Source organism: Collinsella aerofaciens (assembly GCF_039752775.1).
In the GTDB taxonomy this organism is placed as follows: Bacteria; Actinomycetota; Coriobacteriia; order Coriobacteriales; family Coriobacteriaceae; genus Collinsella; species Collinsella aerofaciens_R.
The window spans coordinates 1-57,671 of record NZ_JBDMGT010000004.1; the positions used below are offsets into that span (position 1 = coordinate 1).

Consider the following 57,671-nt stretch of genomic DNA (forward strand, 5'->3'; position numbering starts at 1 on the left):
GCTTGCCCGTATCGTAGGCAATGCGCCGAATGCTCGCCATCGAAATTTATCGGTGGCCCACTTCAGACTGTAATGGGTCATCCAAAATGAACGTGGATAATCTCCCGTTTTTGGCTCGGTGACGGCCTCAAAGTCAAAGTGGGAGATTATCCACGCTCGTTAGTTAAGCGTCCGAAAATCCACACTCGCCAAACCTACCAAAAAGGGACGGGTTTATTTTGGCACGTTTCGGTAGGTATCAGGAGGTGCCAGGAGCGGGGTGGCGGCGGGGTGCCGCTGCGAAAAGAAGTATCGGGTTTGGCGTGCCCGCTTCTGCCCGTCCCGTGCGCAGGCGATACTCGGCTTATCGACCTGCGATGCAAAGGAGATGCTCGTCCCACGAGCACTACCGGGAAGGGCTCGCGATTCGAGTCCCCACCTTAGCATTTGAACCATTTGGCACTATAATTACCGTAGGCATGCGCACAACGTTGCGCTTAATCAAGAGGAGAAAACGTATGGGTCTGTTTGACATGTTCAAGAAGAAGGCTGAGCCCGCGGCTGCCGCTGCTCCGGCCTCTATCTCTGCTTCTGCTGGCGCCGACGTGCTGTGCTCGCCCGTCAAGGGCAAGGTCATCAAGATGGCTGACGTGCCCGATCCCGTCTTTGGTGGCGAGGTTCTGGGCAAGGGCTGTGCCGTGTGGCCCGAGGACGATCTGGTCTACGCTCCCTGCGACGGTAAGGTGACCGTCACCATGGGTCACGCCGTGGGCTTGCAGTCCGATAGCGGCATCGAGGTTCTGGTGCACGTTGGCGTCGATACCGTCAACATGAACGGCGATGGCTTCGAGGGCTTCGTCAAGGCCGACGACGTTGTGAAGGCTGGCCAGCCCATACTCAAGATCGACCGCGCCAAGATCGCCGCTGCCGGTTACAAGGACTGCGTCGTCGTGGCCGTGTCCAACACCGCCGAGTTTGCCGATGTCGAGCTCACCGTTGAGGCAGAGTCCGCCGTCGCCGCCGGTGACGCCATCGTCAAGGTCGTCCGCAAGTAAACTGCGGCGTCCAAAGGATGTGCAAGGGTGGTCGGGTTTTCCGGCCACCTTTTTTATTGCACCGCGGGAAAGCGTTTTATTGCACGTTGGGCGGGCTTGCAAACCGTTCGGACGCTAAAACGAACCGACCGTGCCTTCGCGTTGCCGAGGGTGTTCATAAGCGGATAGTATGGGCTTACTTATTACAACGTGCGCCGCGTCTGGGAAGCGCAGTGCCGCTCATTGGGAGGAACAACATGAAAAAGAAGCTGCTGCTTGCACCCCTCATGGCCGTCTTGGTTGCATGTGTGGTCGTGCTTTCCGGCTGTGGAGGTCCTTCGGTTGAGGAGCTCATCACCGAGGATCTTACGACTCAGTTTGACGAGGTCAAGAACGGTGGCGACGACTTCCTCTCTGGTCTGGAGGAGGCTTCGGGCGACGAGTTCGAGCAGCTGGGTATCGATCCCAAGGAGTATGCCAAGACCTATCTCGAGGGCTTTGACTACAAGATCGGCGACGTGACGGTCGACGAAGACAAGGGTGTCGCGACCGCCGAGGTCTCCATCACCTGCAAGTCTATGAACAAGATCGTCGAGGACTTCTCCACCCAGTATCAGGAGAAGGTCGCTGCGCTTGACACGGTTCCTTCCGATGACGAGCTGTACAAGATGGCCGGTCAGGTTATGGTCGATGTGACCAAGGCCACCGAGCCCAGGAAGACCACGGTTATCTTCAAGTACACCTGCAACGACGATGGCGAGTGGTCTGCCGACGACTCCGTCAACTCCGAGATGATGGATGCAATGCTGAGCTAGGGGGTTACGCGGTTCTACGAACCGCGTAACCAGTTGACGCTGCGCGCCGCCCAGGACGACAATTTGTCATTCAAAAGGCGAGGCATGACCAGAAGGTCTATGCCTCGCCTTTTTCATGCCAACTTGTTCGTCCTGGACGTCGCTCGCTGTCCATCCTCTACCTGCGTCGTCCCCATGGTGCGGCACTTGTAGTCATTGGGTGTTCCTATAGTTTTGTCAACCGTCGGGGCTACTCCCGGTAGGGCACCCGGTCGCGCATCACGGCGTATATCGCCCTGAGCCGCTTCCTCGCGACGGCCTTGAGCGCCCGCCCATGCCCCATGCCCCGCGCCCTGCAGGCCCGGTAGTACCCGCCGTAGCGCCCCGAGGACCTCACCAGGCTGTTGCACGAGAAGATCAGCAGGGACTTGAGCCTCGCGTCGCCGCGCCTGGACGCCCTGACCGACCTCACCGACGTTCCGGAGCTCCTCACCCTCGGGGCTATGCCGCAGTACGAGGCCAGGTGGTCGTGGTCCGGGAACCTCCCGATGTCGACCGACACCGCGAGCTGCGCCGCGGTCCTCGGGCCGATGCCGGGCACGGTGAGCAGGCACGCGTAGGTCTCGTCGCCCTCGAGCAGCGCCGCCGTCTCGGCCTCGAGGGCCCCGGCCTCGTCGAGGGCCTCCGATATCCGGGCGGCCAGGAACCTGACCTGCCTGTTCTCGGCCTCGATGAGCGCCGGCGGGGGCGCAGTCGAGGCGGCCGCGGCCTCCCCGGCGGCCTCGGCCTGCGGCCCCTCGGCCCCCGAGCGGGCGATCCCCCACGCCCCGCCGAACCCGGCGAGCAGCTCCAGCCACCGGCGGTCCGACAGGTCGACGGCGGCCTCGAGGGCCGGGCAGGACTCGAGCAGCACGGCGCGCAGGCGGTTCTTGTCCCTGGTCGCGCAGGCGACGACGTTGGTCGCGCTGCGACGAGAGGGCGCGCGCGGCCTCGAGGGCCTCGCCGCGGCCCGGGACCCCCGACAGGGAGTCCGGCACACCCAGGGCGGTCCGCGCGATCACCGCGGCGTCGCGCTCGTCGGTCTTGGCCTCGCCGGCGAACAGCCCGGCGGCGCGGCTGGCGGCGAGGCCGGGCAGGTGGGCGACCCCCAGACCCGCGGCGCGGGCGCGCCTCACGGCGAGGGACCCTATGTTGCGGAACTGGTCGACCACGACGAGCGTGCCGGCGGGCACGGAGGCGAACAGCGCGTCGAGCTCGGCCTCCCTGTTGCGGACGGGGGCGCTGGACAGCACCTCCCCGTCGCGGTCGATCAGGCAGGCCCAGTGGGAGGACTTGCCGACGTCTAGGCCGAGCACGGCCGCGGGCCTGGTCGATGGCGCTTTCACGGTGGTATCCTTCCGGTAGTCGTTCGACCGGATGGCCTCCCCCTCGGCACTCACATTACCAGCCGCGGCGCCTGCCCGGCACTTTCCTATCAGCCGTCGGGGGCGGCGCGTCCCGCGCCGGCAGCACCCAACAGGCCCTCTCGGGGGCAGGGACATTCGGCCGTGCGCGGGCGCCCGGTCGGCGGCCCGTTCTGGGCGCGCCTCAATCGTAGCCCGAGACGGGCCCGGGCTGACAATTTCGACTGTAATGGACGTTCTTAAATGACCAGGCGGCAGTTGGGGACACTCCTTGTGGCAGCGTTGCATCGAGTGCTTGGGAAGATGCGACCCGGTTTTTGGTCAAATTCCGGGTCGCGGTTTCCGGATGGGGTGGGTTGCGGAAAGTGCGACCCGGAATATTGCTCTGAAACGGGATGCGGTTTCCCTGATGCGCCTCAAACGGAAAGCGTATCCCATTCCGGAGCTCCAAAACGGGATGCGCTTTCCGCGCGGAAGAATTGTCGCAGCTGCGTTAAGCAGTGTCGCTCGTTACTCGCCCAGAATCAGCGCCGTGAGCTCTGCCTGGGTGTCCACCACGTAGTCGGCGCCGGCGGCTTCCAGCTCTGCGCGGCCGCGGAAGCCCCAGCTGACGCCCGCGCTCTTAAGGCCGGCGTTGTGGCCGGTCAGGATATCGACATTGGAATCGCCCACATAGAGCGTGGTCGACGGATCGGCGCCCAGCTCTTCCATCACATGCAGCGTAACAGGCGCCTCGGGCTTGGGGGGAAACGCATCGACGCGGCCCTGTACCAGCGCAAAGCGCTCGGAACCAAAATACTTCTCGATAAGCGGAGCCGCCGAGATGTGGTCCTTGTTGGTGAGCACGGCAAGCTGAACGCCCGCGGCGCGTAGGCGGTCGAGCATCTCGATCGTGCCGGCATAGGGGACGGTGTGGTCCTCCTTGTGCTCGCCGTAGTAAGCCCTAAACTCGGCAAGCGTCTGCTCAAACATGCGGCCGTCGCCCGCATACTCGGCGGGCATAAAGCGCTCAACCAGCTTGAGCATGCCGTTTCCTACCTTGTAGCGGTACTCGTCTACGGCAAACGTGGGCCAGCCGTGCATCTCGCAGGTATGGTTGCCGGCGGCCGCCAGGTCCTCGAGTGTGTTGAGGATGGTACCGTCCAGGTCAAAGATCACATGGGAAAAAGCTGCTGCCATGAAAGCTCCCGTCATTGGGTTTCAAAACGCACCCCATGATACTGGGCATGCGTGCCGGGCATGTTTGGAATCTGAATATCTTTAATAGCCCTGAGCCTTTGTCGTTAGCAAATTCTCGGCAGCTGCTCTCCTACGAGCATGTCGAGGATGCGGGTCGAACCCCAGCCGGTGCGCACGCGCACGGCGGGACGGGCGCCCTCGGCAAGCGGCAACACGCGACCGATGACGGCGGCATTCTCGCCGTAGCGGGCGGCGCGCATGGCGCTCAGCGCGGCATCGGCTTGCTCGGCCGGCACGACGGCAACCATCTTGCCCTCGTTTGCCACCTGCAGCACATCGTAGCCGAGCATCTCGCAGGCTGCCTGCACGTCGGGGCGCACGGGCACATCGTCCTCGTCGATCTCCATGGCAACGCCGCTGGCCTGCGCAAACTCGTTGAGCGTCGAGGCCAGGCCACCGCGCGTGGGGTCGCGGAAGCAGCGTGTGTCGGGTGCTGCGGCCAGAACGTCGGCAATCAGGTGGTTGAGCGGTGCGGCATCGCTTTCGATCGTGCTCGAAAACGCCAAGCCCTCGCGTTGGCTCATGATGGCGATGCCGTGGTCGCCCAGCGTACCCGAGACCAGGATGACATCGCCGGGGCGGCAGTTGGCGCCGCTGAGCGCCACGCCCGTGGGAACCTCGCCCACGCCGGCGGTATTGATGTAGACGCCGTCGGCCCCGCCGCGCTCGACCACCTTGGTGTCGCCCGTGATTATGGACACGCCCGCCTCATGCGCCGTTTCGGCCATCGTCTGCACAATCTGGCGGAGCTTGTCCATGGGATAGCCCTCTTCGAGGATAAAGCCGCACGATAGGTAGCGCACGTTGGCGCCCGAGGTCGCGACATCGTTAACGGTTCCGCACACGGCTAGGCGGCCGATGTTGCCACCGGGGAAGAACTGCGGCGAGACTACAAAGCTGTCGGTCGACATGGCAATGCGCCCGCTCGTGGGCAGCGCGGCGACGCCGGCATCGTTGCCCTCGAGCAACTCGGGCGACCCAAAGGCATCCAAAAAGACCTCATCGATGATGCGTTTCATCATCTGACCGCCAGAGCCGTGGCCCAACAGGACGGTGCTATCGGTAACGCTATGGGACATATCGAAAACTCCAATCGTGGGTGGAATTATATGGGTGAGGCGCAGCGTCGACTGGTCCGCCGTTCGTTAGAACGGCGGAACCTATTAGCCTCGGTAGCGGAAATATGCCGCGCAGCTGCCCTCGGAGCTCACCATGCACGGGCCGACGGGGTGCTCGGGCGTGCAGGTGCGGCCAAAGAGCGGGCAGTCGCTCGGCGTAATGGCCCCGCGCAGCACGTCGCCGCAGCGGCACCCGCGCGGCTCGACTGTCGCCTCAACGGGCACATCAAAGCGGGTACGGGCATCAAAGCGCGAGAATTCGGGACGAATGGCGAGTCCCGAAGCCGCAATCGGCCCCAGCCCGCGCCACGTGGTGTCGCATGGTTCAAACACCTGCTCGACCAGCTGGCGCGCCACGGGATTGCCGTCTGCGTTGACGCCACGGCGGTAGGCGTTGTCAATCGCCGGCCTGTCCTCGACAACTATCTGGACCAGCATGCAGATGCCCTGCAGGATATCGACCGGTTCAAATCCCGTGACCACGCCCGGGGTATTAAATTCGTCGACCAAAAAGCTAAAGGGCGCCAAGCCCGTGATGGTGGCGACGTGGCCCGGCAGGATAAAGCCGTCGATGGTGGTCTCGGGGTCGTTGGCGATGGCGCGCAACGCCGGCGGCGTGGTCTTGTGGGCGCAATAGACCGAGAAGTTCAAAAGCCCGCGCGCCTCGGCCTCCAAGATGGCGGCGGCGATGGTGGGCGTCGTAGTCTCAAAGCCCACGCCCATAAAAATGACCGGGCGATCAGGGTTTTGCTCGGCAATGTCGAGCGCGTCGAGCGGGGAATAGACGATGCGGATATCGCGCCCCGCCGCCTTTTGCGCAGCGAGCGAGGTGGATGATCCGGGCACGCGCATCATGTCGCCAAAGGTGGTGATGATGGCGCCGTCTATGTTGGCGAGCGCGATTGCGTGGTCGATGTCGCGGTTGGCGGTGACGCAGACGGGGCAGCCCGGGCCGCTCAGCAGCTTGAGCCCGGCCGGCATAATGGAGCGAAAGCCATAGCGCCCGATGCTCACGGTATGCGTGCCGCAGACTTCCATAAGGTTGATGGTGCGGTCGCCGACAAGCTCATGAATGCGCTCGATGAGCTCGCGAGCCAGCTTGGGATCGCGGAATGCCGAGAAATCGATACCGGAGCGCGCCGGCTGCTCGGGCGCCACTAGTAAGCCTCCGCCGGGTTGGTGGCCAGCTGGTCTTCTTCGACCAGCTCGGACATGGCATTAACAAGCTCGAGCGTTTCCTGTGCTTCCTGCTCGTCGACAATCTGGATGCCAAAGCCGGCGTGTACGAGAATATAGTCGCCAACCTGCGCCGTCGGCACGAGTCGCAGCGACACGGGGCGCTCGATGCCCATCATGTCGACGGTGGCCTTGAGGTCGTCGTCGCGTTTGACTACTTTACCGGGAACGGCAAGGCACATATTGTTCCCCTTTTATACGCTTTGCGCTGGACGGGCGCTCAATAATCCATCAGTTGATGGTAGCGCTCGCGGGCGCTGCGGGCAAACGCGCTACACCTGTGAGACGGTGGCTTGTGGGCTGGCCGAACAGCCTATTGCGGTGCGACCTGTGCGAGGCGGGTGCGTGCGACTGCCGCCTGACCGTAGGCGATGCAGCCGTCGTTGACGGGTACGGAGTGAGGAACCAAGACAGTGAGACCCATGCTTTTGAGCTCGCGGGTGAGGAGCTGGAGCAAAAGTCGGTTCATGAACACGCCACCCGAGAGCGCGACGGTATCGATGCCCTCGTGCACGCAGATTTCGCTGGCGATGCGCGCCGAGGAGCGCGCGACGGCGACATGGAAGTCGAGTGCGAGCCTGTCGGCGGACGCTCCGGCTTCAATTCCTCCCAAAAGTGCCTCAAAGAGTGCTTTCTGGTCCAGAACATAGGGGCCGTCCAGCCACGATGGGCCAGATGCGAAATAACCGGCGTTGTCGTCGGGAAAACGGGCGATTTCGTTGTCGAGCGCGCGCCAGGCGGCGGCTTCGAGTTCTATGGCGGGTTCGCCCTCGTAGGTTGCCTTGTCGCAGATGCCCAGAATCGTTGCCGCGGCATCAAAGAGACGCCCCATGCTGCTGGTACGCGGGCTGTTGATGCCGTGCTCGATCATGGTGGCTGTCACGCTGCGCGTTTGCTCGTCGAGGCTGTCCAAAAGCCGAGCGGTACCTGGGTGCTCGAGCAGACCGAGCTCACTGAGCAGGGCAAAGGCGTTGCGGCGGGCGTCGCGCACGGAGGCCGCCCCGCCGGGGAGCGCCCAGGTGCGCAAATGCGCGGCGCGCTCAAAGCCGCCAAGGCCGGTGACAAGAAACTCGCCGCCCCAAATGGTCCCATCGGTGCCGGCGCCGGTGCCGTCAAAGGCGATGCCAAGGACGCGCGCGTCGGTTGTAAGCTGGCCCGCGGCGATGGCCTCGGCCATTACGCTCGCGATATGCGCATGATGGTGCTGCACCTCGACGAGCGGCAGATTGCATTTTCGCGCCTGCTCGCGCGCCCACTGGCCCGATAGATAGCTGGGGTGTAAATCGCAGGCCAAGGCGGCGGGCGCCAAGTCAAAGAGATCTTCCAAGCGCGTGCGCGCGGCGTTCCAGGCATCGAAGGTCCCGCCGTTTTCAACATCGCCGATATGCTGCGACACAAAACAGGTTGCCTCGCCGTTCGTCCCTTCGCGCGTGAGCGCAATCGTGGCCTTTTGTTGTGGCCCGCAGGCGAGCACGCAGGACGGAGCGCCGTCGAGCGCCGGCAACGGCAGCGGCTGGGGTGCATATCCGCGAGCGCGGCGCACGGGCATAACGGCGCCGTCGACCACGCGCACTACAGAGTCGTCGTAGCGCGAGAGGATCGCGCGGTCGTTACCGAGCAACGCGTCGGCGATGCCGGCGGCAACGAGGTGTTCCCAGGCAAGATCGTCATCGGTCTCGATGGGCTCTTCGCTCAGGTTACCGCTGGTCATGACGAGCGCGTGCATACCGCAGGCTTCTGCCGCGGCAAGCAACAGATGTTGAAGCGGCGTATAGGGGAGCATGACGCCGAGCTCGGGCAAGTCGTGCGCGACAGATGGCGCGAGGGCGAGGATGTCGGGGGAACCGCCGTTGCCCTCGCCAGCAGTGCGCTGGCGCAGCAGCACAATGGGGCGGATACTGCCGGCGAGAAGCTCGCGCTCAGCGTCGTCGATATGGCACAGGCGCCCGGCATCGGCAAGACTGCGCACCATGACGGCAAGCGGCTTATTGCTGCGACGCTTGCGACGGCGCAACTCGGCCACCGCCTGCTCGTTGGCAGCGTCACAGGCTAGATGGAATCCGCCCAGGCCCTTGATGGCGACGATGCCACCGCTGGCCAGCAGCTCAACACAGCGCTCGATGATAGCGTCGCTGGCCTCGCATGTGGTGCCGACGGCCGGTGTCGCGGACGAATTCCCGCACGCATCGCCGTTCACAGCCTCGCGCCACGTAATATGCGGTCCGCAATCAAAGCAGGCATCGGGCTGTGCGTGAAAGCGACGGTCGAGTGGATCGGCATACTCTGCGGCGCAGGCGGGGCACATGGGGAAACGGTCCATCGAGGTAGCCGCTCGGTCATAAGGCAGCGATCGGATGATGGTAAAGCGCGGCCCGCAGTTGGTGCAGTTGATAAAGGGGTAGTGGTAGCGTCGGTCGGCGGGATCGAACAACTCGCACAGGCAATCGTCGCAGGTGGCGATATCGGGCGAGACGAGCGTCGTGTGCGCGGTCTGGTCCTGCGAGGCTACGATGCGAAAACCCTGTTCATTGGCGGCATCCCAACCGTTGGCTGCCAAGTCCACAACCTCGACATGCTCTACGCGAGCCGCCGCGGGCACATGCTCAGAAAGTGCAGCGACAAATCCGTCAACCGCCTCGGCACAAGCGTGCGCCTCGATATGCACGCCGTCGCCCGCGTTGAGCACCCATCCGCAAATGCCATGCGCTATGGCCTCGCGATACACAAACGGTCGCATGCCAACGCCCTGCACAATGCCCGTCACATGAATATGCACATGCCGCATGCGACACCCCTCATCAAAACCGACCAAAAAGGGACAGGTTTATTTTGGTAGGTAAAACTTCTAAACCTGCCAAAATAAACCTGTCCCTTTTTGGCAGGTGCGCTGCGGGAAATCCAGCTACAGCCCCAGGCTCTGCTTGGTGGCGGCGCACGTGAGCTCGCCGTGCTTAACGCCGCGCAGGCCCAGCAGGCGGTCAGCTAGTTCGTAGACACGCTCGCCGCGACCCTTGAGCGCCAGGATCTCCAAGCAGTTGTGGTGATCCAGATGCACGTGCATGGTCGATACGATCTCGTCGGTGTAGTCGTGCTGCACTTCGTCCAGACGGCGCGTCAGGTCGCCGGTATGGTGGTCGTAGATCATGGTGAGCGACCCGATAACATGCTCATCGGGCGTGCGCATCTGCTCCTTGGCAATCGAGGCGCGAATCAGGTCGCGCACGGCCTCGGAGCGGTTGGCCACGTCGCCGCGGCGCGCGATCTGTTCGTCAAAACGGCGCAGCAGGTCGTCCGGTGCGGTAACCGAAAAGCGAACCAGCTCGGAGCCGGAGCCACTACAGTGGCAGCCTGCGTCACCGTCCGCCCCGTGCGGATGCTCGTGCTCGTACCCGCAGCCGTGCTCGTGTTCGGCCACTTTACACCAGCTTCACGGAGCCGACAGAGTTGTGGTCGGCCTCGATGGCCTCTTCGTAGCCCTCGAGTGCGTCGTGGGCCTCGTGCAGCGCGGCCATGGCGGCCTCGAGCTTGGCGCCGATGCGCTCCATGTCAAAATTCTCGGTCGCATGCAGCAACTGATGGCTCCATTCGTGAGCGAGCTCGATGGTGTCGTCGACCTGCTTGACGCTCATGGCAAGCTGGCTCATGTTCATTCCAACATCATGCATGGAAAATCTCCTTTTGTATGGGGCAGTTCAGTGGTTCAGATTTTACTACGGAGGGCTCTCGCGCCCGCCGCCGTATGCCAGCTGTCCTACGGTGCCAGTGAAGCAAGTGGCGCGACTACGACACCGTCTTCCCGTCGGTAGGCAGTCGCGGTTCCAGTGAGAACGAGCAAGAAGGACGCTTCGCCTTGGTGGGTCGCATCGATTTTAGATGCGAGTTTCTTGAGATTGGCGGCAGCGGTGTCTATAGGCTTTGAACCAAGCTTGACCTCAACCAGAGCGTACCTGCCGTCATCTAGCACGAGTACGGCATCGGCTTCAAGGTCGGTCTTGTCCCGATAGTGGTAAACCTTGCCGCCAAGTAGATCCATATAGGTGCGCAGGTCACGGATGCACATCGATTCAAACAGAAGCCCAAATGTTTCAAAATCTTCCAGGAGTTTTTGAGGCGTTGCCCCCAGGGCTGCGACCGCAAGCGATGGATCGCAGAAATGGCGCGTCGGACTTGTCCGTACGGCGGTTTTTGAGCGGAGCCGCGGGGCCCATGCCTCGAGATCTTCGAAAACGCAGGAGCGGGTCAAGGCGTCGACATATTCAGAAACGGTATTTCTTGAGGGAGGTTCTCCTTGCATGTCGGCGGCGATTGTGGCGAGCGATGCCTCTGTTGAGATATTGCGAGCGTAGCTTCGAATAATCTGGGCCATCCAAGTCTTATTTCTCCGCAGTCCATCAATCTCGTCGATATCGGAATCAAGCAGTTCCGAGATGTAATCAGGGGCCATGGATAGCGCAATCCCATGGTTTGGCTCGATAACCGCTTCAGGCCAACCTCCTCGGCAAAGTGAGTAGACGATACGTTCGATATCGAAGTCGACCATATCGGCAACATCGGTGTTTCCATCAAACAGGCTTGCCAGCGAAACTGATCCTGTTGACTCGCGTGATTCAAAAAGTGACATCGGGCGCATGTTTATACGTGCTATGCGGCCGACTCCTGAGTGTGCCGGCATTTCGCTTGCCCGAGGCGTTGCGGAGCCGGTGAGGATAAACCTGCCTCGTCCTTTGCCGCGGTCGATCGCGAACCTTACGGCGTCCCAAAGCTGTGGGGCCATTTGCCATTCATCGATGAGGCGTGGCTCATCTCCTTTGAGCAGGAGAGAGGGCTTCGAATCGGCAAGCTGGATGTAGCTCGGACCGTTATCGGGGTCTTGCATGTAGATGCTGCTTGCGGCTGCCTGTTCAGCCGTTGCGGTCTTGCCGCACCATTTTGGCCCTTTGATTTGGACAGCCCCGGAAGATTTTAGTTTTCTGGCGAGCACTTTGTCTGCGACTCGTGGTAAATAACCGTGTTCAATCGAATTCATGTCACCCTCCTTGCTAGCAGGGTATTATATCGTTGATTTGTGCAAGTTGGACGATTTAAATTGTGCAAGTTGGACGATTTAAATTGTGCAAGTTGGACATTATATCTAGTAAACATTCATGATGCCAAAAGAGAAGCCCTAGAGTCTCCAGGCCTTTGTCGTATAACGCATGATGTCAAGAATGTCGGCCTTGATGTTTGGCGGCAGGGCTTTGAAGAGCGATAGATATTCGTCTTCCTGAGCAGTAAAAAACGCAGGGCTTCCGTCTGGATCTTTGGTATAGCCAAGGATATCGTTGGGCGTGCATCCAAAGAGATCGCACAATGCAACAATGCGGTCCTCTCCTAGTTTTGCCCGACCTGTTTCCCATGCACTATATGTCGCCTTGCTAACGCCAAGACTGTCCGCAATTTGAAGCTGAGTAAGCCCTGACTTTTTGCGGATTCTGGCGAGTGCGGTATGTTTATTGGTCACATCCATGTCGCTCCCGTCTGATATCAAGAGCAACTTTGCATTTCGGTGCCGGTCAAATGTCTAACTGGATTGTCCCTAGGTGCAATAATTGACATAAAGTCTAATTTGAATAAACTCAAAACCAATAAAAATAGACATCGAGGAATGGTGGCTATGGGGAGAGTTGTTGGAATCGATCTTGGGACGACCTATTCGGCCGTCGCTGTGTTGGGAGACGATGGACTTCCCGAAATACTGAAGAATGCGGACGGAGAACCGACTACACCTTCGGTTGTTTTATTCCAATCATTTGACGGAAAAGACGAGCCGCTTGTTGGAACGATGGCCAAGCATTCGGCGGCAAGTGATCCCGATAATGTTGTCCAGTTCGTTAAACGGCAGATGGGAAATCCGGATTGGAGATTCGACTCCGACTCGGGCGTTTCCTACTCTGCAGAAGAGGTTTCCTCCCTTATTATCAAAAAATTATTGCAAGATGCCGAGCAGGCACTTGGAGAAGAAGTATGCGGAGCCGTGATTACGGTTCCCGCATATTTTGATGATGCAAGAAGAACTGCGACAAAGCAGGCAGGTGTAATTGCGGGCACCAAAGTGCTTCGCGTGTTGAATGAACCGACGGCCGCAGCCCTTTCCTTTGGTCTCGATACCGAGAAGAACGGCGTCACGCTTGTCTATGATCTGGGCGGCGGAACGTTCGACGTGACGCTTCTTAAGATAGAGGACGGTTGCTTTACGGTTATCGGAACCGATGGCGATAGAAACCTGGGAGGATTCGATTTCGATAACGCTCTAATGTCGTTTGTGGCAGAAGAACTCTCGAAACAGGGTGCCGGTAATGTTCTCGATGATTATCTGATAAGTGCCGAGCTTCGAGAGAAATGCGAAATGGTTAAGCGCACTCTTTCGAACGTGCCAAAGGCAAACCTCCATATTTCGAAGAACGGAAAGCCTTATCGTGTGGCTATTTCTCGCGAAGATTTCGAGCGGGCGAGTAGGTCGCTCCTGAATCGAACGCAGGAGCTGGTCGAGGACGTGCTCGAGGACACCGGTTATTCATGGGGTCAGATCGATCATGTGGTCCTTGTTGGTGGCTCAACGCGTATGCCAATGGTGCACAAGTTAATCGAAGACATTTCGGGGATGAAACCCGAGCTTGGGGTAAATCCCGATGAGGCTGTCGCCATGGGGGCTGCCGTTCAGGCCGCAATAGAAATGGAATCGAGCATTGACGTGGCAGGGTCGGCAGAAAATGGTTTGCCGGATATGCCCCTCTTTACGGCTCCGAGCGTAGTCATTGCCGATGTTACCTCGCAACCTTTAGGGGTTGTGATGCTCGGGAAAGACGGCAAAGACTACAACAATGTCGTGATTCCGAGGAATTCACCGGTGCCGGGGAGTTATTCACAGGACGCAGCAACGGTGAGTGAGAACCAGTCGTACGTCGATGTCCAGGTGACACAAGGCGATGACCCAGACTTGAACTATGTGGTCATTATCGGTTCAAAGGAAATACCGCTTCCGCCCGGGTTGCCCAAGGGATCTCCCGTCCGCGTGGTTTACGAATACGACAGAGAACAAACCGTGCATATCCGTCTATATGCCGGGGGGAGCGGCCAGCTGTATGGCGAGTTCGAAATCGACCGTGTGGCGAATATGGATGAACGGGAGCTCGATACTGCCGTTAACAAGATGAAGAACATCGAAATTGGATAGGGGACACTGATGGAAGAATTTGTTGACTACTATGAAATTCTCGAGCTGGAAAAGAATGCGCCGATTGAGGAGATTGAAGAGGCGATTAAGAAAACACGAAAGCGCTTCAGGCGTCTCGAAGGATCTCCGGATGCTATGCAAAGAGCGAACGCCGAAAGGATGATGCAGCTCTTAAATGAAGCAGATTCGTTGTTTCACAACAGTTCAAAACGCTTGGAATACGATGCCACATATGATAGCGGGAAGAGTGACAGCAAGAGGGACTTGGAAAAAGACGCCCGTGCTGCAACCGCCGAGAAAGACTGGACATCAGAAGCGAAAGATTATTTCAAAAACGGTCAGAGTGCCAACGCTTGTTTTGCCGCTAGGGAGGCAACAAGGAATTGCTCAACCGATGCGGAAGCATGGCTTGTGTGGGCTCTGGCAGCATATTCGATGGACAAGTATGACGAATCCATTTTTGCTGCATCCGAGTTGCTGAAGCTTGGCTCGAATCAGGCGACCGCTCATAGGCTGTTGGGCGACTCGTACATAATGATTGATAAATACGCAGACGCCGAGGCTGAGTTTCTGAAGGCCCAGCAGATTGATAAGAGCGACTATACGATTATGGCGCGCTTGGTTGATGCGCGTTATCTTCAGGGGAAATTTGACCAGGCCCTCACTATGGCGCGCAATCTTCATGAGGCGCATCCGGATTATGGACCCGTCCTAAGCTCGTTATGCCGGTGTCTAGAGACGGATGTCGAGAACAAAATGAGCTCAAAGGATAATGCTGGCTATTTCACGAATATGAAACAAATCCAGCATGCTGAACTTGTCGTTAGTGAAATGCGCGCGTTGAGAAATATCGACAAGGCTGATGAGGAATGGATTGAGAAAATGGAGGGCCTTATCGACTGGGCGCGTAAAAGGCACTACATTGCACCGGCCCGATGGTTTTGGATTCTATGCGGCTTGACCTTCTTATTTATGATAAGCGGGTCAAGTGGCGCTCCCTTGACGCTCGTTCTGTTCTTTGGGCTGCTCCTGTATGCATTCTTCTTTGTTGTACCGACCGGATGGATGATCAATGCCCGTAAATTAGGAGAGCTTGCAAAGAGGACAGGGCTCCAATAATGGACGTGCGCTGGGACCAAGCACTTGACAGCTTGGAGATGGATCGCCAAGCAATTATTGACTGTACAGAACGGCTCAGAGCGTCTCTTGCTTCTCTCAAATCAGATTCAAGAAAAATCAAAGACTTGGCCACTGGTGAAGCTTATGCAGGATTATTCAGTGAGCTGCTGCTTGCCGTTGATAGAGTCAAGAATGAGCCGCTGTCAGAGAACTTGAGGTCTTCGATTGTGGATGAGATTATCGAGGTTTGTAGCCATTACGGGCTTGAGCCTGTTCTGTGTGACGAGACGGTTAATCTACATGAGCATGAAATCGTTGGATTGATTAAGACAGACGACGCCTTCAAAGATGGAAAGGTGGCTCGAGTAGAGCGAGACGGTTACAGGATTGGCGGAAGACTTCTTCGCCCAGCGCGAGTGGTTGTCTTTCGGCACGAAGGGGACTGATGGCCAATATGTCGCTGGAAGAGACCTATGCCGAAATGAGGCAAGCGCTCAGCGAGGTCAAGGAATGCCAGGCTCATCTGCTGGGAGCTTGTGAATCCCAATCTGCCTCCGTTGACACGTGGTTGAAGATGACGCTGAAGGAGAGACAGGAGGCAAAAACACGAGCGCTCAATAAACTCAGCATCCGGGAGAAGCGCCGCAACGCCCTTTCGAAAAAGCGGGTGCAGGATACCGTTGACGAGTTGCTGGCGATCGAGGAAGGCTCGGCCCTCAATGCCGCCGAGTATATCCAGATTGGATCGATGTCGAAAACTTCAAAACGTGACGATTTGTTTACGGTGCCCTTTATCGTTCCGTTGCTTGGTCACGGCAATATCGTGATGTCGGTTTCAGGCGAGGGCTGCATTTCAGACGGGGTAGTGCGCGAGGTAGAGGCCAAGACGCTTTTATCGACTTCAGCGTCGCAAGTTGAAATCATTAGTTTTGACCCGGCACTAAAAAACATCGAGGCTCCTTTTTCGACGATTGGCCGGAACGGGCAAGGCGAGGCAGCGGTCAGGTATTTGCATTCGAGAGGCGAACTCGATGCCTTACTTAACGAGCTGACCGACCGTGTGACGCAAATCAACAACGAGTTGCTGTCAGACGATGAGAGCCTGGCGGTATATCACCAACGGGTCGGAATGCCGGTCGAGAAGTACCAGCTCGTTGTGATCCACGATATGCCGATGGGAATGGCTGCCGAGCAATACGACCGTATCTGCTCGCTGATGAAGGCGGCCCCAAAGGCAGGCACTTCTTTCCTAATGATACAACCTAAGATGGACGACTTGCCCAAATGGTATTGCGAGAAGAAACGTTCCTATCCTGTTTCGGAGCGTCTCGAACTATTCTCGGGCAGTCATGCCCGATGGCTGGGTCACGATGGCTACGATGTTGAGCTCTATGAGCTTGACACGATTGAATCGGCGCAAGCCGCCGAGCGGATGGCCCGATCAGCGGCAGAGCTGCGGTTGCCCGAAGTAAAGATCGAGTCGGTGCTTCCCGCGGAGTATTGGATGGAGACGAGTGAGGACGGAGTCACGTTCTCGCTGGGTCTGCGTGGAACCCAGACGGTTGATGTCACGATTGGCTCGAATGAGACTCAAAGACATAATGCACTGATAACCGGCGCGGTCGGACAGGGTAAATCGAATCTGTTGAAAGATATCATCTACGGTTTGTGCGCCAGGTATTCTCCCGACGAGTTGGAACTCTATCTGTTTGATTTCAAAGAGGGCGTTACCCTGTTTCCCATGGCTCCCACGCCGGATTCCCCCGAGTATCTACCGCAGGTAAAGGCATTTGGGCTTGAGGCCGATGAAGACTTTGCCATGGATGTGCTGAATTCCATAGCCGCCGAGGCCAAACGGAGGGCCGCTGCGATCAAGCCTTACGGAGATAATCTGCTCAAGTATCGGCGCAGTAGCGGGAATAAGATGCCGCGCATCGTTGTGGTCATTGATGAGTTCCAGCTATTTTTAGAAGGCGCAAGAGGCAAGGAAGCCTGTGAACTTTTGGAACGCATCGTTCGCCTCTATCGTGCATACGGTATTCACGTGATATTGGCGTCACAAAGTATCGGCGGGATAACCAATCTTGCCATTTCCCAGGGCAAGTTCTTCGCACAGTTTCCTATCCGTATCGGACTGAAAAACTCGCCGGCGGAGTCGCGGGCGAGTTTCGGACCCTTTAATGAGGCGGCTGCTAGCCTAAGGTTCAGGGGACAGGCGATTCTGAACGAAGATTACGGAAATCCGAGCGCAAATGTGACGGTGCTTACGCCGTTTGCTGAGGATGCCACGTTGGACAGTCTCAGGAACAAGTTCTATGCAATGCCAAAAGGGCACCTTGATGAACCGGTGGTTTTCGACGGAAGCACTCTGCCGGAGTTGACTGAGGCCCTCCTTGAGCAGAACGACATAGATTCAGGTAACGTGCCGAGCGCCTTGCTTGGCCGGGGTGTTTCTGCTGGGTTGGCACCGATATATTTCCCGTTTGAAAGAGCTGCGGGAAGCAATATCGCTCTTGTGGGCAGGGGAACGCTGCCAGGGCTCGGTGATCTTCCGAATTCTGTCGATCTTGCGGCGTGTGTTATGGAAACGCTTATTTTATCGCTTGCACGCTATGAGCGAGGCGCTGAGTTTGCTGTAGTGGAGGATGGCGCGCGCCATGTTTCTAATTCGACTCTGGAGATATGCGCTCGTGCGGGGGTTTCTCCGGAGGTCGTGCCTTCGGACGAAGCGGCTGCATGGATTACCAATTGTCTTCAGAGAAATGATGTCGGGGAAGAATGTGGGCGGGAGCGGTTTGTGTTGGTGCCGAATGCGGACTCACTAGGATCTTTCGACTTTGGTGCTCAGCAGAAGATTCAAAAGGTATTCCGCGAGGCTCCTATGCACGGAATCCACTTTGTCTGCCATTGGCAAAACCCCGTAGCGCTTTCAGCGCAGTTGGGTTCATCGGGACTGTCGTCTTTTGACGGCGTGGCGTGTCTGTTTGGCTCGAATGTCGCAGCGAAGCAGTTGGATGGCCCGCTGTGCCAGTGGAACGGGCAAGAGAACCGGGTCCTTTACAAGGAGGCTTCTTCGGGACGTCCCTCAATGAAGCTCATGCCCTTTGTCGCAACGCGATTATGGAGGAGGGGCGACGATGAGCAGGGATGATTTGTACGAAAGGTATCTGTCCGAAGCAGAACGATTTCTGAAATCGGAGGCGTCGACCGCCCAGCTTGTTAAGCAGGAGTGCGATCGTTGTGATCGGGAGTCGATTTCTGCGAGGAACATGGCGGGCAAAAAGAAAGCGGAGATAGATCGCCTAGCGCATCAAGCACAGGAGGCTTTTTCGCAATTGTCTAAACGACTTGCGGGGAGTCACGCGAAGGACGTCGGCGCTGCGCTTCCGAACATGGTAAGACCGATTGCGTCGAATGAAGACGCTGCCGAGCTTGCCTCTTCGTTATCAGGGCTTATCAAGAAAATCGATTGCTATATCGAGATGATTGAAAAAGATACGTCTGTGGACGAGTTGAGTCAGCGATCTTCAAATGCACTGGATGCTCGACGGGCGGCTCTTGACCGGAAGCGTCTTCTGATGGAAGAAGAGAAGGCGATGCTGGATCCTCTTCCCGTTAAAGCCGAGGAGTCGAAAGGCGGCTGCCTTTCTCAGGCGGCGATTCTATGCGCGTGCTGTATTGGGGTAATTTCGCTTATTGCGAATGCGCTATTTGGGTTGTTGTGACAACGGAAAGGAACAGAAATGAGTCAGAACATCGGCCAGCTCGTTGCAGAGCTGAACGCGTTGGTGTCGAAGATGGAGACGCAGCGAGGTGTGTGCGTCACGGTGGCGGACGATCTCGATTCACTGCACGACATGCTTAACGCGGCAATGGAAGGAACAAATTCGACCGCTCAAAATGAGGCGGTTGGGCAGCTTGGAGCGGCAGCGGCAAAGCTGCTCGAGGCGGGTGGCCTTATCAGTACGGCATGCGATGTGGTCAGCACGTATGCAAGTACGCTCTAGGCGTTTATGGGTGGCGCGGGGGCTCGTCTCCGCGCTTGCCGTTTTCTTGTTCGGCTTGGGAATTGTTCTGGTCGGTCGTATTGGCGTGAGAAAGGTCGTGAAATCCAGCGGAAGCAATTGTGTTCTGGCGGCTTGTGCAGATGGTGTTGGAGATGTGCTTGATATCTGCAACGCGAGAGTTGCTGACGCGGTTTCAGGGGTTGTAGGGCAAGACGAATCCCGCTCTTCGTCCATCGATGGGAGCTCGGAATTTCAGCCAAGCATTCAAGAACGGTACTACGCCGACTTGGCGCATGGGCCTAAGGGTCCTGAGTTTCAGAAGTACATCGTTTTGCACGATACGGAGGGCGATTCTTCCCCTGAAAGTGTCATCGATTGGTGGGAGTCCAACGGCAATAAGGTAGCGGCTCATTTTGTTGTTGGAAAAGATGGGTCGATCGTTCAATGCGTGCCTCTCGATCAAATCGCGCACCATGCCGGTTTTGGCGATGCTGGGAAGAACGAGCAGTATGGAACAATCGATGATTCGAGAGATGACAAGGTCGGAACGTTACCGATAGGGGGAAGCTATCCCGATTACGGCATGAACTCTTATTCCGTTGGGATTGAGATGGTTCATGTTGGAGGATCGGGCGATTACCCCGAAGAGCAGCTTATCGCTGTCGACGGTCTAATTGCGTATATCGATGAGTACTACGGGTTCAAGAGCCAGATTATCGACCACAAGGCGTGGCGGACGGGAAATTCGGATACATCGGCGGAATTCTCATCATATCTGTCGAACTATCAAGAATATCGGCGTCATGTTGATGGCTAAAAGACAGCTTGAAAGGGGAGACAGTGAAGTGTCCCAAATGTAACGCAGAGATAGAAGAGGGGACAGTTTACTGCCCCTTTTGTGCTGCGAAAGTATCTTCTGGCGTGGGTCGGTCGACCACAGAGAATGAGCGGATGCCATTCGATGTCAAGGATAATGCGAAGGGGAAGGCGCCGGCGGAGGATTCTGGCAACGAACTAGGTAAAAAAGTAATTGGGTTAATTGGCGGATTCGATTCAAATAAAATCGTGATAATTGGCCTGGTGGCCGTCATCATTGTTGGCGGCTTTTATGTTTGGAATCGATTCGGGAGCGGGCACTCATCACCAGAAATCACTCAAACCTATCAGCATACGATGTATAAATCGGACGCCGATGAGTTTGGGTCGGAAAACTCAGATGAAAAGGACGAGGCCGACGATGAGGACGCAACTGAATTAATAGTGGTATCAAATAACTCCGCCGGGTTTCCAGAGATGGTGGTGAATGTCAAGGTGACCGGCTCTTCGACAGAGGCGTTGTCGAAGCCGGAGAATTGGTCCCTGAAAGAAGCGGGTACGAACGGTGAGCAGGCTTCGACTAACCCCCGGAGTGTTGTAGTTGGTTCGGACGGAGTTTGCAAGCTCGCATATCGGTCGACGCTCGGTAGCGATTCGGGTGATAGCCGTACGATTGTCGTGTCATATATTGATGATCAATCACATAAGGTTATGGATAGCTTTTCCTATTACTGTGATGCGAAGAGTTCGACGGTAGACGGTTACTTACTTTCTGAAAGCGACTCACGGCGTTATACCGAGGCGGAGATTGAAGAAATGGGTATGAGCACATGGGAGCTTTGCTTGGCAAGAAATGAAATATATGCACGCCATGGTCGCAAGTTCAAGAATGAGAAGATTCAAGAGTATTTCGACAATAAGGATTGGTATGAAGGCATATACTCGCCTGAGGAATTTGATGCGATGACATCACCGCTTAATGATATCGAGAGGGCAAATGCCGAAACGATCCAGTCTTACGAACGTGCTATCGGATCTGAGTTTTTAAATCCATAACAAAACTTGTGGCAAAGACTAGGCAAATGAAGAAAACGGGTACGAGTCTGTGCGACCCGCACCCGTTCACTGGGGGCTGTTTGTGACTACCATACTATCCGTGGTTGCACTCGGTGCATCCAGAAGTCCGGCGAGCGGTGCAAAAGCGCTCATAGACGGCGGGTAAGTAACAAGCGTATTACAGATGCTTCTCCAGCAGCGCCTGCAGCCTCGCCTTGGGCAGAGCGCCAACCGAGCGGTCAATCTCCTCGCCGTTCTTAAACACAATCAGCGTGGGGATGCTCATGACGCCATACTTCATGGCCAGATCCTGGTTGTCGTCGACGTTGCATTTGGCAACGGCAAGCTTGCCCGCCAGCTCATCGGCAACCTCGTCAACGATGGGCGAGAGGGATCGACAGGGCCCGCACCACGGTGCCCAAAAATCGACCAGCACGGGCAGGCTGTCGTTAACGATGGAATCGAAGTTCTCGGGGGTAATCTGATTAATGTCAGCCATGGTGACCTCCATAATGCGACGCGGCTCGGCCGCGTAAAACTCAGTACGACCGTGCTTATACCCAGCCGCCCGCAAAGCAACCACTCGCGGGCAGCTCTTTTATATAATGGTGGGCACGCAAACGATTGGAGAGCGCATGTCCACGTCACAAAGCCAGAAAAAAGAAGCCATCGCCCAGGCGGCCGAGCAGGAGCTCACATCGCTTGCGGTCCGTGGCGTGCGTATCGCGGGCAACGCGTGCTCGCCGATCGTGCTGGTCAAAGGCGATTTGGACGAGGCCGAGCGTTCGGGTGGCGAGCTTGCCGCCGGCCCGGATGGCGCGGCGTTGCGCAAGGCGCTTGGGGCCATCGGCTACGCGCCCGAGGATTTTTGCGTGCTGGCAAGCGTCGCCGGCGTGGGTGACGGAGCGGTCGCGGTGGGCGAGACTCTGCCGTGCGAGCTGTTCCGCGAGGCGCTCGAGGCTTTGGACCCCGAGGCAGTCCTGCTGCTGGACGATCGCGCGGCCGATACCATGCGCGAGACCTATGCCGACATGCTTGTGGCAATCGACGACTTCGATACCGCTATGCTCAAGCCCGGCCTGGTCGCCCATGTGCAGGGCCGCCGCGTGCTCGCGCTCGACGGCTTTGAGGCGGCACTCACCGACAAGGCCGCCAAGCAGCGCATGTGGGCATACATCAAGCAGCTGACCCCGGCAGCCGCTCCGCTGTAGCGGACTGGCGCTGGTAAGGCGGCCCTGACGGGTCGAGCGCAGCGCCGGCTTGCCGCGCCCTTACATCACGGCGCGCAGCTCAAATCGGTCGCCGTTGATGCGGAACTGGCAGTTGCCGTTCATGCGTTCGACGGCAAGCTTAATGCTCTTGGTTCCAAAGCCGTGTCCGGTGTGCCCGGCTACGGGCATGCCGTCGACCATGCGCGGCGGGCGTCCAAACGTGTTGGAGACCAAAAGGAGCAGTTGACCGTCCTCGCAACGCAGGTCCAGATCGACAAATCGCTTGCCCTGGGGAGCGGCGCTTGCGGCGACGATGGCGTTGTCCAGGGCGTTCGAGAGCACGCTAAACAGATCGACGTCGGCTACATGGACGCTCTCGGGCACGGCGGCACGCAAATCGGCGGCGATGCCGTTTCGGTTGATATCGGAGTTAAATGACGAAAGCACGATATTGACCGTGTCGTTGGCGCAGTAGCGGCGCACGGCGGTGCGGTCGCTCGTCTCACAGAGCTCATCGATGCGCTCGAGCGCCTCGTCGATGTGGCCCTCCTCGATCAAAGCCGCAAGGCCGCGCAGGAAGTGCCGCATGTCATGGCGGAGGACCGAAAGCTCGCGTCCAGATTGGCGCCAAGCCTCGAGCTCTTTGATGGCTGCGCTATCGCGGGTCGCGAGCATCCAGCGCTCGCGCTCGGCGGTTTCCTTTGCCTCGTATTCACGTAGATACACAGCAAGAAACATAAGGTAGAACGCGCAAAGCGCAAACGCCAAAAACTCAACCGTCACCACGGAGCCCGAGTGGAAGAGCGTGGTGTAGACGTTGGTGGCGTAGTCAAAGATGTAGTAGACGAGCGGCAGGATGAGCAGAATTTCGAGCTCGGTGGGGGTTTTGACCGCCAGGCGCGGACCGATGTCGCTGGCCCAATGCAGCAGGATCGCAAAGACGACGGCCGTGGTGATAATGCGTGCCACGTAGTACGCGATTTGCGAGTCGGTGGCGGCGAGCGCGGCGATGCCCATCCAGTTGCTGAACTGGCAGCTCAGGTAGGCACTGGTAACGCCCAGCATAACGAGCAGCGGGCTCAGGCAATAGCGCGCGCACAGATAGATGACGAGCGGCAAATGCACGACGAGTGGATATGCCTGGCGGGCGAAAAGCTCGCCGCCGACGGCATTGGCGAGGCTGAATGCGCATCCGGTTACGGCGCCGACCATCACCAGCTCAAGCGCATGACGCCGGTTGATCTCGATACCGCAGAGCGCCGCCGAGGCAAAAACGCCAAAAAGCAGGGTCGTTGCGTGGTGGATTGCCCAAAGTAACATCTCGACCGCAGGGAGCATCAGCGCCTCCCGCCCTCGAACCGTGCCGCAAAGTAGGCATCCTGGAAACCCTGCTTGCAGCTGCGCGCCAGCGGGATGCAAGCGCCCGAGCGCATGACGATATCCGTGCGGTTGAAGTGGTCGATATTGCGCAGGTTGACCTGGTAGCTGCGGTGGCATTTGAAGAAGCTCGCGTTTTTGGCTAGCTGGTCCTCGATGTTGCGGAACGGCTCGAGCGCCTCGATATCGCGCCCGTCACGCAGGTGGAATACCACGTGCTTGTTGCGGGCCTCGGCGTATTCGATATCGGACAGGCGCAGGGCATGGTAGCCAAAGGACGTTTTGGTCACGAGCTCATCGGTCGCGGCGGGTCGCATGCTCGAAAGCTCGTCGAGCAGTTGCGCCAGGCGTTCGTACGCTACGGGCTTGAGCAGGTAGTCGAAGGCGCGGACCTCGTAGGACTCCAGCGCGAACTCGGGCGATGAGGTGAGGAACACCAGTCGCACGGCGGTGTCGGATTGGCGCAGCTCCCGCGCGGTGTCCATGCCGTTGACGAGCGGCATGATCATGTCGAGCAGAATGATGTCGGCACGCGATGCAGCATGGCGGGCCAGCAAGTCCTCGCCGCGCGTGACAAGCGCAACGTCGACTGCCGTACCCGTCTCGGTCGACCAGCGGTCGATCATCCGGTGCAGTCTATCTAGAAAAGCGACGTCGTCGTCGCAGGCGATAATCTTGAGCATTCGGGCCCCCCTAGTAGTTCGATTTTGCCACATTGGGTGCGCGCCGCCCGCGGAGGAACACCCCGTTTGCGCCCCACGGTGCGCAACTCGCGCCGAGCGGTATTGCGGTGGCGAAAGATGCCTCCTGCGCTATCGAAGGCTCGACTATCCTCAGCTTGCCAGTTCGAAAATGGACCCGCCCCAAGATTGAATCTTTATTCCAACTTTACACCTGGCTTTACAGCTGTCTTGTCAGCTGTAAAGCCAGGTGTCATACTAAAGCCCCAAGATTCGCCAAAAGAGAGGGGCCTTGATGGCACAGAGCGCGAACATGGATGCATCGGAGCTTGCACGCGATATCGCGGCCGGCCTGGCATCGGCAACGACGGCAACGGAGCGCGCGGCGCTGGTACCCGCAGAGCTCGTCGAGGCCATTCATCAGCTAAAAACCCAACGTGACGCAGTGATCCTGGCGCACTATTATGTGGCGCCCGAGGTCCAAGCCGTTGCCGATTACGTCGGCGACAGCTTCTACCTGGCAAAGCTCGCCAAGAGTCTGCCGCAGCAGACTATCGTGCTGTGCGGCGTGGAGTTTATGGGCGAGAGCGCCAAGCTGCTCAATCCCACCAAGACCGTGCTGCTGCCCGAGCCGGGCGCGGACTGTCCCATGGCGCACATGGTCAAGCGCGAGACGGTCGACGCGGCGCGCGCCGAGTATGGCGACGACCTGGCCGTGGTGTGCTACGTTAACTCGACGGTCGAGATCAAGAGCTGGAGTGATGTGTGCGTTACCAGCTCTAACGCCGTCAAGATCGTCTCCGAGCTGCCGCAGCAGCACATCTTGTTCATTCCCGACCAGAACCTGGGCCGCTTTGTGGCCGAGCAGGTGCCCCAAAAGCACGTCATCCTCAACAACGGCTACTGCCCGCGTCATCACATCATCACCGTCGAGCAGATCGTTGACGCGCAGGAGGCACATCCCGATGCGCTCGTACTGGCGCACCCCGAGTGCAAGGCCGACGTCCTGGCCGAGACCGACTACATCGGCTCCACTGCCGGCATCATCAAGTATGCCGAGGAGTCGGACGCCAGCGAGTTCATCATCGTGACGGTCCGCGGCGTGCTCTACGAGCTCGAGCGCCGCTGCCAGGGCACCGGCAAGAAGTTCTACTTCCCTGCGGTGCAGCCCACCTGCGTCAACATGGATCTCATCACGCTCGAAAAGCTCGTGCACTGCCTGGAGACGGGCGAGGGCGAGGTGCAGATTGGCGTGTCGGACGAGGCAGCCGATCAGGCCAAGCTCACGCTCGACCGCATGCTCGAGTACGCGGCGCGCTAGAACGATGTGACATGAGGGGCGGTCCCTTATGCCACATTACAAGGGAGAGGATTCCTGTGGAAACCAAACAATACCCCGATATGGAGTGTGACGTCGTCATTGCCGGTTGCGGCGTGGCGGGCCTGTATGCGGCTCTCAATCTGCCGACGAGCACGCGCGTAATCATGCTCTCCAAGGGTGCCATCGACGAGTGCGATTCGATGCTCGCGCAGGGCGGCATCTGCGTACTGCCCGAGGGCTCTGACTACGATGCCTTCTTTGAGGACACCATGCATGCCGGCCACTACGAGAACCGCCGCGAGAGCGTTGACATCATGATTCGCTCGAGCCGCTCGGTCATCAACGACCTGCTGGCCATGGGCGTGGATTTTGAGCGCAAGGCCGACGGCAGCCTCGACTTTACCCGCGAGGGCGCGCACAGCCGCCCGCGCATTGCCTTCCATGCCGATATTACGGGCAAGGAGATTACGACCAAGCTGCTCCAGGCTGTCCGTAAGCTGGACAACGTGCAGATTCTCGAACACGTTGCCATGACCGACATCCTGACCGCCGAGCGCGATGGCGCCACGGTGTGTACCGGCGTCGTCGCCGTCGCCGTGGACGAGAACGATTCAGCTCGCCCCGCCGACGAGCTGGCAAATGCCGCTGAGGACGTGCATGCCGGTAAGCCGTTTAAGATCCATGCCCGCCATACGCTGTGGGCAACGGGCGGTATCGGTGGCGTGTACGACCACTCGACTAACTACCCGCAGCTCACCGGTGACGCTTGCTACATTGCTCAGGAGCACGGCATCACGATGGAGCACCTGGACTACGTGCAGATCCACCCCACGGGCCTGTTCTCGCCGCAGCCGGGTCGCACGTTCCTGATTAGCGAGAGCTGCCGCGGCGAGGGCGCGATTTTGCTCAATGCCGCCGGCGAGCGTTTTACCGACGAGTTGCAGCCGCGCGACGTTGTCGCCGCCGCCATCCGCGAGCAGATGAAGCAGGACGGCACCGAGCACGAGTGGCTGAGCTTTGCCCCCGTCGAGCGCGATGTGGTGACCGGGCACTTTACCAATATCCGCGCGCGCTGCCTGGAGGACGGCCGCGATATTTTGGACGAGCCCATTCCCGTTACGCCCACGCAGCACTACTTTATGGGCGGCGTGTGGGTCGACAAGGACGGTCGCACCTCGATGCCCGAGCTCTACGCCGCGGGCGAGACGGCCTGCAACGGCGTTCACGGCAAGAACCGCCTAGCTTCTAACAGCCTGCTCGAGGCGCTGGTCTGGGGTCGTCGCGCCGCGTGGTATATGCGTATCGGCGAGTCGCTGGCCGTGGAGCAGGCCGGTGAGCCCGCGCTTGACGGGCGTCACCGCGCCCTGAGCGCCGACCCCCTTGCAATCGATGATTTGGCCCGTGCCGCCGGCACGCAGGCCGTGGAGGAGTAGACCATGAATCCCATTACCATGAAGCTCGTCGTCGATGATCTGATTCTGCAGGCTCTGCGCGAGGACATCACGTTTGAGGACGTGAGCACGGCGAGCGTGTGCCCCACGGCGCGCCCCGCCACGGTGGAGCTTATCGCCAAGGCCGATGGCATCATCGCGGGCTTGGATGTGTTCGCCCGCACCTTTGAGCTGCTGGATTCGCAGAGCTCGGTGCTGTTTGATGTCGCCGACGGTGACGAGGTGCACGCCGGCGACCACGTGGGTCAGGTGCGCGGCGATGCGCGCGTGCTGCTTTCGGGCGAGCGTGTGGCGCTCAACTACCTGCAGCGCATGAGCGGTATCGCTACCTATACGCACCAGATGGCCGCGGCGCTCGAGGGCACCAAGACCGTGCTCGTCGACACGCGCAAGACCACGCCGGGCATGCGCGTCTTCGAGAAGGCCGCAGTCGAGATCGGCGGCGGCAGCAACCACCGCTATAACCTGTCGACGGCTGTCATGCTCAAGGACAACCACATCGACGCCGCCGGTGGCGTGGCACGCGCGATTGAGATGGCGCGCGCCCATGCGTCGTTTACCACGACGGTCGAGATTGAGTGCGAGAGCCTGGATATGGTGCGCGAGGCCGTGGAGGCCGGTGCCGATATCATCATGCTCGACAACATGACCCACGATGACATGGCTGCCGCCATCGAGCTTATCGCCGGTCGCGCCAAGACCGAGTGCTCGGGCAACGTGGACGCCAACAATATCCGCGCGCTCGCCGACCTGGGCGTTGACTTTATTAGCTCGGGGGCGCTGACGCACTCTGCGCCGATTCTCGACCTCTCGCTTAAGCACCTGCGTCTGTTGGACGGTAAATAATGGACGCCCGCGAGCGTCGCCGTGCCATCATGGGCGTGCTCGAGAGCGCCAAAGATCCTGTCTCGGGCAGTGCGCTTGCCCGCGAGGTGGGCGTGAGCCGTCAGGTCGTGGTGCAGGACATCGCCCTGCTGCGCGCCGACGGGCACGATATCGTCGCCACCAATCGCGGCTACGTGCTACAGGAGGCGGCGAGCAGCCCGGCTGTGCCCACGCGTCTGGTCAAGGTTCGCCACGGCGTGGAGCAGGCAGGCGATGAGCTCACGAGCATCGTTGACGCGGGCGGCGCCGTGCTCAACGTGATTGTCAATCATCGCGTGTACGGTAAAATCACGGCCGACCTGGACATCCGCAATCGTCGCGATGTTGAGCGCTACCTGCACGATATCGAGAGCGGCAAGAGCTTTCCGCTGCTAACGGTAACCAGCGGTTATCACTTCCACCGTATTGCGGCAGACGACGAGCAAACCCTCGACGAGATCGAGACCATGCTCAAGGAGAAGGGCTACCTTGCTGATTTAATGCCCTACGAGGATGATTTGTCCTAGTCGACGTTGCATCTATAAGTTGCGGTGAAATAGTTCCTAAAATCGGCATCCAAGCCATAAAACAGGAACTATTCCACCGCAACTGCCAAGGGTCCCGCTCCAAATTAGCTGCCCACACATGCAAAAGGAGGCCTCCGCGGCGATGCGGAGGCCTCCTTTTTTGTGCACGGTGTACTTGTGAGTGTGCAAGTGGGGGAGTTGTTACTCCTCGACGATCTCGGTGATCGCGCCGGCGGGGCAAGCGTCCTGGCAAGCGCCACAGGCGACGCAGGAATCCTCGTCAGCGACGGTGGCGACGTCCTGGAGCTCCAGAACGCCAGCGGGGCAGGAGTCGACGCAAACGCCACAAGCGATGCACTCGTCGGCATCAATTACGGGATGAGCCATGGTAGTTTCCTCTCTGTTGACCGACGCTACAGGCGATGCGCGTCGGTTTGATTCGGGCAAAAACATACCACGGGAGCGACCGTTTGCAATACCCTCTGACCGGCATCTTCATACCGTTCGCCGAGTATGCCGCGGCTTACTAAAAAACATGCAGGTGAGGCCGTTGAGCCGCGCAAATGTTAGCTATAGGTGACTTGAAATATAGGGCGATTGAGCGTGCTTGCGGAAAGGGCATCCCGTTATTTGGCCGAAAACCGGGTCGCAGTTTCCGGTTGGGCCCGCTAGAGGAAACTGCGACCCGGAATCCACGCTCAAACCGGGATGAACTTTCCGCAAGACGGCCCCCAGGCACCCCCGGACGCAAACCTCAGTCAACTCTACATAGATCTCAATAGATCTGTCGAGAACTCAATCAGCGCATCTACCTGCGCATTTGAGAACCTAAACTCTCAGAGATAAGAAATCTTATATGAATTGACTTAGATTTTGTATATTCCGGCCCATAAGGGGATACACTACATCCTGAAAGACAAGCCGAAGCGCCGCGCGACAGATCGTCGAGGCGGCGCGAACGCAAAAGAGAGAGGGAATTTCTAATGAGTAAGATTCTTGGCATCGACCTTGGTACTACTAACTCCGCTATGGCCGTCCTCGAGGGCGGTTCTCCGACCATTATCGTGAACGCCGAGGGCGACCGCACCACCCCGTCCGTCGTGGGCTTCCGTGCCGACGGCGACCGCGTCGTTGGTAAGGCCGCTAAGAACCAGGCTGTCACCAACCCCAAGAACACCGTGTTCTCCATCAAGCGCTTCATGGGCCGCAAGTACTCCGAGTGCACCTCCGAGATCAAGACCGTGCCGTATGAGGTCAAGGAGGGCCAGGGTGGCCGTGCCGTCGTCGACATCGAGGGCAAGGATTACACCGCCGAGCAGGTGAGCGCCATGACGCTCGCGAAGATGAAGGCCGACGCCGAGAAGTATCTGGGCGAGACCGTCACCGACGCCGTCATCACCGTCCCGGCCTACTTCAACGACGCCCAGCGTCAGGCCACCAAGGACGCCGGCAAGATCGCTGGCCTCAACGTCAAGCGTATCGTCAACGAGCCGACCGCTGCTGCTCTTGCCTATGGCCTGGACAAGCAGGGCACCGACCAGCGCATCCTGGTCTTCGACCTGGGCGGCGGCACCTTCGACGTCTCCATCCTCGACCTCGCCGACGGCGTGTTTGAGGTTCTGTCCACCTCGGGCGACAACCACCTGGGCGGCGACGACTGGGATCAGCGCGTCATCGATTGGATGGCCGATAAGTTCCAGCAGGAGAACGGTGTCGACCTGCGTCAGGACCCCATGGCCCTGCAGCGTCTGAAGGAGGCCGCCGAGAACGCCAAGAAGGAGCTCTCCGCCGCCCAGCAGACCACCATCAACCTGCCGTTCATTACCATGAACCAGTCCGGCCCGCTGCACCTCAACTACACGCTGACCCGCGCCGAGTTCGAGAAGATCACCCGCGACCTGCTCGAGCGCTGCAAGCAGCCTGTCACCAACGCCCTGCGCGACGCCAAGCTTAAGCTCTCCGATCTGACCGAGGTCATCCTCGTCGGCGGCTCCACCCGTATGCCCGCCGTCCAGGAGCTCGTCAAGACCATGACCGGCAAGCAGCCCAACATGTCCGTGAACCCCGACGAGGTCGTTGCCGACGGCGCTGCCGTCCAGGGTGGCGTGCTCACCGGCGACGTCGAGGGCATCCTGCTGCTCGACGTTACCCCGCTGTCGCTGGGTGTCGAGACCATGGGCGGCATCATGACCAAGATGATCGACCGCAACACCACGATCCCGACTTCCAAGACCGAGGTCTACTCCACCGCTGCCGACAACCAGACCAGCGTCGAGATCAACGTGCTCCAGGGCGAGCGCGAGCTTGCCCGCGACAACAAGTCGCTCGGTAAGTTCCAGCTGACTGGCATCCCGGCTGCCCGCCGCGGCGTGCCGCAGATCGAGGTCACCTTCGACATCGACGCCAACGGCATCGTCAAGGTCTCCGCTAAGGACAAGGGCACCGGCAAGGAGCAGCAGATCACCATCTCCGGCTCTACCGCGCTTTCCGACGACGAAGTCGATCGCATGGTCAAGGACGCCGAGGCTCATGCCGAGGAGGACAAGAAGCAGAAGGAAGAGGTCGAGGTCCGCAACCAGACCGACAGCCTGTGCTACTCCACCGAGCAGACCCTCAACGAGCTCGGTGACAAGGTTTCCGCCGACGTGAAGTCCAAGGCAGAGGCCGCTATCGCCGACGCCAAGAAGGCGCTCGAGGGCTCTGACGTCGAGGCCATCAAGGCCGCCGGCGAGTCCCTGCAGTCCGTGGCCTACGAGCTGGCTCAGGTTGTCTACGCCGACGCTCAGCAGCAGACCGACGGTGCCGCCGGCGCCCAGCCTGCCGACGATGACGTCGTCGATGCCGACTACGAGGTTGTGGACGACGAGGACAAGTAATCATGTCCGCCCGTAAAGCTCGCACGGAGGCGGCTGCCACTGGCGCCGCCCCCGTTGACTCTGAGGAGAAGGACGTGAAGATTCCCGTAGAGGCCGTCGACGATACCGAGGCCAACGAGGCCGCGGCCGCCGAGGCTGCCGAGAACCAGGTAGAGGATTCCAACAAGGAGGCGACGATGACCGAGGACGAGATGGTGGAAGCCGCTATCCGCGCCGGTGAGGAAGCCGCCGACAACGACTTTAAGCTCAAGTTCGAGCAGGCCCAAAAGGAGCTCGCCGACGTGCGTAGCGAGCTCGATGCTGCGGCAGAGGCCCAGAAGGCCGCCGAGGACAAGGCAAAGGACGCCACCGAGCGCACCGCCCGTCTACAGGCCGACTGGGAGAACTTCCGTCGCCGCACCGCCAACGAGCGCATCGCCGAGCGCGAGCGCGCGACCGAGAAGCTCGTCACCGCGCTGTTGCCGGTGATCGACGATATCGAGCGCGCGATCGACCATGCCCGCAGCCAAGAGCTTTCCGACGACTTTAAGCAGTTCGTCGACGGCGTCGATGCGGTTCATGCCAAGCTGCTTGATGTGTTTGCGCACGAGGGCGTTGAGCCCATCGACCCCAAGGGCGAGGCGTTCGATCCGCTCGAGCACCAGGCTGTGGGCCGCGTCGAGGACGCATCGCAGTACGACGAGACCGTCAACGACGTGTACCAGAAGGGCTACCGCATGGCGGATCGCATCCTGCGTTCCGCCATGGTGACGGTGACCTACGGTGGCGAGAAGCGCCCCGCACCGGAGCCCGAAGCGGCGCCCGAGGATGCTACGGCCGATACGGCCGAGAGCACCGAGGAGTAATTGAGAAGGGCCCCGGGGCAACACCCGGGGCCCTTTCTGGCCTAGTGCCATATGAAAGCATGAGCCGCCGCCCGCTGGGCGGCGGATGTAACAGGAGAGGAGCTACGATGGCTGCAGGCAAAACCTTCTATGACATCCTGGGCGTATCCAAGAGCGCCTCCGACAAAGAGATCAAGAGCGCGTTTCGCAAGCTCGCGCAAAAATATCACCCCGATGCCGGCGGCGACGAGGCCAAGTTCAAGGAGATCAGCGAGGCCTACGAGACGCTTTCGGACGAGAAGAAGCGCAAAGAGTACGACCAGATGCTCATGTTTGGCGGCATGCCGGGTGCGGGCGGCGCGTATGGCGGCGGCTACGGTGCCGGCGCGGGTGCCAGCGGCTGGGGCGACATCTTCGACAGCATCTTTAGCGGCAACGGCGCCTGGGGCAGCGATTGGGGCTCGGGCTTTGCCGGGGCTGCGGGCGCTGCCGGTGCCGGCGCGGGTCGCAGCCGTGCTCGCAAGGGCGGCGACCTGTCGCTGACCGTCGATGTGACGGCCGAGGACGCGTTTCGCGGCGTGACGCACAAGGTCATCTATCGCATTCCCTCGACGGGCGAGCAACAGACAATTACGGTCTCAGTGCCTGCGGGCGCGGTCGACGGTGGCAAGCTGCGCTACAAGCGTCGCGGCGAGTACGGCGTTGCCGGCGGCGAGCGCGGCGACCTGGTCGTGACCACGCACGTGGAGGAGCATCCGCTGTTTAAGCGTAAAGGTGCCGACGTGACTATGGAGGTACCGGTCTCGGTCTACGAGGCGGCGCTCGGCTGCACGGTTGACGTGCCGACGCCCGGCGGCGCGACGGTTCGTCTGAAGGTGCCCGCTGGCACCCAGACGGGCAAGAAGTTCCGCTTTAAGGAAATGGGGGCGCCCGACGTTAAGCACCGTGGCCGCACAGGCGCGCTGCTCGTCGAAATCAAGGTACAGGTCCCCACGAACCTGTCCGATGACGAGCGCGATGCTATGACCAAGCTGCGCGAGGCCGACACGCGCGACTATCGCGAGAAGGTCAACCGTTACAAGGCGACGTACTAGGGCGGTCGTGGCGCACGCCCGCGCCCGCGGGCTTATGATGGACGATAACGAGACGGAAAGGGGTCAGGTAGCATGGCCGAGGACAATAGGAACAAACCGCTGTACATGATCAGCGTGGCGGCCGAGCTGACCGGCATGCATCCGCAGACTCTGCGCGTCTACGAGTCCAAGGGCTTGGTGAACCCCCAGCGCTCGGGCGGCAACACGCGTCTGTATTCGCGTGCCGATATCGAGCGCCTGGAGCTCATCAACCAGCTGACTGACGAGGGCATCAACCTTGCCGGCGTGGTGCGCATTCTCGATATGAAGGAGCGTGCCGAGGAGCGCGAGCGCGAGAACGAAAAGCTCCGCGCCCGCGTGCGCCAGCTCGAGGACGAGCTGCACGAGTACAAGATGCAGAAGAAGATCACTGCCTTAGCCCCGCGCGACGGCTCAGTCAACCCCGAGCAAGTCATGCGCAAACTTTTGGGCGCAGGCGGGGATCTCTAGGTTACGCCGTTCTGCCGAACGGCGTAACGGCTCGACGCTGCGCGACGTCCAGAGCGACAATTTGTCATTCAAAAGGCAAGGCATGACCAGAAGGTCTATGCCTTGCCTTTTTCATGCCAACCTGTTCGCTCTGGACGTCGCTCGCTGTCCGTCCTCTACCTGCGGCGTTGCCTTGCTCCGGATGCGGTAGTCATTGGGGACGTTCTTAAATGACTGGTCAAAGGGGACATTCTTGCGGCACTTGGCACTTGGGGACGTTCCTTTTGTGCCGGCACTTTGGGACACTCCTTGTCCAGAGAGTGATGCAAGGGGCTCGTCCTTTGCTTTACTGAGATAAAGTGAACGCGCAGATTCGTAACCCACTCGCAACCGTTCTATGGCACGATATTGAACGAATGTATGCTATGCGCCCAAATCTTTTGGGCAGAGTGGGAGACAGTATGGTCAAGCTGTACGAGGACGGCATCTACCTGCGTAACGGCAGCGAGGTTGTGCCTGAGGCCGAGGCTGCCGAGCGCGGTATTACGCAGACGCCCGAGGATGCCAAGCGCGGCACCATCGCGTATTCGATCCTTCAGGCACACAATACGTCCGGCGACCCCGAGACGCTCAAGATTCGCTTCGATGCCATGGCGAGCCACGACATCACCTTCGTCGGCATCATCCAGACGGCGCGCGCCTCGGGCATGGAGCAGTTCCCGCTGCCCTACGTGCTCACCAACTGCCACAACTCGCTGTGCGCCGTGGGCGGCACCATCAACGAGGACGACCACGTCTTTGGCCTCTCGGCTGCCAAAAAGTACGGCGGCATCTTCGTTCCGCCCCATATCGCGGTCATCCATTCCTTTATGCGTGAGAACTTCGCCGGCTGCGGCAAGATGATCTTGGGTTCCGACTCGCACACCCGCTACGGCGCCCTGGGCACCATGGCCGTGGGCGAGGGTGGTGGCGAGCTGGCAAAGCAGCTGCTGCGCGACACCTACGATGTCGCCTATCCCGGCGTCGTGGCCATCTACCTCACGGGCGCCCCGCGCCCCGGCGTTGGCCCGCACGATGTGGCGCTCGCCATCATCCGTGCCGTCTTTGCCAAGGGTTACGTCAAGAACAAAGTCATGGAGTTCGTGGGCCCCGGCATCGCGAGCATGACGACCGACTACCGCAACGGCGTTGACGTCATGACCACCGAGACCACCTGCCTGTCGAGCATCTGGGCTACCGACGAGGATACGCACGCGTTTTTGACCATGCACGGCCGCGGCGACGACTACCGCGAACTCAAGCCCGCCGATGTCGCCTACTACGACGGCTGCGTCGAGGTCGACCTGTCGAGCATCAAGCCCATGATCGCGCTGCCGTTCCATCCTTCCAACGGCTTTGAGATCGACGAGCTCAACGAGAACCTCGAGGACATCCTGCACGAGGTGGAACTCGAGGCCGCCAAGATCGGCGAGGGCAAGACGCACTTTAGCCTGCTCGACAAGATCGTCGACGGCAAACTGCGCGTGCAGCAGGGCGTTATCGCCGGCTGCTCGGGCGGCAACTACGACTCCGTGGTCCAGGCTGCCCGCGTGCTCAAGGGCGCCAACACCGGCTGCGGCGAGTTCTCGCTGTCGGTCTATCCTACAAGCCAGCCCGTGGCGCTCGAACTTACGCGCCGTGGCTATATCTACGACCTCATGGAGGCCGGCGCGATCGTGCGCACGGCGTTCTGCGGTCCGTGCTTTGGCGCCGGCGACACGCCCGCCAACAACGGCCTGTCCATCCGCCACACCACGCGCAACTTCCCCAACCGCGAGGGTTCCAAGCCGGGTAATGGCCAGCTGAGCGCCGTGGCCCTGATGGACGCCCGCTCCATTGCGGCGACGGCTGCCAACGGCGGCATCCTGACGCCGGCGACCGACCTGCCCGAGGAGACTTGGGACGAGGCCTGCGAGTACACCTTTGACGACGCACCGTACAAAAAGCGTGTGTACTGGGGCTTTGGCAAGGCGGAGCCTGCCGACGAGCTTGTCGAGGGTCCCAACATCAAGCCGTGGCCCGCGATGGAGCCTCTCGGCGACGACATCCTGCTCAAGGTGTGCTCCAAGATCATGGATCCGGTCACCACGACCGACGAGCTCATTCCCTCGGGCGAGACGAGCTCCTTCCGCTCCAACCCGCCGGGCCTGGCCGAGTTTACGCTCAGCCGCCGCGACCCGGCCTACGTGGGCCGCTCCAAGGAGGTCGACGCCGTGGAGAAGCGCCGCGTTGCCGGCGAGGCCGCGGGCGACCTGGCGGCACTCGATGCTGAGCTTGCCAGCGTGTTTGAGGCACTGGCCGGCGCGGGTGTCACGGCCGATGCCAAGGCGACCGAGTACGGCTCTATGCTCTATGCCAAGAAGCCCGGCGACGGTTCCGCCCGCGAGCAGGCCGCGAGCTGCCAGCGCGTGATTGGCGGCCTGGCCAACATCGTCCACGAGTACGCCACCAAGCGCTATCGCTCCAACGTGATGAACTGGGGCATGGTGCCCTTCCAGATGGAGGCGGAGCCCAACTTTGAGGTGGGCGACTACGTCTTTGTGCCGGGTATCCGTGCCGCGCTCGATGGCGACCTGAAGAACATCGCTGCCCACGTGGTGCGTGCCGACGGTGCGGTTGAGCAGATTGAGCTCTACATTGCCGATATGACGGCAGAGGAGCGTGCCATCGTCAAGGCCGGCTGCTTGATCAACTACAACAAGTTCAAGGCCGCTGCCGAGTAACGCACTTAATTGTCCGCCCGGGGCTTACCCTTTCCCGCCCGCTCACGCGCTTCGCGAAGGTCGCGTTCGGGAAAGGGTAAGCCCCGGGCTACATTTCTGCGTTCTCGTTGGGTCTTGAGGGACGCTAAAAATAGACTTGCTTGATGCCGCCTCTGTTGTCGGGGCGGCTTCTTTTTGTCGAAAACCGCCACAAAGGGGGCAGACATCTTTGTGGTGGTCCGCGGTTTGTCTTGTTCTGTAACAGGTAGACCCTTATTTGCCGAGTAGTTGTTACAGATTTAGATAAACGGAAACTGCTGAACATTTCGTCTCGATCTGTAACATCTGAGGTCCAAAACGGCAGCTAGGTGTTACAGATCGAGACAGTTGAGCGCCAGAGTCGAAAACCACCACAAAGGGGCCTGTCCCTTTCGTGGTGGTGGGGGCGAGCTCGATGCTGCCGTGCTCGCTGAACGACATTCTAATGAGCGGCTCTACAGAATTTCATCCGGGTTGGCGGGTTTGGTTGTTTTGGGGATGCCGAGTTTGGATGACGCGAAATCGTCAACATTGTCCTTAATTCCGTCTTTGGTGTAGACAGTGACCATATAGGTGCTGTGTCCGAATTCGCCCTTGTCGCGTGTTGCCCAGGCATCCCAGTAGGCGGCCCCGTTTCGCCCTTTGATTTTTCCGACACGGCGGAGTTCTGTTCGCTTTAATTTCTGGTTGCTATAGATGGTTCGACCGGCTTCCGCGGTGAGCCCGCACTGTCCAAGCAGCTTGTCGAGGACTTGGTTCATGTGGCGCTCATCGGTGTTTGGTGCGTAGTCGTAGGCGAGGGTGATGGAGTCGAGTGGCTGGTCGTCGATCAGATAGTTTAGCGCCTGAGGTTCAAGGCAGAAATAGGGGGAGCATCCGTCGACCTTGCCGAGCAACGGTAACTTGGACTGCCAACTTCCGGTGGGAATTGCATATTCGTAGAACACGCCACGGCAGACAAAGGAGAGCGAGGTGGCACGCGAGCCGGCGTCGATCATCCCGCAAAGATCGAAGGGCGAGGCGATACCAAAAGAAAAGGGCGTGATGACGATAAGGAAGAGCATCACGATGGGTATGGCGAGAATGGCGATGACGTTGCGGCCGGTGGAATGAGACGGCTTCATATGCGCTCCTCGAGACAAAGATCTGTTGAGGATAGGCAGAAATGGATATGTTCAGAGAACAATTCAAGTTTAATCTCATGGCGCGAGATGGTCGACCGTTAGCGTCGAAAACCACCACAAAGGTGCCTGTCCCCTTTGTGGTGGTGAGGAGCGCGCGGCTCCTTTAGGTAATAGTGCTGGCTGGCGGTATCATTAGTGCGGGTGGCGAAGGTTTGCATTGTGGGGTGTTTTGCCGTGAGCCGTTCTGTCCGTATTGGATTGATTGTCTTGGCGCTTGCGATCGCTGTGGTTGGCGCGGGCGCTGTCGGTATGGCATTTCTACCTGCTGCGGTGACGGAGCCGGTGGTCAAGCCTGTGACTCAATCTGTCGAACTTCTGACCGGCGACGACAAGCCCGAGACCATTACCGTTGATTTTGATGAGCAGCCGGCTGTGCTGGGTATTAGCAATTATCCGCGTATTCAGCTTGGGGCCATGCGCTATACCACGGATACAAGCCTGATCGATAGGGCGTCCGAGCTACTCAAGGGCAAAACATTTAAGCGTTGGTACGGATATGCGTCCTATCGGGCAAAAGCGAACGACATGGTTGGCGGATGCCACTCTTCCATCGAGCTGGACACTGCAAACGGCGCAAAGTTATGTGATGTCTCGTACGATCCGGGCTACGAGGGCAATGAGGGTCCGGGCATCTACATCATGGACGGCGATCTCGCCTATGTCATGGAGGGCGACCAGACCGAGCTCAACGATTTTATGGGCCAGTGTATCCAAGATGCCTATGAACAGACCTGCTTGCCCGATCCGCAGGCTGCACGCGATAGTGGGTCTGCCCGTACATGGCTGTTCGAGGATGAGATGCCCTGGAACGCCGAATCGGGAAGCACGGGTTCGGCGAAGGAGTAGAGACCGCGACCACCACAAAGGTGCCTGTCCCCTTTGTGGTGGTTTGCATGCCGTGGGAACACTCAGAAAATCTTATATATAGAGACTTAGATTTGTGTATAAGATCGCGCAAAGCTGGCAACAATACTTCTCGAACAACGTGAAGCCGCCCCGTAGGGCGGCCGCCCCAAGAGAGGTGATTCCATGAGAATCGATAAGCTAGCAATGACGTCGCGCGAGGCGCTGCAGACCGCCATGAGCACGGCTGCTGACGCGCAGGCCGGCGCGGTGGAGCCGATTCACCTGCTGTCCGCCCTGCTCGGTGCCGGCGAGCGCAATATCTCCGTGATCATCGAGCGCATCGGCGCTGACCCGGCCCAGCTCGCACGCTCCACGCAGGATGCCATCGACCACGCGCCCAAGGTTTCGGGCGAGGGCCAGCAGATGGGTCTTTCCAATGAGCTCGTCCGCGTCATCGAGAAGGCCGAGAAGAAGGCCACCAAGATGGGCGACAGCTTTGTGGTGACCGAGCATCTGCTGATGGCACTTGCCGAGGACAAGGGCGAGGCCGGCCGCGTTCTGCGCGACGCAGGCGTGACCAAGGAGCGCATCGAACAGGTCTACGAGGAGCTGCGTGGCGATGACCGCGTGACGTCTGCCGAGGATAAGACGCAGTTTGAGGCGCTGGAGCAGTACGGCCGCAACATCTGCGACCTGGCCCGCGCCGGCAAACTCGATCCGGTCATCGGCCGTACCGACGAGATCCGTCGTACCATCCAGGTCCTGTCCCGCCGCACCAAGAACAACCCCGTGCTCATCGGCGAGCCGGGCGTCGGCAAGACCGCCATCGTCGAGGGCATCGCTCAGCGTATCGTGGCCGGCGACGTGCCGAGCACCCTGCGCGACCGCGACCTCATCGAGCTCGACATGAGCGCGCTGGTCGCCGGTGCCAAGTACCGCGGCGAGTTCGAGGACCGTTTGAAGGCCGTGCTCAAGGAGGTTCAAAAATCCGAAGGCAAGGTCATCCTGTTCATCGATGAGCTCCACACCATCGTGGGCGCGGGTGCCACCGAGGGCTCTATGGACGCCGGCAATATCCTCAAGCCGGCGCTCGCCCGTGGCGACCTGCATGCGATTGGCGCGACCACGCTCGACGAATACCGCAAGTACATCGAGAAGGACGCGGCGCTCGCCCGTCGTTTCCAGACCGTGATGGTCTCCGAGCCCACCGTCGAGGACACCATCTCGATCCTGCGTGGCCTCAAGGAGAAGTACGAGATCTTCCACGGCGTGCACATCACCGATAGCGCGCTCGTGGCGGCTGCCGACCTCTCCGATCGCTATATCGCCGACCGCTTCCTGCCCGACAAGGCCATCGACCTGGTCGATGAGGCGGCAAGCCGCCTGCGCATGGAGCTCGACAGCATGCCGGTCGAGATCGACGCCACCACACGTCAACTCACCCAGCTGCAGATCGAAGAGCAGGCACTCATGAAGGAGACCGACGACGCCTCCAAGGAGCGTCTGGAGGCCCTGCGTCAGGAGATTGCCGAGGTCCAGGAAAAGCTCAATGTGCAAAAGGCTGGCTGGCTCAACCAAAAGAACGCCATCGACCACGTGCAGGAGCTTAAGGGCCAGCTTGACGAGGCCAAGAGCGAAGAGGAGCGTGCAACGCGCAACGGCGACCTGGGCCGTGCGTCCGAGCTGCGCTTCTCCGTGATTCCGGGCCTGCAGCAGCAGATTCAGGATTCCGAGGCTGCGCTCGAGGCACAAAAGCAGCAGGACGGCGAGGGCCTCAACGAGCAGGTGACCTCCGACGAGATCGCCGAGGTCGTGAGTGCCTGGACCGGCGTGCCCGTGTCCAAGATGATGCAGGGCGAGCTCGACAAGCTGAAGGGCCTGGAGGGCGAGCTGCATAAGCGCGTCATCGGTCAGGACGAGGCCGTCTCCGCCGTCGCCGCGGCTGTGCGTCGCAGCCGTGCGGGCCTCTCCGATCCGGACAAGCCCATCGGCAGCTTCTTCTTCCTGGGCCCCACTGGCGTGGGCAAGACCGAGCTCGCCAAGGCGCTTGCCGAGTGCCTGTTCGACGACGAGCGCGCACTCGTGCGTATCGACATGTCCGAGTACATGGAGAAGTTCAGCGTCCAGCGTCTGATCGGTGCGCCCCCGGGATACGTGGGTTACGACGAGGGCGGCCAGCTCACCGAGGCCGTGCGCCGTCGTCCCTACTCCGTGATCTTGCTCGACGAGATGGAGAAGGCCCATCCGGATGTCTTTAACGTGCTGTTGCAGGTGCTCGACGACGGCCGTCTGACCGATGGCCAGGGTCGCCAGGTGTCCTTCAAGAACACGATTATCATCATGACGTCTAACGTGGGCTCCAAGGCTATCGCCGAGCTTTCGGGCAAGGACGAGGAGGAGATGCGCCATCAGGTCGACGCCGTCATGGCTCAGACCTTCCGCCCCGAGTTCCTCAACCGTATCGACGACATCGTGGTGTTCCATCCGCTCGGCATGGCGCAGATCGAGAAGATCGTCGACATCCAGCTTGCCGACGTCCGCGCGCGTCTGGCCAAGGAGCGCATGACGCTTGCCATCACCCCGGCGGCCAAGCAGATGCTCGCCGTGGGCGGCCTGGACCCGGTCTTTGGCGCCCGTCCGCTCAAGCGTCTGGTCCAGCGCGAGGTCGTGGACGCCATCGCCGCCGCCATCATCGACGGCACGGTGCGCGAGGGCGATCAGGTGACGGTCGATGTCGATAAGGACGGCGGCTTTACCGTCGTGTGCGATAACACGCCGGCGGCCACCTACGAGGTCCCCGATGCCGAGTAGATTTTTGGGACATGCCTTAAAATCTGCCAGCCGTTTCTAAACGCCAAGGGCGGCGGATCCAATTGGGTCCGCCGCCCTTTTTCGTGCGACAATCGATGTTGTTGAACGGATGCGATGCAAGGAGATATGCAGATGAAAGACGAGATCAAGACAAGCGCGCCGGCGACCGATGCCGCACCCGCCGCACCCAAGCCTGCGCCTAAGCCGGCGCCCAAGCCGCGCGACCCCTACATCCGTGCCGAGAACGAGGACGACGACGGCTACGATCCCTACAGCGATCGCCGCCCCGAGCGCGAGCCGATGTTCGAAGCCGACCCGTGGCGCTGAGTGCCACCCAAAAGGCCACCAATAAGTTGCGGCGAAATAGGGATTGTTTTGCGGTTTGACCAGCAAAAACAGTCCCTATTTCACCGCAACTGCGTTAGGGATTTTTCTGCAGGGGAGGGCAGTCAAAAAAGCCCCGTCCCAAATTGACTGCTCGGGGAGCCGCATTCGAGCTCGATTGTCCTCTTAGCCACTCGATATCCTTCGGAGCAATAACGGTGATAAAACTTGCTTAAGTGTTAATCAAGCTACACACAATCTTGCTCTCTAATTAATCAAGAATCAGTATAATTTTGATTAGCTAGAGAGCAAGATTGGAGAATCATGGCATTCAACGACTTGATCGCCCAGAAAATAAAGGACTTTGAACAGCAGGGGGTTCCGCAGGTCTTTGAGCGAGACCTTGATCTGGAAAACCCACAGGAGCCAAAGCGCGACAACATCGTAAATGTGGTTGTGGGGGCCCGCCGTTGTGGAAAGACGTATCGCCTGTATCAGGAGATGCAGCGGCTTCAGGGCCGGGGCGTCGAGCTTGACCGGATGCTTTACTTCAATTTTGAGGATGAGCGCTTGCGCCCGTATGAGCCATCGCTGCTGGCGGACGTGCTCGACACGTTCTATGCGCTGTATCCTGTTGCTCGAATCGAGGGCGCTTACATTTTCTTTGACGAGATCCAGGAAATCCCCGAATGGGGTGCGTTTCTGCGGCGTGTAGTCGATACGGAGAAAGCGACCGTCTATGTGACGGGATCTTCTTCTAAGATGCTGTCCTCAGAACTTAAGAGCGAGTTCAGGGGTCGTTCCCTTGTGCGAGAGCTTTTTCCGTTGAGTTTTTCGGAATACGTTCGATATAAGACGGGGAGCGTTCCCGAGCCAGATGCGACCTTTTCCCCGAGCGATGCAGCGCTGCTTCGACATCATCTGATCGGGTATCTTGAACAAGGGGGATTCATCGCGACACTTGAGCAGACGCCTGCAGACGCGATTCAGCTGCTACAGGAATATGCTTCGCGAACGGTCGCCATGGACGTCGTTGAACGTTACGACGTCAAGAACCCTCGCCTGGCATCGCTGTTCTTGACGCGGTGTATGGCATCTTCGGGACGAGAGCTGTCAGTGAACAAAGTGTACAACGAGTTCAAGAGCAGACAGATACCCGTCAGTCGTAATTCGCTCAGCGATTTACTTGAGTATTATGAGGATGCCTACCTGTTATTTTCTGTGCCGGAGTTCACGCGTTCATTGGCAAGTAACATGCGGTCTGCGTCTAAGGTCTACGCTGTCGACCCTGCGATGTTTGGAGCATTCTCTCCCGCATCAGCATTGGACCAGGGCCAGAGGCTCGAGACCGCAGTGTTCAATGCGCTAAGAAGAAGGACTCCCGCGGTGAGGACCGGCTCGGTCTGCCGCCTGCTGATCAAAGAGAAGAGCAAAAGCCATGAGGTGGACTTTGTGGCTGGGGACGCACTTCTCATGCGGGCTTATAGCCTGATTCAGGTGAGTGTGGATATGGCAAGTGAGAAAACGCGCGAGCGCGAAATTGCCGCGCTTGATGCCTCGATGGCCCAGTTCGATCTTGGCGAGTCGGCAATCGTTACCATGGATGAGCAGGCCGATATTCCATGCGAGCACGGTGCGGTACACGTTGTGCCCGCATGGAAGTGGCTCCTTGCCTAATCATCTATGGACCTGTGGGATCAGGACCTCCTGGCTCCTTCATCACGGTTGGGGAGCACCTTGCTGCGCCAGGCTAGTCCTGGGCTTTGATGCTCGGCAGGAGAATCTGGGCGAGGTAGTCGGTCTCGAGTTTGGTCGCGGTGTCTGCCTTGCCGTCTTTGCCGACCAACACGTTCTTGATCTGGCTATACGTATAGCGGTTGCCGGTCGTAAGCTCGACAAGCTCAATGGCCGTGTCCATGGGGTAGGTTGACACGGGGTTCTGCGTCCGTCCGTTGATGGTCTGGGGCACCACATACGGATAGACGGGGCCGCTGGCGTAGACGGTATAACCGTTGCCTAGATTGGCCGCACCCAAAACCGTATCGCCTTCATCGGGCGTAAAGCTCTCGCCCTCGCGCACCGCGACGAGCGTCACGAGCGGCGTATTGGCGTCGTCGCCCAGATAGATGCATAGCGTGCTTCCGTTTTGCCAAGTTGCGACCTTGCCGTACCACTCGACGGGAATATCGAGCTGGTAGAGGTCGGTTGCCTTGTGGCGAGCGTCAGCATCACGGGACGCCTGTGCCTTTTGCGCGCTCACGGCATTGACGGCGGCGTCGCGCCGCGCGGTTGCTGCCTGCTGGAGCACTTTGGCAGCCGCGGCGGAGCTCGCACCGCCCTCCTCGGCGTACTTGGCGGCGGCATCGATCTGGTCGTCGGTCACCGTGTCGGCTGAGGGCACCTTAAGCTTAAAGGTGGCTTGAGCGCGCAGATCCTGCCCGTCATTCTTGACCGTAACCTGGGCCTTGGTGGTCGGGACGGTGTAGATGGTGCCGTCGGCCGCGATGGGGGAGGCGGCGATGGAGAACGTGTAATCGCCGGGCAGCAGCTTAATGCCGCGACCGTGCTCGTCAACGTAGAGCGTTTCGCTCACGGAAGAACCGTCGGAATCCTGACCGCTCACCTGCACGGGAATCTTGGAGCCAGTTGAGCAGTCGAGCCCCGCGGCATGTACGCCAATTTGCACCGACATCATGGTATGGGCGTTTGCGGCAACCACGGCGGCCTGCTCTTGCCGGTATCCATTCCAAGCGGCATAGCCTGCGCCGCCGGCGACAAGCGCGACGGCTACGACGCCTGCCACCATCAGGTTGCGGCGCTTGGGCGACATCTTACGGTGACGAACCTCGGCTTCGCGTGCCGAAGGAACGGACGGTAGGGGAATATCGCCCATGGCGATGGTCTCGTCCACGGCAGGCGCAGAGCCTAAGCCAGGGAGCTCGCGGGTCAGCGAATCTTCGGCCGGCAAGTTGTCGAGCAAGATGGTTTCCTCGCTCGTGTCGGATCCGGGCTGGTCGTCGGCCTCGCTTTCGGTGTCTTCGTGATCTGCCTCATCCTCGGCAGGCTCAACGTCGCCTGTATCCTGATCATCGGGCTGCGCCTCGATTTCCGGCTCATCCTGCACATCAACGCTCGAATCGTCAAACGCAACATCGTCAAGCGAAATCCGGTCTAGGCTCTCCAGGGCCTCGGCACACGCTTCTGCATCTTGGGCCGCATCCTCTTGGCCCATCGTCTCATCATTCATACATCCCCCAAGCTCAATATCGGGACAACACTGTACCCAAAAACGGGACCCCATAGAGCCGCCTCATGATTTGAAATCCGATTTTATATATGCGCATGTTTTTGAATAGATGAATAGAGACGCAACGACAAAAGCCCCCGAAAAGCGAGCGAAACGCTTTCCGGGGGCTCTGCGAGGCATTGGATGAAAAACCTGGCGGGCGGGCCTATGCCCAGGCGCCAACAGCGACCAACATGTTACTCGGCGTGAGCGTAATCGACCTTGGCGCGACGAGCGGTGGCCTTCTCCCAATCGCTGGTGCCCTCAAAGACATCCTGCTTGTAGGGATTGCGACCGAGCTTCTTGGCGCGGTAGGCGATGTAGATGATCGCGGCGACGTTGGCGACCAGTGCGGCGATCGAGACCGCGGTAGCGGCGCCGGGGTCGAGCGTGGAGTGGGTCACAAAGATGGACTCCTCCTGGAAGTACGGGAACACCTGGGCAAACATGCACCAAATGGCCAGCGTAAAGGCGCGGTTCTGGATCCAGCCGCCCTTGTTCCAGATAAAGGCGGCGACGGTGGGCGCCAGCAGCAGCGCAAAGCCGCAGAACCAGGAGTGGGTGGGCAGGCAGTTGTAGGTGTAGCAGAAGTTCCAGATATCGTAGGCGATGATGTAGACCCAGGTCATATCGGGCCACAGCATATCGGTCTGATCCTCGGAGGCGTAGACGCTCCACCAACCGGTCATGCAGAAGATGTTGATGATACCGGCGATGCCGTTGAACACGTTGTTCCAGCCGGCCAGCTGCGTAGCACCTTCGGAGGTGACCCAGGTGGACTCGCCCAGGACAAAGAAGTGATAGGCGCTCTCGAAGTCGGATACGACGGCAATCATGATGTTGATGGCGACGATCACAAACGGCCATGCGCGGAACCAATGTGCCTTGCCGATCTTGCCCCACTGGTACTTAATGGCAATGAAGCCCCAGCAGCCGGCCAGCGCCGCGTATACCTTGGCGTAGTGGAACCAGCTGTTCTGGTACACATGGGTGGGGTTGGTGAGCGCCCACTCGGCACCCTGCGAGACGCCGATGGCGATGGCGACGCAGTAGATGGTCATGGCCAGCGGAGCCACGCCAAAGATGATTGCCGCGCCCAGCTTGGTGCGGCGGCCGACTTCGTTGAGCACGATCAGGCCAATAAAGACCATGGCCCAGCCGGCCCAGTGGATAAGGGTATCGCTACCCCAAACATCGAACAGCATGCTGCTCTCCTTTCACACGCCCGCGGCCCCTCTTCTGATCGCGGGCAGTTTGGCCAAATGTCGTCAGTTCTGGGGCTTGCGCTCCGGATACTTGGCGGTATAGCCCTCGATGTGGAGTGTCGAGGCGATGATTTCCTTGACCGTTTCGTCGGGCACATCGGGGTGCGTGCGGATATACATCAAAAGGCCCATGATGAGGGTGTAGAACGTCTCGTAGACATGGTCGATGCGTAGCTCATGATGGGCGACAAAATCCACTACGGTGGTGTCGCAGATATACTGCGCCACGCGCTGGACCACGTTGTGCAAAAAGCCGCCGTAGAGCGCGCCGCTGCTCGAGGTAAGCGTGCTCGGCAGCTCGTGGCCGCTGGCGACCAGGCGCTTAAAGAGCGGGGCGACGGTGTCGAGCGCGCCCTCGATATCACCGACGGTGCGGTCGGCGTTCCACCGCTCGAGTTCGGAGATAAAGCCGTCGATCGCCTCGTCCATAACAGCGGTGACGGCGGCGTCCATGTCGGCGAAGTAGTGGTAGAACAATGAACGCGTGCAGCCGGCTCGCTTGGTCACGGCCGATACCGATAGGTGGGACACGCCCAGCTCGGAGCTTACGGTGCGCACGGCATCGAGGATCTCGCGACGGCGTTCGTCGCCCGTCAGGCGCTTTGCCGCGCTATCGGATGCGGGGACGGCATCGACCACAGAGGTACCTGCTGTGTTGTTGCCCATGTTTTGCCGCCTTTCATCCTCTTTTGCCTGACCGTTCGCCTAACAGTCTTGAATATTGTTGACGGTTCGTCAATACTATTTTTGACACAATGTCAACAATGGCGGGTGAACGGCATGGGGGCATGCCCGGCCTGCAAAAAAAAGAGGGGCGCCGCGGTCTCGCCGGGCTGTGGCAAGAGAAGGGACAACCATGATTCTCAACGGACCGGGGATTAGCTACACCGAGCCCGACATCGGTTCGGAGTTCGTGCCGCCGCTGCCGGAGCATCCGCGCGAGGCCATCGTCAAGCTGTGCGAGCACTGCACCAACCGTCTGCTGCATCGCGACGAGCTGCTGGGCTACGAGTACTGGTCGTTTGCCGAGGCCGCGACCGACGAGCAGGCCGAAGTGCTCTGCAAGATGAAGATGCGCCGTCCCTATACGTTGCCCGAGATGGTCAAGCTCACCGGCATGCCCGAGGCCCAGATCGAGAAGATGCTCGACGACATGAGCTACACGGGTCTGCTCGAGTACAACTGGGAAAACCCCGAGCGCGCCAAGCAGTGGGTGCTGCCCATGCTGGTGCCGGGTTCTGCCGAGTTCCTCAACATGCGCGTGAGCCAGCTCGAGGAGCATCCGGTCTATGCCAAGTTCTTTGAGCAGGCGTCCAAGGGACCGCTGTCCAAGGCCACGCCGATGGTGCCGCCCGGAGGCGCCGGTATCGGCATGCACGTCATTCCGGTCGAGAAGGCCATCGACGCCGCGAGCACCTCGGTGCCTATTGAGCATATCGAGCACTGGCTCGACAAATACGAGGGTAAGTATGCCGCCAGCACCTGCAGCTGCCGCGCGAGCCGTCGCGTGATGGGCGAGGGCTGCGCCGACGACCCGGCCGATTGGTGCATCGCCGTGGGCGATATGGCCGACTACGTGGTCGAGACTGATCGTGGCCATTACGTGACCCGCGACGAGGTTTACGACATCCTGCGCCAGGCCGAGGACAACGGCTTTGTGCACCAGATCACCAACATCGACGGCGAGAACAAGATCTTCGCCATCTGCAATTGCAACGTCAACGTGTGCTATGCCCTGCGCACCTCGCAGCTGTTCAACACGCCCAACCTGTCGCGCTCGGCCTATGTCGCCAAGGTCGAAAAGGACAAGTGCGTGGCCTGCGGTCGCTGCGTTGAGGTGTGCCCGGCCGGTGCCGCTAAGCTGGGCCAGAAGCTCTGCAGCAAAAAGGCCGGCGGACAGGTGCCCGAGTATCCGCGCCAGGAGCTGCCCGATGCCACCAAGTGGGACCACACCAAGTGGTCGCCCAACTACCGCAACGACAACCGCATCGAGACGCATGAGTCCGGCACCGCTCCCTGCAAGACGGCCTGCCCCGCGCATGTCGCCGTTCAGGGCTATTTGAAGCTCGCGGCTCAGGGTCGCTATGACGAGGCGCTGGCGCTCATCAAGCGCGAGAACCCGCTGCCCGCTATCTGCGGCCGTGTGTGCAACCGCCGCTGTGAGGATGCCTGCACCCGCGGCCGTGTGGACGCCGCCGTGGCTATCGACGAGGTCAAGAAGTTTATCGCCCAGCGCGATCTGGATGCCGCGACCCGCTATGTCCCGCCTGTGGTGACCCCGACGCGTGCCGGCGGCTTCGACCAGAAGATCGCCATCATCGGTGCCGGCCCGGCCGGTCTGTCCTGCGCTTTCTATCTGGCCGAGAAGGGCTACAAGCCCGTCGTATTCGAGAAGAACGAGCGCCCGGGCGGTATGCTCACTTACGGTATTCCCAGCTTTAAGCTGCAGAAGGATGTTATCGAGGCCGAGGTCGAGGTCATTCGCCTGATGGGTGCCGAGTTCCGCTATGGCGTGGAGGTCGGTCGCGACGTGACGCTCGACGAACTGCGCGCGCAGGGCTTTAAGGCCTTTTATGTTGCCATCGGCTGCCAGGGTGGCCGCCTCGCCGGTATTCCGGGCGAGGATGCCGAGGACGTGACCGTAGCCGTCGACTTTTTGCGCGAGGTCAACAGCGGCAAGATCGATACCCTGTCCGGCCGCACTATCGTGGTGGGCGGCGGCAACGTGGCCATCGATGTTGCCCGCAACGCCTGCCGTCTGGGCTCCGAGCATGTTGAGATGTTCTGCTTGGAGAGCGAGGCCCAGATGCCCGCCAGCGAGGAGGAGCGTCGCGAGGCCATTGAGGACGGCGCGCACATCAGCTGCGGTTGGGGTCCCAAGGAGGTCCATCTGGACGAGACCGGCCGTGTGTGTGGTATCACCTTCAAGCGCTGCACGCGTGTCTTTGACGACAAGGGCCGGTTTGCGCCCGAGTACGACGAGAATGACCTGCGCCGCGTCGACGCCGACCGCGTGGTCATGTCGATTGGCCAGTCCATTGTGTGGGGCGACTTGCTAGCTGGCTCCAAGGTGGAGCTCGGCCGCGGCCAGGGCGTCCTTGCCGATCCCCAGACCTACCAGACCGCCGAGCCCGACATCTTTGTGGGGGGCGACGTCTACACCGGTCCGAGCTTTGCCATCGACGCCATCGCTGCCGGTCACGAGGCCGCCGTGTCCATCCACCGCTTTGTGCAGCCGGGCTCCACGCTCACCATCGGCCGCAACCAGCGCCGCTACACCGCGCTCGACCGCGACGACGTTGTGCTCGAGGGCTACGACAACGCGAGCCGCGAGGTTGCCCACGTTGACCGCGAGCGCGAGAAGGCCGCGCCGTTTAGCGAGTACGTCGAGACCTTTACCGAAGAGCAGGTGCGCGCCGAGACCGCCCGTTGCCTGGGCTGCGGTGCCTCGATCGTCGACCCCAACAAGTGCATCGGCTGCGGCCTGTGCACCACCAAGTGCGCGTTCGACGCCATCCATCTGGATCGCGACCGCCCCGAGTGCTCCACGATGGTCAAATACGAGCAAAAGCTTCCAAGCCTGGGCAAGTACGCGCTCAAGCGCGCCATCAAGATTAAATTCGGGAAGAAGTAAGAAACGCAACAAGCAGGAGAACGGCGCAGAGAGCGGTTGGACAGCGAGCGAGTCCCAGGCGTGGCGAGGTGCCTTGAAAGAGGAGGGCATAGGGCTTTTGCCCATGCCCGACGATTGAAAGGCAGATCGCCCGTCTGGGGCTCGCGCAGCGTCAAGCCGACCGCCGTTCGGTAGAACGGCGGAAGGAATTAAAAGTGCACGAGCTCGGAATCGTCTATCACATCATTCGCGATGTTGAGAATGTGGCGCGCGCTCATGGCGTGCGTCGCGTTTCGAGCGTCACGCTGCTGCTGGGCGAGGTCTCGGGCGTCGTCCCCGATCTACTACTCGACGCTTGGCGCTGGGCGGCGGATAAAAAGCCTATCACGCAGGGCGCGGAGCTTATCGTGGAGCCTGTCGAGGCCGTGACGCATTGCGAGGCGTGCGGCCGCGACTACGCGACGGTCGAGCACGGCAAGACCTGTCCCCATTGCGGTAGCGGCGAGACCTATTTGCTGCAGGGCCAAGAGGTCATGATCAAACAGATCGAGACCCCCGACGAGGACCCGGCAGACGCTGTCCCCGACGGTCCTTCCGACGCCCCCGATGCCGTCGACGCCGCCAACCCTCTCCACATCGCCTAACATCCAATGACTACATGGGCTAGAGTTCTAAACATATTTGCTTCGGTTAGTCAAGTCATGTCTGTTTAAACAAAATGGTGGCACGCAGACGCATTGGGATCCACCTAAAAGCGGTCTTAACGAACAGTGCACCTTTATATGTCTTTGAAAGCAATCAGCAAATCACGTTTTAGCAGGCAATAAGCTGTAAACCGGCAACGTAATCAATTTGTAACAAACTTAGACGTTTAAACAAATAATCCAACCTTTTGCGAATTTAGCTATAATTCCACAAACCAAACAGGTATACTTCCTTCATGTCGTGTAGGAAATACGTAGACAAAAAGGAGGTTATGTGATGGTAAGTATTGTTCTTGCTAGCCACGGGGACTTGGCGGCTGGAATCAAGCAGACGGGCTCGATGGTCTTTGGCGATCAGCCGTCTGTTGCCGTGGTCTCGCTCGAGCCGAGCATGGGCCCCGACGATTTCCGTGCCAAGGTCGAGGAAGCAGTCGCTTCCTTCGAGGACCAGGAGCAGGTGCTCTTCCTCGTTGATCTGTGGGGCGGCACGCCGTTCAACCAGATCAGCGGGCTCATCGAGGGCCACGATTCCTGGGCTATCGTCACCGGTGTCAACCTGCCTATGCTCATCGAGGCATATTCGCAGCGCTTTGACGCAAAGAACACTGCACATGCGATCGCAAAACATCTCGTGACTGAGGCTAAGGCTGGCGTGCGCGTCAAGCCCGAGTCTCTGGAGCCCGAGGAGAAGAAGCCGGCTGCGGCCGCCGCTGCTCCTGCAGGCGCCATCCCTCCGGGAACGGTCATCGGCGACGGGCACATCAAGATCGCCCACGTCCGTATCGACACCCGTCTGCTGCATGGTCAGGTGGCCACCACGTGGACCAAGCAGATCAACCCCAACCGCATCATCGTGGTTTCCGACGGCGTTGCTCACGACGAGCTCCGCAAGACCATGATCGAGCAGGCTGCCCCTCCGGGAGTCCATGCCAACGTCGTGCCCATCAAGAAGATGGCCGAGGTCGTCAAGGACACGCGCTTTGGTGACACCAAGGCCATGCTGCTCTTTGAGAACCCGCAGGATCTGCTCAAGGCCATCGAGGCCGGCGTCGACATCAAGGAAGTCAACATCGGTTCCATGGCTCACTCCAAGGGCAAGGTCGTCGTCACCAACGCCGTCGCTATGGGCGATGACGACGTCAAGACTCTCGAGGCCCTCAAGGCCAAGGGCGTCAAGTTCGAGGTCCGCAAGGTTCCTTCGGATTCCTCCGAGGATCTCGACGCCATGTTGAAGAAAGCTAAGGCCGAACTGGCCGCTCAAGCATAGTAAAGGAGGGTCCGATACATGTCTGCAATCACTATTCTGCTTGTTGCGATTGTCGCGTTGCTTGCCGGTATGGAAGGCATTCTGGATGAGTTCCAGTTCCATCAGCCGCTCGTGGCATGCACGCTTATCGGTCTCGTAACCGGTCACCTTCAGGAGGGCATCCTCCTGGGCGGTTCGCTCCAGATGATGGCCCTTGGCTGGGCTAACGTCGGCGCCGCTGTCGCGCCTGACGCCGCTCTGGCCTCGGTCGCTTCTTCGATCATCATGGTGCTCGCCCTCAACGGTGGCGCCACTGATTCGGCAAAGGCCGTTACCACCGCTATCGCCGTCGCCGTCCCGCTGTCGGTCGCTGGTCTGTTCCTGACCATGATCTGCCGTACCATTGCTACCGCTATCGCTCACGCCATGGACGGTTGCGCCGAGAAGGGCGACTTCTCCGGCATCGAGCGCTGGCAGTATGCTGCCATCCTCATGCAGGGCCTTCGTATCGCCATCCCGGCAGTGCTTCTGTGCGTCATCCCGGCCGAGGCCGTTACCAACGCGCTTAACGCTATGCCCGACTGGCTGTCCGGCGGCATGGCTGTCGGCGGCGGCATGGTCGCTTCCGTCGGTTACGCCATGGTCATCAACATGATGGCCACCAAGGAGACCTGGCCGTTCTTCGTCCTCGGCTTTGTCCTTGCTGCCATCCCTCAGCTCACGCTGATCGCCCTTGGTCTCATCGGCATCTCCCTTGCCCTCATCTACCTTGGCCTTAAGGATCTGGCCAAGCAGGGTGGCGGCATGGGCGGTGGTTCCGGCGACCCGCTCGGCGACATTCTGAACGATTACGAGTAGGAGGGGAGTGATACATATGGCAGAGAACAAGATTCAGCTCACCAAGGCTGACCGCAAGAAGGTTTGCTTCCGTCATCAGTTCCTTCAGGGCTCGTGGAACTACGAGCGTATGCAGAACGGCGGCTGGTGCTTCGCAATGATCCCTGCGATCAAGAAGCTCTACACCAGCAAGGATGACCAGATTGCCGCTCTTAAGCGCCACCTGGAGTTCTATAACACCCACCCCTATGTTTCCGCCCCCGTCATTGGCGTTACCCTCGCTCTCGAGGAGGAACGCGCCAACGGTGCCCCGATTGACGACGTCGCCATTCAGGGCGTCAAGGTCGGTATGATGGGCCCGCTCGCCGGCGTCGGCGACCCCGTCTTCTGGTTCACCCTTCGCCCGATTCTGGGCGCTCTGGGCGCTTCCCTGGCCATGTCCGGCAGCATCGTCGGTCCGCTGCTGTTCTTCTTCGCGTGGAACATCATCCGTTACGCTTTCCTGTGGTACACGCAGGAGTTTGGCTACAAGGTCGGCTCCTCCATCGCCAAGGACCTCTCCGGTGGTCTGATGGGCAAGGTCACCGAGGGCGCTTCCATCCTGGGTATGTTCATCATCGGCGCCCTGGTCGAGCGCTGGGTGTCCATTTCCTTCACCCCGATCGTCTCCACGGTCAAGCAGTCTGCTGGCGCCTTTATCGACTGGGCTAGCCTGCCCTCCGGTTCCGAGGGTATCAAGGAAGCGCTGACGATGTACAACTCCGTCGGTGCTACCGCCCTTGATCAGATGAAGGTCACCACGCTTCAGGCCAACCTCGATCAGCTCATCCCCGGCCTTGCCGCCGTGTGCCTGACCCTGCTGGTCTGCAAGCTCCTCAAGAAGAAGGTCAGCCCGATCGTCATCATCCTGGCTCTCTTCGCCGTCGGCATCATCGGTCGCTTCTGCGGCTTCATGTAAGCACGCTTCGGCTTAAGACCGAGAATTGCTAGGCAAGGGCTTTTGAGCCATTGAAACGGACCGCACCCGGTGGGTACACTGGATGCGGTCCGATTGTTTTTTATTGGAGGGCGAGGCGCGTATGGCGCAATCTCAGAACAGCACGGTCGATCTGGCAACGCCGGCAACCTGCCTGATGGGGCTTACCAGTCACGGTAACGTAATGGTGGGCAATAAGGCGTTTGAGTACTATAACGAGCGCAATCCCGAGGATTATATTCAAATCCCGTGGGACGAGGTCGACTATATTGCCGCCGAGGTTTTGCGCGGCACCAAGAAGATCACGCGTTTTGCCATCTTCACCAAGGACAACGGTCACTTTACGTTTTCGACGCGCGACGACAAAGAGACGCTTCGTGCGGTCCGCAAGTACGTCGACGAGGATAAGCTCGTGCGTTCGCCCGACTTTATCGATGTGACCGCCAAGGGCGCCAAGAGCATCCCTTCCGTCATCAAAAGCCTCTTTCATAAAGGCAACTAATCTCCTGCGACGTTCTTAATCGACTAGTCATTAAAGAGCGTCGCAGACGACTATCTCGAAGAGCGGCTATGCGCTGCATGGTAGTGGCGTAAATCTGCTACACTAGTACAACATGCCTCCGTAGCTCAGGGGATAGAGCACCGCTCTCCTAAAGCGGGTGTCGACGGTTCGAATCCGCCCGGGGGCACCAGAAGATTATGACGGCGTCGCGAGAGCGGCGTCGTTTCTGGTTTGTGGGAGCTGCCGGCGGATTCGAACCGTCGACACCCGCGTCACTCATTTCCCCGCGGGGGGAGTTTTCGAATCCGCCCGGGGGCACCAGAGGAATATCGAGCCCGGTACTGCTACGGTGCCGGGCTCTTCTGGTTCAATGCCATGTCAAAAACGAAGCGCCCGCTTGCTGGGGGAGCAAGCGGGCGCCTGTGAGCGAATATGTTTGCGGCGAAAGCCGCGATGAGCGGTGGGGTGGCGACTAGTTGGTCGTACCGGAATCGTCGCCCGTGCTCGTGCCCGAGCCCGAGCCCGAACCAGAAAGTGCGACCGTCAGCGTAATCGTGCTGTCGGTGGACTGCTTTCCAGTGGGGGAGACGCCCGTAACGGTGGCATCCTCGTTACCGCTTACGGGATTGCCGTTCTGGTCACAGAAGCCAATGTTATAGAAACCGGCGTTGTTGAGCGCGGTAACGGCGGCGGAGATGCTCTTGCCGTACAGGTTGCCCGGAACACTGGCCTTGCCGGACTTCTTGGCAATGACGACGGTAATCGTGGCGCCGGGCTTCTGCTTGCCACTGGGGTTCCAGCTGATCACGGTGCCCTCGGTAACCGAGTCGTTCTCCTGGTAGCTAACGTCGACGCCAAAGCCTGCCATATCGAGGGCGTTGCGCGCCTGGGCCTCGGTCATGTCGGTCAGATCGGGGACGGACGTGGTATCCGGGCCGCTCGAGACCTTGTACGAGATGGTCGTGCCCTTCGCGACTTCCTTACCGGCTTCGGTGCCCTGCTCAAAGACCTGGCCCTCATCAGCCTCGTTGGCCTCCTCGGAGGCGTTGCCCTTCAGGCCAACGCTTGCCAGTGCGGCTTCTGCTTGGTCCTTGGTCAGGCCGACAAGTTTGGGAACCTCAACCTTTTCGGAGGGCTTGGGGCCCTTGGAGACTACCAGGTTCACCTTGGTGCCCTTGGCCTTCTTGGTGTTGCCGTTGGGCGTCTGCTCGGCGACCTTGCCCTCGTCGACATTGTCGTTGTAGCTTTGGTCGATGGTGCCGACCTCGAGGCCGGCTTCCTTGATCAGCTCGACGGCAGTCTGCTGGTCCTTGCCCAGCACGTCGGGCACGGTGACCTGCTCGACGCCAAAGAGTCCTGTGGCAAAGGCCACCACGATGCCGATGACGGCAACGGCTGCCACCACGGCGGCGATGATCTTGTTCTTGTTGGATTTGGGCTCTTCGACCTCGTAGGAGCCGGTGGAGCCCGAAACCGAGCTACGGGCGGTATTTTGGCCGCTCACGCCCGAGACGGGACGCACCATGGCGCGCGTCTGATCGGAAAGCTCACGAGTCTTGGTGGCGCCCAGCTCACCGGGGGCACCGATGATGCGCGTGGGCTCCGAGACGTTGACGGCACGGCCCGACAGGTAGCTGTTGAGCACCTGACGCAGCTCGTCGGCGGTCTGGAAGCGGTTTGCCGGGTCCTTCTCCATGCACTTGAGGATGATGCGCTCAAGGTCGGCGTCGACACCGGAGTTGATCTGGCTCGGCGGAATAGGCAGCTCGTTGACCTGCTTGAGTGCGACCGAGATAGCGTCGTCACCGTCAAAGGGGACGCGGCCGGTGGCGCACTCGTACATCACGACGCCCAGCGAGTAGATATCCGAGGTGGGGCCGAGGTCCTGACCACGGGTCTGCTCGGGGCTGACGTAGTGGGCGGTCCCCAGCACGTTGTTGTCTTGCGTGAGGTGGCTGTTCTTGGCGCGCGCGATGCCAAAGTCCATCACCTTGATGTTGCCGTCGGGCAGCACCATGATGTTCTGCGGCTTAATGTCGCGGTGGATGATCTCGTGCTTGTGGGCGACCGAAAGCGCGGAGCTGATCTGCGAGCCGATCTGGGCGACCTTCTTGGGGTCGAGGGCGCCGTGGCTCTTGATGCCGCTCTTAAGGTCGGTGCCGCGCAGGTACTCCATGACGATGTAATAGGTGTCGCCGTCCTTGCCCCAATCGTAGACGCCCACGATATAGGGTGAGGAGAGACCGGCTGCTGCCTGGGCCTCCTGCTTAAAGCGTGCGGCGAAGGTTGCGTCGCCAGCATACTGCGGCAGCATGATCTTGACGGCTACCGTGCGGTCGAGGACCTGGTCCTGTGCACGGTAGACGGTCGCCATGCCGCCTGTTCCCACCTTATCCTTGAGGAGGTATCTTCCCCCGAGGACCCTCTGTTCCATTCCTGCTCCTAACATAACTATTCGCTCAACGATGTGTGTAGTACCTACGATGTGGCCGCTGGGGCCGTGTGACGCGTTGCCGCTAACCCTTAGGCCGCGGCGCGCCTCGGGTGTCCGATTCGATCATGGGCATCACGCTCCCTGTGCGGCAAGCGCCGCGGTCAGGACGATACCGGCGATCTTGGCGGCCTTGACGTCATGCTTGTCGAAATCCTCCAAGGCCACCGAGATGGCGACCGTGGGTGAATCGTAAGGTGCAAAGCCAACAAACATCGAGTTGACGTTGGTGCCGCCAGTCTCGGCCGAGCCGGTCTTGCCGGCGACCTTGACGCCGGGGATTTGGGCATCGGTGCCGGAGCCGGACTGGACGACGGCAAGCATGGCCTGCTTGACCTGGTCGGCCGTGGCGGAGCTGACGGCCTGACCAAGCGAGCGGGACTGCGTGGTCTTGACCACGGTTCCGTCCGGGGCGAGTACCTGGGCTACAAAGTACGGGTCCATGACCACGCCGCTGTTAGCGATGGCGGCGGCAATCACGGCGTTTTGCATGACGGTGGTCTGCGGGCCGGGCGTGTGGTCCATGCCGACAGGCTGGCCGGCGCCGGCCCAGGCGGTCTCCCACTCGGTCATGAGCGACGGGTCGGCCATGATGGAGGCCGCGGAGGTCAGGTCCTGGCCGAGCTTTTGGCCGTAGCCAAAGGCGTTGGCAAACTGCACGAGCGTGTTTGCGCCAACTTCGTTTGCCACCTGGCCAAAGACGACGTTGGAGGACACGGCAAAGGCCTGCTGCAGGCTGATGGTGCCGTAGCTCTCGTTGGCATAGTTGGTGACCGGTGCGTTGCCGATGTCCATGGAGCCGGGCGCCTGGTAGGTGCTGGTAAGGCTGGCGGTACCGGTCTCGAGTGCCGCGGAAAGCGTAACGACCTTAAACGTTGAGCCCGGCGTGTACAGTGCGTCCATGGCGCGATTGTACATGGAGCCGTCCTCGCCGCCGCCCGTCTGCAGCAGGGCATCGATGTTGGTGTTGTCGTAGGTGGGCGAGCTGGCACATGCGAGCACCGCGCCGGTACGCGGGTCGATGACCACTACAGCGCCCTTAAAGCCCTTGAGTGCCTGCTCGGCCGCCGTCTGGATGCGCGAGTCGATGGTGAGCTTG

At 59.9% G+C, this 57,671-nt stretch carries 50 protein-coding genes, 1 tRNA gene and 1 pseudogene (1 of these 52 running past the window's edge); 31 read left to right on the top strand and 21 right to left on the bottom strand.

Going from position 1 to position 57,671, the window contains the following annotated elements; genetic code table 11:
• Nucleotides 1–497 precede the first annotated feature (497 nt).
• Together ABHR63_RS01875 and ABHR63_RS01880 are read left to right on the top strand one after the other, a co-directional pair.
• On the top strand, nt 498–1,034 hold the full coding sequence (locus ABHR63_RS01875; RefSeq protein WP_035136613.1) for a PTS sugar transporter subunit IIA: 537 nt from the start codon (nt 498–500) through the stop codon (nt 1,032–1,034).
• A 236-nt stretch (nt 1,035–1,270) separates the two neighbouring features.
• Nucleotides 1,271–1,828, top strand: coding sequence for a hypothetical protein (locus ABHR63_RS01880; RefSeq protein ID WP_035136614.1), 558 nt, complete (start codon nt 1,271–1,273; stop codon nt 1,826–1,828).
• Nucleotides 1,829–2,057: 229 nt separating this feature from the next.
• Here the strand turns inward: ABHR63_RS01880 and ABHR63_RS01885 are convergent, their stop codons facing one another.
• The 11 genes and pseudogenes from ABHR63_RS01885 to ABHR63_RS01935 all read right to left on the bottom strand — a co-directional run bounded on the left by ABHR63_RS01885 (nt 2,058) and on the right by ABHR63_RS01935 (nt 12,309).
• Complete coding sequence (locus ABHR63_RS01885) at nt 2,058–2,720, bottom strand: transposase (protein WP_346965272.1); 663 nt, start codon at nt 2,718–2,720, stop codon at nt 2,058–2,060.
• A gap of 100 nt (nt 2,721–2,820) precedes the next feature.
• Nucleotides 2,821–3,498, bottom strand: a pseudogene (locus tag ABHR63_RS01890) (IS110 family transposase); the annotation flags it as partial.
• 222 nt (nt 3,499–3,720) lie between these two features.
• Nucleotides 3,721–4,389: an HAD family hydrolase gene (locus ABHR63_RS01895; protein WP_346965271.1), complete on the bottom strand. Its 669-nt coding sequence runs from the start codon at nt 4,387–4,389 to the stop codon at nt 3,721–3,723.
• Nucleotides 4,390–4,493: 104 nt separating this feature from the next.
• Nucleotides 4,494–5,528: a hydrogenase expression/formation protein HypE gene (gene hypE, locus ABHR63_RS01900; protein WP_346965270.1), complete on the bottom strand. Its 1,035-nt coding sequence runs from the start codon at nt 5,526–5,528 to the stop codon at nt 4,494–4,496.
• A gap of 84 nt (nt 5,529–5,612) precedes the next feature.
• Complete coding sequence (hypD, locus tag ABHR63_RS01905; protein ID WP_346965269.1) at nt 5,613–6,725, bottom strand: hydrogenase formation protein HypD; 1,113 nt, start codon at nt 6,723–6,725, stop codon at nt 5,613–5,615.
• Nucleotides 6,725–6,985, bottom strand: coding sequence for a HypC/HybG/HupF family hydrogenase formation chaperone (locus tag ABHR63_RS01910; RefSeq protein WP_006235228.1), 261 nt, complete (start codon nt 6,983–6,985; stop codon nt 6,725–6,727). The genes hypD and ABHR63_RS01910 overlap by 1 nt, the downstream gene beginning before the upstream one ends.
• A 131-nt stretch (nt 6,986–7,116) precedes the next feature.
• A complete protein-coding gene (gene hypF / locus ABHR63_RS01915) occupies nt 7,117–9,588 on the bottom strand; it encodes a carbamoyltransferase HypF (protein ID WP_346965268.1) in 2,472 nt (823 codons plus the stop codon).
• Between the two features lie 117 nt (nt 9,589–9,705).
• Nucleotides 9,706–10,218, bottom strand: a complete 513-nt coding sequence (gene nikR, locus ABHR63_RS01920) for a nickel-responsive transcriptional regulator NikR (protein WP_118205863.1) — start codon at nt 10,216–10,218, stop codon at nt 9,706–9,708.
• Between the two features lies 1 nt (nt 10,219).
• Nucleotides 10,220–10,468 (bottom strand): hypothetical protein, encoded by a 249-nt coding sequence (locus ABHR63_RS01925; RefSeq protein WP_006235225.1) that lies wholly within the window; start codon nt 10,466–10,468, stop codon nt 10,220–10,222.
• A gap of 86 nt (nt 10,469–10,554) precedes the next feature.
• Entirely contained in the window at nt 10,555–11,829 is a 1,275-nt protein-coding gene (locus ABHR63_RS01930; protein WP_346965267.1) for an ATP-binding protein, read from the bottom strand.
• A 138-nt stretch (nt 11,830–11,967) separates the two neighbouring features.
• The gene (locus ABHR63_RS01935) at nt 11,968–12,309 is read right to left on the bottom strand and encodes a helix-turn-helix domain-containing protein (protein ID WP_342996677.1); all 342 of its coding nucleotides are present in this window, start codon (nt 12,307–12,309) and stop codon (nt 11,968–11,970) included.
• Between the two features lie 147 nt (nt 12,310–12,456).
• On the opposite strand from ABHR63_RS01935, the gene ABHR63_RS01940 reads away from it, so the two are divergent.
• The 8 genes from ABHR63_RS01940 (at nt 12,457) to ABHR63_RS01975 (ending at nt 21,014) form a co-directional block, all read left to right on the top strand.
• Nucleotides 12,457–14,016: an Hsp70 family protein gene (locus tag ABHR63_RS01940; protein WP_346965266.1), complete on the top strand. Its 1,560-nt coding sequence runs from the start codon at nt 12,457–12,459 to the stop codon at nt 14,014–14,016.
• Between the two features lie 9 nt (nt 14,017–14,025).
• Nucleotides 14,026–15,135, top strand: coding sequence for a J domain-containing protein (locus ABHR63_RS01945; RefSeq protein WP_346965265.1), 1,110 nt, complete (start codon nt 14,026–14,028; stop codon nt 15,133–15,135).
• Nucleotides 15,135–15,581, top strand: coding sequence for a nucleotide exchange factor GrpE (locus ABHR63_RS01950; protein WP_346965264.1), 447 nt, complete (start codon nt 15,135–15,137; stop codon nt 15,579–15,581). Before ABHR63_RS01945 ends, ABHR63_RS01950 begins: the two co-directional genes overlap by 1 nt.
• Nucleotides 15,581–18,286, top strand: a complete 2,706-nt coding sequence (locus ABHR63_RS01955) for an FtsK/SpoIIIE domain-containing protein (RefSeq protein ID WP_346965263.1) — start codon at nt 15,581–15,583, stop codon at nt 18,284–18,286. The genes ABHR63_RS01950 and ABHR63_RS01955 overlap by 1 nt, the downstream gene beginning before the upstream one ends.
• On the top strand, nt 18,273–18,860 hold the full coding sequence (locus tag ABHR63_RS01960; RefSeq protein ID WP_227790467.1) for a hypothetical protein: 588 nt from the start codon (nt 18,273–18,275) through the stop codon (nt 18,858–18,860). The genes ABHR63_RS01955 and ABHR63_RS01960 overlap by 14 nt, the downstream gene beginning before the upstream one ends.
• Nucleotides 18,861–18,878: 18 nt before the next feature.
• On the top strand, nt 18,879–19,142 hold the full coding sequence (locus tag ABHR63_RS01965) for a hypothetical protein (protein ID WP_195362198.1): 264 nt from the start codon (nt 18,879–18,881) through the stop codon (nt 19,140–19,142).
• Complete coding sequence (locus tag ABHR63_RS01970; RefSeq protein WP_265333308.1) at nt 19,126–19,959, top strand: N-acetylmuramoyl-L-alanine amidase; 834 nt, start codon at nt 19,126–19,128, stop codon at nt 19,957–19,959. The genes ABHR63_RS01965 and ABHR63_RS01970 overlap by 17 nt, the downstream gene beginning before the upstream one ends.
• Before the next feature lie 134 nt (nt 19,960–20,093).
• Entirely contained in the window at nt 20,094–21,014 is a 921-nt protein-coding gene (locus tag ABHR63_RS01975) for a YARHG domain-containing protein (protein ID WP_346965262.1), read from the top strand.
• Between the two features lie 178 nt (nt 21,015–21,192).
• On the opposite strand, the gene trxA is transcribed toward ABHR63_RS01975, so the two are convergent.
• Entirely contained in the window at nt 21,193–21,513 is a 321-nt protein-coding gene (gene trxA, locus ABHR63_RS01980) for a thioredoxin (protein ID WP_022093990.1), read from the bottom strand.
• Between the two features lie 136 nt (nt 21,514–21,649).
• Between trxA and ABHR63_RS01985 the strand changes: the two genes are divergently transcribed.
• Nucleotides 21,650–22,225: a hypothetical protein gene (locus ABHR63_RS01985; protein WP_195521094.1), complete on the top strand. Its 576-nt coding sequence runs from the start codon at nt 21,650–21,652 to the stop codon at nt 22,223–22,225.
• Between the two features lie 60 nt (nt 22,226–22,285).
• Here ABHR63_RS01985 and ABHR63_RS01990 read toward each other — a convergent pair whose 3' ends face one another.
• The gene (locus tag ABHR63_RS01990) at nt 22,286–23,563 is read right to left on the bottom strand and encodes a GHKL domain-containing protein (RefSeq protein WP_346965261.1); all 1,278 of its coding nucleotides are present in this window, start codon (nt 23,561–23,563) and stop codon (nt 22,286–22,288) included.
• Nucleotides 23,563–24,285 carry a LytR/AlgR family response regulator transcription factor gene (locus tag ABHR63_RS01995; RefSeq protein ID WP_346965260.1) on the bottom strand — a complete coding sequence of 241 codons (723 nt, stop codon included), beginning with the start codon at nt 24,283–24,285 and terminating at the stop codon, nt 23,563–23,565. The genes ABHR63_RS01990 and ABHR63_RS01995 overlap by 1 nt, the downstream gene beginning before the upstream one ends.
• 292 nt (nt 24,286–24,577) lie before the next feature.
• Here ABHR63_RS01995 and nadA point away from each other — a divergent pair, with 292 nt between their 5' ends.
• Genes nadA through ABHR63_RS02015 form a run of 4 tightly spaced genes read left to right on the top strand, consistent with a single transcriptional unit; the run spans nt 24,578 to nt 28,445 of the window.
• Nucleotides 24,578–25,603, top strand: coding sequence for a quinolinate synthase NadA (nadA, locus tag ABHR63_RS02000; RefSeq protein WP_346965259.1), 1,026 nt, complete (start codon nt 24,578–24,580; stop codon nt 25,601–25,603).
• Between the two features lie 56 nt (nt 25,604–25,659).
• Nucleotides 25,660–27,036: an L-aspartate oxidase gene (locus ABHR63_RS02005; protein WP_346965258.1), complete on the top strand. Its 1,377-nt coding sequence runs from the start codon at nt 25,660–25,662 to the stop codon at nt 27,034–27,036.
• A 3-nt stretch (nt 27,037–27,039) separates the two neighbouring features.
• A complete protein-coding gene (gene nadC / locus ABHR63_RS02010; protein WP_346965257.1) occupies nt 27,040–27,900 on the top strand; it encodes a carboxylating nicotinate-nucleotide diphosphorylase in 861 nt (286 codons plus the stop codon).
• Complete coding sequence (locus ABHR63_RS02015) at nt 27,900–28,445, top strand: transcription repressor NadR (protein ID WP_346965256.1); 546 nt, start codon at nt 27,900–27,902, stop codon at nt 28,443–28,445. The genes nadC and ABHR63_RS02015 overlap by 1 nt, the downstream gene beginning before the upstream one ends.
• A gap of 201 nt (nt 28,446–28,646) precedes the next feature.
• On the opposite strand, the gene ABHR63_RS02020 is transcribed toward ABHR63_RS02015, so the two are convergent.
• A complete protein-coding gene (locus ABHR63_RS02020; RefSeq protein WP_158564522.1) occupies nt 28,647–28,898 on the bottom strand; it encodes a ferredoxin family protein in 252 nt (83 codons plus the stop codon).
• A gap of 530 nt (nt 28,899–29,428) precedes the next feature.
• Between ABHR63_RS02020 and dnaK the strand changes: the two genes are divergently transcribed.
• The 5 genes from dnaK (at nt 29,429) to ABHR63_RS02045 (ending at nt 36,469) form a co-directional block, all read left to right on the top strand.
• Complete coding sequence (gene dnaK, locus ABHR63_RS02025) at nt 29,429–31,321, top strand: molecular chaperone DnaK (RefSeq protein ID WP_055310046.1); 1,893 nt, start codon at nt 29,429–29,431, stop codon at nt 31,319–31,321.
• A gap of 2 nt (nt 31,322–31,323) precedes the next feature.
• On the top strand, nt 31,324–32,166 hold the full coding sequence (locus tag ABHR63_RS02030; RefSeq protein WP_195569015.1) for a nucleotide exchange factor GrpE: 843 nt from the start codon (nt 31,324–31,326) through the stop codon (nt 32,164–32,166).
• Nucleotides 32,167–32,273: 107 nt separating this feature from the next.
• On the top strand, nt 32,274–33,239 hold the full coding sequence (locus ABHR63_RS02035; protein ID WP_346965860.1) for a DnaJ C-terminal domain-containing protein: 966 nt from the start codon (nt 32,274–32,276) through the stop codon (nt 33,237–33,239).
• Between the two features lie 72 nt (nt 33,240–33,311).
• Nucleotides 33,312–33,728 (top strand): heat shock protein transcriptional repressor HspR, encoded by a 417-nt coding sequence (locus ABHR63_RS02040; RefSeq protein WP_006235210.1) that lies wholly within the window; start codon nt 33,312–33,314, stop codon nt 33,726–33,728.
• A 440-nt stretch (nt 33,729–34,168) separates the two neighbouring features.
• A complete protein-coding gene (locus ABHR63_RS02045) occupies nt 34,169–36,469 on the top strand; it encodes a hydratase (protein WP_346964978.1) in 2,301 nt (766 codons plus the stop codon).
• Between the two features lie 473 nt (nt 36,470–36,942).
• On the opposite strand, the gene ABHR63_RS02050 is transcribed toward ABHR63_RS02045, so the two are convergent.
• Nucleotides 36,943–37,611 (bottom strand): hypothetical protein, encoded by a 669-nt coding sequence (locus ABHR63_RS02050; RefSeq protein ID WP_195569012.1) that lies wholly within the window; start codon nt 37,609–37,611, stop codon nt 36,943–36,945.
• A gap of 234 nt (nt 37,612–37,845) precedes the next feature.
• Between ABHR63_RS02050 and ABHR63_RS02055 the strand changes: the two genes are divergently transcribed.
• From ABHR63_RS02055 to ABHR63_RS02070, 4 genes are all read left to right on the top strand, one after another.
• Complete coding sequence (locus ABHR63_RS02055; RefSeq protein WP_195569011.1) at nt 37,846–38,517, top strand: hypothetical protein; 672 nt, start codon at nt 37,846–37,848, stop codon at nt 38,515–38,517.
• A 183-nt stretch (nt 38,518–38,700) separates the two neighbouring features.
• Nucleotides 38,701–41,328, top strand: coding sequence for an ATP-dependent chaperone ClpB (clpB, locus tag ABHR63_RS02060; RefSeq protein ID WP_195569010.1), 2,628 nt, complete (start codon nt 38,701–38,703; stop codon nt 41,326–41,328).
• Between the two features lie 132 nt (nt 41,329–41,460).
• Nucleotides 41,461–41,655 (top strand): hypothetical protein, encoded by a 195-nt coding sequence (locus ABHR63_RS02065; protein WP_229066879.1) that lies wholly within the window; start codon nt 41,461–41,463, stop codon nt 41,653–41,655.
• 321 nt (nt 41,656–41,976) lie between these two features.
• Entirely contained in the window at nt 41,977–43,329 is a 1,353-nt protein-coding gene (locus tag ABHR63_RS02070) for an ATP-binding protein (RefSeq protein WP_195569008.1), read from the top strand.
• Nucleotides 43,330–43,402: 73 nt separating this feature from the next.
• Here the strand turns inward: ABHR63_RS02070 and ABHR63_RS02075 are convergent, their stop codons facing one another.
• The 3 genes from ABHR63_RS02075 to ABHR63_RS02085 form a co-directional block, all read right to left on the bottom strand.
• Nucleotides 43,403–44,899: a hypothetical protein gene (locus ABHR63_RS02075; RefSeq protein ID WP_195569007.1), complete on the bottom strand. Its 1,497-nt coding sequence runs from the start codon at nt 44,897–44,899 to the stop codon at nt 43,403–43,405.
• Nucleotides 44,900–45,135: 236 nt separating this feature from the next.
• A complete protein-coding gene (locus ABHR63_RS02080; RefSeq protein ID WP_195544659.1) occupies nt 45,136–46,143 on the bottom strand; it encodes a DUF5692 family protein in 1,008 nt (335 codons plus the stop codon).
• 63 nt (nt 46,144–46,206) lie between these two features.
• Nucleotides 46,207–46,869, bottom strand: a complete 663-nt coding sequence (locus tag ABHR63_RS02085) for a TetR/AcrR family transcriptional regulator (protein WP_138340865.1) — start codon at nt 46,867–46,869, stop codon at nt 46,207–46,209.
• Nucleotides 46,870–47,059: 190 nt separating this feature from the next.
• Here ABHR63_RS02085 and ABHR63_RS02090 point away from each other — a divergent pair, with 190 nt between their 5' ends.
• The 7 genes from ABHR63_RS02090 to ABHR63_RS02120 all read left to right on the top strand — a co-directional run bounded on the left by ABHR63_RS02090 (nt 47,060) and on the right by ABHR63_RS02120 (nt 54,271).
• Nucleotides 47,060–49,837, top strand: coding sequence for an FAD-dependent oxidoreductase (locus ABHR63_RS02090; RefSeq protein ID WP_195569005.1), 2,778 nt, complete (start codon nt 47,060–47,062; stop codon nt 49,835–49,837).
• 194 nt (nt 49,838–50,031) lie between these two features.
• Nucleotides 50,032–50,460, top strand: a complete 429-nt coding sequence (locus tag ABHR63_RS02095; RefSeq protein ID WP_195569004.1) for a hydrogenase maturation nickel metallochaperone HypA/HybF — start codon at nt 50,032–50,034, stop codon at nt 50,458–50,460.
• A gap of 337 nt (nt 50,461–50,797) precedes the next feature.
• Nucleotides 50,798–51,787: a PTS sugar transporter subunit IIB gene (locus tag ABHR63_RS02100; protein ID WP_148332486.1), complete on the top strand. Its 990-nt coding sequence runs from the start codon at nt 50,798–50,800 to the stop codon at nt 51,785–51,787.
• Between the two features lie 18 nt (nt 51,788–51,805).
• The gene (locus ABHR63_RS02105) at nt 51,806–52,624 is read left to right on the top strand and encodes a PTS mannose/fructose/sorbose transporter subunit IIC (RefSeq protein WP_006235195.1); all 819 of its coding nucleotides are present in this window, start codon (nt 51,806–51,808) and stop codon (nt 52,622–52,624) included.
• A 16-nt stretch (nt 52,625–52,640) separates the two neighbouring features.
• Entirely contained in the window at nt 52,641–53,561 is a 921-nt protein-coding gene (locus ABHR63_RS02110) for a PTS system mannose/fructose/sorbose family transporter subunit IID (RefSeq protein ID WP_055310058.1), read from the top strand.
• A 121-nt stretch (nt 53,562–53,682) separates the two neighbouring features.
• The gene (locus tag ABHR63_RS02115) at nt 53,683–54,081 is read left to right on the top strand and encodes a DUF956 family protein (RefSeq protein WP_238022763.1); all 399 of its coding nucleotides are present in this window, start codon (nt 53,683–53,685) and stop codon (nt 54,079–54,081) included.
• A 114-nt stretch (nt 54,082–54,195) separates the two neighbouring features.
• Nucleotides 54,196–54,271 (top strand) — tRNA-Arg (locus ABHR63_RS02120).
• A gap of 282 nt (nt 54,272–54,553) precedes the next feature.
• Here the strand turns inward: ABHR63_RS02120 and pknB are convergent.
• Together pknB and ABHR63_RS02130 are read right to left on the bottom strand one after the other, a co-directional pair.
• A complete protein-coding gene (pknB, locus tag ABHR63_RS02125) occupies nt 54,554–56,515 on the bottom strand; it encodes a Stk1 family PASTA domain-containing Ser/Thr kinase (protein WP_346965861.1) in 1,962 nt (653 codons plus the stop codon).
• Nucleotides 56,516–56,647: 132 nt separating this feature from the next.
• Nucleotides 56,648–57,671, bottom strand: the 3' portion of a protein-coding gene (locus tag ABHR63_RS02130) for an FtsW/RodA/SpoVE family cell cycle protein (protein ID WP_346964980.1). The gene runs 1,847 nt beyond the window's last position; the window shows 1,024 of its 2,871 coding nt (coding positions 1,848–2,871); its start codon lies off the right edge, out of view — the gene reads right to left on this strand; it ends in the stop codon at nt 56,648–56,650.

Coding starts and splice junctions, on each gene's coding strand:
- ABHR63_RS01880 (WP_035136614.1), top strand. CDS start 1,271: ATGAAAAAGAAGCTGCTGCTTGCACCCCTCATGGCCGTCTTGGTTGCA.
- ABHR63_RS01990 (WP_346965261.1), bottom strand. CDS start 23,563: ATGCTCCCTGCGGTCGAGATGTTACTTTGGGCAATCCACCACGCAACG.
- pknB (WP_346965861.1), bottom strand. CDS start 56,515: ATGGAACAGAGGGTCCTCGGGGGAAGATACCTCCTCAAGGATAAGGTG.
- ABHR63_RS02050 (WP_195569012.1), bottom strand. CDS start 37,611: ATGAAGCCGTCTCATTCCACCGGCCGCAACGTCATCGCCATTCTCGCC.
- ABHR63_RS01955 (WP_346965263.1), top strand. CDS start 15,581: ATGGCCAATATGTCGCTGGAAGAGACCTATGCCGAAATGAGGCAAGCG.
- dnaK (WP_055310046.1), top strand. CDS start 29,429: ATGAGTAAGATTCTTGGCATCGACCTTGGTACTACTAACTCCGCTATG.
- ABHR63_RS01925 (WP_006235225.1), bottom strand. CDS start 10,468: ATGCATGATGTTGGAATGAACATGAGCCAGCTTGCCATGAGCGTCAAG.
- ABHR63_RS01945 (WP_346965265.1), top strand. CDS start 14,026: ATGGAAGAATTTGTTGACTACTATGAAATTCTCGAGCTGGAAAAGAAT.
- ABHR63_RS02105 (WP_006235195.1), top strand. CDS start 51,806: ATGTCTGCAATCACTATTCTGCTTGTTGCGATTGTCGCGTTGCTTGCC.
- ABHR63_RS01950 (WP_346965264.1), top strand. CDS start 15,135: ATGGACGTGCGCTGGGACCAAGCACTTGACAGCTTGGAGATGGATCGC.
- ABHR63_RS02015 (WP_346965256.1), top strand. CDS start 27,900: ATGGACGCCCGCGAGCGTCGCCGTGCCATCATGGGCGTGCTCGAGAGC.
- ABHR63_RS02030 (WP_195569015.1), top strand. CDS start 31,324: ATGTCCGCCCGTAAAGCTCGCACGGAGGCGGCTGCCACTGGCGCCGCC.
- ABHR63_RS02100 (WP_148332486.1), top strand. CDS start 50,798: ATGGTAAGTATTGTTCTTGCTAGCCACGGGGACTTGGCGGCTGGAATC.
- ABHR63_RS02115 (WP_238022763.1), top strand. CDS start 53,683: ATGGCGCAATCTCAGAACAGCACGGTCGATCTGGCAACGCCGGCAACC.
- ABHR63_RS01930 (WP_346965267.1), bottom strand. CDS start 11,829: ATGAATTCGATTGAACACGGTTATTTACCACGAGTCGCAGACAAAGTG.
- trxA (WP_022093990.1), bottom strand. CDS start 21,513: ATGGCTGACATTAATCAGATTACCCCCGAGAACTTCGATTCCATCGTT.
- ABHR63_RS02085 (WP_138340865.1), bottom strand. CDS start 46,869: ATGGGCAACAACACAGCAGGTACCTCTGTGGTCGATGCCGTCCCCGCA.
- nadC (WP_346965257.1), top strand. CDS start 27,040: ATGAATCCCATTACCATGAAGCTCGTCGTCGATGATCTGATTCTGCAG.
- ABHR63_RS01910 (WP_006235228.1), bottom strand. CDS start 6,985: ATGTGCCTTGCCGTTCCCGGTAAAGTAGTCAAACGCGACGACGACCTC.
- ABHR63_RS02075 (WP_195569007.1), bottom strand. CDS start 44,899: ATGAATGATGAGACGATGGGCCAAGAGGATGCGGCCCAAGATGCAGAA.
- ABHR63_RS02020 (WP_158564522.1), bottom strand. CDS start 28,898: ATGTTTTTGCCCGAATCAAACCGACGCGCATCGCCTGTAGCGTCGGTC.
- ABHR63_RS02035 (WP_346965860.1), top strand. CDS start 32,274: ATGGCTGCAGGCAAAACCTTCTATGACATCCTGGGCGTATCCAAGAGC.
- ABHR63_RS01975 (WP_346965262.1), top strand. CDS start 20,094: ATGCCATTCGATGTCAAGGATAATGCGAAGGGGAAGGCGCCGGCGGAG.
- ABHR63_RS01895 (WP_346965271.1), bottom strand. CDS start 4,389: ATGGCAGCAGCTTTTTCCCATGTGATCTTTGACCTGGACGGTACCATC.
- clpB (WP_195569010.1), top strand. CDS start 38,701: ATGAGAATCGATAAGCTAGCAATGACGTCGCGCGAGGCGCTGCAGACC.
- hypF (WP_346965268.1), bottom strand. CDS start 9,588: ATGCGGCATGTGCATATTCATGTGACGGGCATTGTGCAGGGCGTTGGC.
- ABHR63_RS01995 (WP_346965260.1), bottom strand. CDS start 24,285: ATGCTCAAGATTATCGCCTGCGACGACGACGTCGCTTTTCTAGATAGA.
- ABHR63_RS01985 (WP_195521094.1), top strand. CDS start 21,650: ATGTCCACGTCACAAAGCCAGAAAAAAGAAGCCATCGCCCAGGCGGCC.
- ABHR63_RS02090 (WP_195569005.1), top strand. CDS start 47,060: ATGATTCTCAACGGACCGGGGATTAGCTACACCGAGCCCGACATCGGT.
- ABHR63_RS01935 (WP_342996677.1), bottom strand. CDS start 12,309: ATGGATGTGACCAATAAACATACCGCACTCGCCAGAATCCGCAAAAAG.
- ABHR63_RS02040 (WP_006235210.1), top strand. CDS start 33,312: ATGGCCGAGGACAATAGGAACAAACCGCTGTACATGATCAGCGTGGCG.
- ABHR63_RS02080 (WP_195544659.1), bottom strand. CDS start 46,143: ATGCTGTTCGATGTTTGGGGTAGCGATACCCTTATCCACTGGGCCGGC.
- ABHR63_RS02110 (WP_055310058.1), top strand. CDS start 52,641: ATGGCAGAGAACAAGATTCAGCTCACCAAGGCTGACCGCAAGAAGGTT.
- hypE (WP_346965270.1), bottom strand. CDS start 5,528: ATGTCCCATAGCGTTACCGATAGCACCGTCCTGTTGGGCCACGGCTCT.
- ABHR63_RS01970 (WP_265333308.1), top strand. CDS start 19,126: ATGCAAGTACGCTCTAGGCGTTTATGGGTGGCGCGGGGGCTCGTCTCC.
- ABHR63_RS01965 (WP_195362198.1), top strand. CDS start 18,879: ATGAGTCAGAACATCGGCCAGCTCGTTGCAGAGCTGAACGCGTTGGTG.
- ABHR63_RS01875 (WP_035136613.1), top strand. CDS start 498: ATGGGTCTGTTTGACATGTTCAAGAAGAAGGCTGAGCCCGCGGCTGCC.
- ABHR63_RS02070 (WP_195569008.1), top strand. CDS start 41,977: ATGGCATTCAACGACTTGATCGCCCAGAAAATAAAGGACTTTGAACAG.
- ABHR63_RS02065 (WP_229066879.1), top strand. CDS start 41,461: ATGAAAGACGAGATCAAGACAAGCGCGCCGGCGACCGATGCCGCACCC.
- nadA (WP_346965259.1), top strand. CDS start 24,578: ATGGCACAGAGCGCGAACATGGATGCATCGGAGCTTGCACGCGATATC.
- ABHR63_RS02045 (WP_346964978.1), top strand. CDS start 34,169: ATGGTCAAGCTGTACGAGGACGGCATCTACCTGCGTAACGGCAGCGAG.
- ABHR63_RS01960 (WP_227790467.1), top strand. CDS start 18,273: ATGAGCAGGGATGATTTGTACGAAAGGTATCTGTCCGAAGCAGAACGA.
- ABHR63_RS01940 (WP_346965266.1), top strand. CDS start 12,457: ATGGGGAGAGTTGTTGGAATCGATCTTGGGACGACCTATTCGGCCGTC.